General features: G+C 71.8%; 48 protein-coding genes and 2 pseudogenes (1 of these 50 running past the window's edge). 35 read left to right on the forward strand and 15 right to left on the reverse strand.

Features of this window, described 5'->3' with window-relative positions; all coding sequences use genetic code 11:
• Positions 1 to 128 precede the first annotated feature (128 nt).
• The 3 genes from ACZ5XS_RS25935 to ACZ5XS_RS25945 form a co-directional block, all read right to left on the reverse strand.
• A complete protein-coding gene (locus ACZ5XS_RS25935) occupies positions 129 to 317 on the reverse strand; it encodes a YbdD/YjiX family protein (protein WP_468655135.1) in 189 nt (62 codons plus the stop codon).
• Positions 314 to 2,467 carry a carbon starvation CstA family protein gene (locus ACZ5XS_RS25940; RefSeq protein ID WP_468655380.1) on the reverse strand — a complete coding sequence of 718 codons (2,154 nt, stop codon included), beginning with the start codon at positions 2,465 to 2,467 and terminating at the stop codon, positions 314 to 316. The genes ACZ5XS_RS25935 and ACZ5XS_RS25940 overlap by 4 nt, the downstream gene beginning before the upstream one ends.
• Before the next feature lie 98 nt (positions 2,468 to 2,565).
• A complete protein-coding gene (locus ACZ5XS_RS25945) occupies positions 2,566 to 2,787 on the reverse strand; it encodes a DUF3311 domain-containing protein (protein WP_217242618.1) in 222 nt (73 codons plus the stop codon).
• Positions 2,788 to 2,953: 166 nt separating this feature from the next.
• Between ACZ5XS_RS25945 and ACZ5XS_RS25950 the strand changes: the two genes are divergently transcribed.
• From ACZ5XS_RS25950 to ACZ5XS_RS25970, 5 genes are all read left to right on the forward strand, one after another.
• Positions 2,954 to 4,516, forward strand: coding sequence for a sodium:solute symporter family protein (locus ACZ5XS_RS25950; protein ID WP_468655137.1), 1,563 nt, complete (start codon positions 2,954 to 2,956; stop codon positions 4,514 to 4,516).
• Complete coding sequence (locus tag ACZ5XS_RS25955; protein WP_374200277.1) at positions 4,513 to 5,100, forward strand: SigE family RNA polymerase sigma factor; 588 nt, start codon at positions 4,513 to 4,515, stop codon at positions 5,098 to 5,100. Before ACZ5XS_RS25950 ends, ACZ5XS_RS25955 begins: the two co-directional genes overlap by 4 nt.
• 155 nt (positions 5,101 to 5,255) lie before the next feature.
• A complete protein-coding gene (locus tag ACZ5XS_RS25960; RefSeq protein ID WP_468655382.1) occupies positions 5,256 to 5,561 on the forward strand; it encodes a hypothetical protein in 306 nt (101 codons plus the stop codon).
• 93 nt (positions 5,562 to 5,654) lie between these two features.
• Positions 5,655 to 6,215, forward strand: a complete 561-nt coding sequence (locus ACZ5XS_RS25965) for an isochorismatase family protein (RefSeq protein ID WP_468655140.1) — start codon at positions 5,655 to 5,657, stop codon at positions 6,213 to 6,215.
• A gap of 166 nt (positions 6,216 to 6,381) precedes the next feature.
• On the forward strand, positions 6,382 to 7,077 hold the full coding sequence (locus ACZ5XS_RS25970; protein ID WP_468655142.1) for a type 1 glutamine amidotransferase domain-containing protein: 696 nt from the start codon (positions 6,382 to 6,384) through the stop codon (positions 7,075 to 7,077).
• Between the two features lie 89 nt (positions 7,078 to 7,166).
• Here ACZ5XS_RS25970 and ACZ5XS_RS25975 read toward each other — a convergent pair whose 3' ends face one another.
• Together ACZ5XS_RS25975 and ACZ5XS_RS25980 are read right to left on the reverse strand one after the other, a co-directional pair.
• Positions 7,167 to 7,517, reverse strand: coding sequence for a DUF8129 domain-containing protein (locus ACZ5XS_RS25975; protein WP_468655144.1), 351 nt, complete (start codon positions 7,515 to 7,517; stop codon positions 7,167 to 7,169).
• A gap of 97 nt (positions 7,518 to 7,614) precedes the next feature.
• Positions 7,615 to 7,980, reverse strand: a complete 366-nt coding sequence (locus ACZ5XS_RS25980) for a DUF6479 family protein (protein WP_468655146.1) — start codon at positions 7,978 to 7,980, stop codon at positions 7,615 to 7,617.
• A 130-nt stretch (positions 7,981 to 8,110) separates the two neighbouring features.
• Here ACZ5XS_RS25980 and ACZ5XS_RS25985 point away from each other — a divergent pair, with 130 nt between their 5' ends.
• The 7 genes from ACZ5XS_RS25985 to ACZ5XS_RS26015 all read left to right on the forward strand — a co-directional run bounded on the left by ACZ5XS_RS25985 (position 8,111) and on the right by ACZ5XS_RS26015 (position 17,034).
• The gene (locus tag ACZ5XS_RS25985; protein WP_468655148.1) at positions 8,111 to 8,485 is read left to right on the forward strand and encodes a four-helix bundle copper-binding protein; all 375 of its coding nucleotides are present in this window, start codon (positions 8,111 to 8,113) and stop codon (positions 8,483 to 8,485) included.
• Between the two features lie 112 nt (positions 8,486 to 8,597).
• Complete coding sequence (locus ACZ5XS_RS25990; RefSeq protein WP_468655150.1) at positions 8,598 to 9,767, forward strand: acyl-CoA dehydrogenase family protein; 1,170 nt, start codon at positions 8,598 to 8,600, stop codon at positions 9,765 to 9,767.
• 913 nt (positions 9,768 to 10,680) lie between these two features.
• Positions 10,681 to 11,349 carry a (2Fe-2S)-binding protein gene (locus ACZ5XS_RS25995; protein ID WP_468655152.1) on the forward strand — a complete coding sequence of 223 codons (669 nt, stop codon included), beginning with the start codon at positions 10,681 to 10,683 and terminating at the stop codon, positions 11,347 to 11,349.
• 5 nt (positions 11,350 to 11,354) lie between these two features.
• Positions 11,355 to 12,335: an FAD binding domain-containing protein gene (locus ACZ5XS_RS26000; protein WP_468655154.1), complete on the forward strand. Its 981-nt coding sequence runs from the start codon at positions 11,355 to 11,357 to the stop codon at positions 12,333 to 12,335.
• A complete protein-coding gene (locus ACZ5XS_RS26005; protein WP_468655156.1) occupies positions 12,332 to 14,527 on the forward strand; it encodes a xanthine dehydrogenase family protein molybdopterin-binding subunit in 2,196 nt (731 codons plus the stop codon). The genes ACZ5XS_RS26000 and ACZ5XS_RS26005 overlap by 4 nt, the downstream gene beginning before the upstream one ends.
• Before the next feature lie 184 nt (positions 14,528 to 14,711).
• Positions 14,712 to 16,055: an XdhC family protein gene (locus ACZ5XS_RS26010; RefSeq protein WP_468655158.1), complete on the forward strand. Its 1,344-nt coding sequence runs from the start codon at positions 14,712 to 14,714 to the stop codon at positions 16,053 to 16,055.
• A 115-nt stretch (positions 16,056 to 16,170) separates the two neighbouring features.
• On the forward strand, positions 16,171 to 17,034 hold the full coding sequence (locus ACZ5XS_RS26015) for a helix-turn-helix domain-containing protein (RefSeq protein ID WP_468655160.1): 864 nt from the start codon (positions 16,171 to 16,173) through the stop codon (positions 17,032 to 17,034).
• Between the two features lie 176 nt (positions 17,035 to 17,210).
• Here ACZ5XS_RS26015 and ACZ5XS_RS26020 read toward each other — a convergent pair whose 3' ends face one another.
• Entirely contained in the window at positions 17,211 to 18,083 is an 873-nt protein-coding gene (locus ACZ5XS_RS26020) for a helix-turn-helix domain-containing protein (RefSeq protein WP_468655162.1), read from the reverse strand.
• Positions 18,084 to 18,263: 180 nt separating this feature from the next.
• Here ACZ5XS_RS26020 and ACZ5XS_RS26025 point away from each other — a divergent pair, with 180 nt between their 5' ends.
• The 8 genes and pseudogenes from ACZ5XS_RS26025 (at position 18,264) to ACZ5XS_RS26060 (ending at position 25,780) form a co-directional block, all read left to right on the forward strand.
• On the forward strand, positions 18,264 to 19,280 hold the full coding sequence (locus ACZ5XS_RS26025; RefSeq protein WP_468655164.1) for a zinc-dependent alcohol dehydrogenase family protein: 1,017 nt from the start codon (positions 18,264 to 18,266) through the stop codon (positions 19,278 to 19,280).
• A gap of 86 nt (positions 19,281 to 19,366) precedes the next feature.
• On the forward strand, positions 19,367 to 20,050 hold the full coding sequence (locus ACZ5XS_RS26030; protein WP_468655166.1) for an SDR family NAD(P)-dependent oxidoreductase: 684 nt from the start codon (positions 19,367 to 19,369) through the stop codon (positions 20,048 to 20,050).
• Positions 20,047 to 20,580 (forward strand): cyclophilin-like fold protein, encoded by a 534-nt coding sequence (locus ACZ5XS_RS26035; protein WP_468655168.1) that lies wholly within the window; start codon positions 20,047 to 20,049, stop codon positions 20,578 to 20,580. The genes ACZ5XS_RS26030 and ACZ5XS_RS26035 overlap by 4 nt, the downstream gene beginning before the upstream one ends.
• Before the next feature lie 40 nt (positions 20,581 to 20,620).
• A complete protein-coding gene (locus ACZ5XS_RS26040; protein WP_468655170.1) occupies positions 20,621 to 20,842 on the forward strand; it encodes an SDR family oxidoreductase in 222 nt (73 codons plus the stop codon).
• Positions 20,843 to 20,940: 98 nt separating this feature from the next.
• Positions 20,941 to 21,231: pseudogene (locus tag ACZ5XS_RS26045) on the forward strand (SDR family NAD(P)-dependent oxidoreductase); the annotation flags it as partial.
• Positions 21,200 to 21,886, forward strand: a pseudogene (locus tag ACZ5XS_RS26050) (oxygenase MpaB family protein); the annotation flags it as partial. The pseudogenes ACZ5XS_RS26045 and ACZ5XS_RS26050, both read left to right, overlap by 32 nt.
• Before the next feature lie 21 nt (positions 21,887 to 21,907).
• Positions 21,908 to 24,148 carry a serine/threonine-protein kinase gene (locus ACZ5XS_RS26055; protein WP_468655172.1) on the forward strand — a complete coding sequence of 747 codons (2,241 nt, stop codon included), beginning with the start codon at positions 21,908 to 21,910 and terminating at the stop codon, positions 24,146 to 24,148.
• Between the two features lie 54 nt (positions 24,149 to 24,202).
• On the forward strand, positions 24,203 to 25,780 hold the full coding sequence (locus ACZ5XS_RS26060) for a phytoene desaturase family protein (protein WP_468655174.1): 1,578 nt from the start codon (positions 24,203 to 24,205) through the stop codon (positions 25,778 to 25,780).
• Positions 25,781 to 25,849: 69 nt separating this feature from the next.
• Here ACZ5XS_RS26060 and ACZ5XS_RS26065 read toward each other — a convergent pair whose 3' ends face one another.
• Positions 25,850 to 27,646: a serine hydrolase domain-containing protein gene (locus ACZ5XS_RS26065; protein WP_468655176.1), complete on the reverse strand. Its 1,797-nt coding sequence runs from the start codon at positions 27,644 to 27,646 to the stop codon at positions 25,850 to 25,852.
• Positions 27,647 to 27,848: 202 nt separating this feature from the next.
• Between ACZ5XS_RS26065 and ACZ5XS_RS26070 the strand changes: the two genes are divergently transcribed.
• From ACZ5XS_RS26070 to sigJ, 3 genes are all read left to right on the forward strand, one after another.
• Entirely contained in the window at positions 27,849 to 28,958 is a 1,110-nt protein-coding gene (locus ACZ5XS_RS26070; protein ID WP_468655178.1) for an NAD(P)H-dependent flavin oxidoreductase, read from the forward strand.
• Complete coding sequence (locus tag ACZ5XS_RS26075) at positions 28,955 to 30,508, forward strand: acyl-CoA synthetase (RefSeq protein ID WP_468655180.1); 1,554 nt, start codon at positions 28,955 to 28,957, stop codon at positions 30,506 to 30,508. Before ACZ5XS_RS26070 ends, ACZ5XS_RS26075 begins: the two co-directional genes overlap by 4 nt.
• 165 nt (positions 30,509 to 30,673) lie before the next feature.
• Complete coding sequence (gene sigJ / locus ACZ5XS_RS26080) at positions 30,674 to 31,540, forward strand: RNA polymerase sigma factor SigJ (protein ID WP_468655182.1); 867 nt, start codon at positions 30,674 to 30,676, stop codon at positions 31,538 to 31,540.
• 45 nt (positions 31,541 to 31,585) lie between these two features.
• On the opposite strand, the gene ACZ5XS_RS26085 is transcribed toward sigJ, so the two are convergent.
• Positions 31,586 to 33,997, reverse strand: coding sequence for a penicillin acylase family protein (locus ACZ5XS_RS26085; RefSeq protein ID WP_468655184.1), 2,412 nt, complete (start codon positions 33,995 to 33,997; stop codon positions 31,586 to 31,588).
• Between the two features lie 132 nt (positions 33,998 to 34,129).
• Between ACZ5XS_RS26085 and ACZ5XS_RS26090 the strand changes: the two genes are divergently transcribed.
• Complete coding sequence (locus tag ACZ5XS_RS26090; protein WP_468655186.1) at positions 34,130 to 35,629, forward strand: acyl-CoA synthetase; 1,500 nt, start codon at positions 34,130 to 34,132, stop codon at positions 35,627 to 35,629.
• Between the two features lie 163 nt (positions 35,630 to 35,792).
• Positions 35,793 to 36,656 (forward strand): alpha/beta fold hydrolase, encoded by an 864-nt coding sequence (locus tag ACZ5XS_RS26095; protein ID WP_468655188.1) that lies wholly within the window; start codon positions 35,793 to 35,795, stop codon positions 36,654 to 36,656.
• Positions 36,657 to 36,689: 33 nt separating this feature from the next.
• On the opposite strand, the gene ACZ5XS_RS26100 is transcribed toward ACZ5XS_RS26095, so the two are convergent.
• Positions 36,690 to 38,519, reverse strand: coding sequence for an alkaline phosphatase family protein (locus ACZ5XS_RS26100; RefSeq protein WP_468655190.1), 1,830 nt, complete (start codon positions 38,517 to 38,519; stop codon positions 36,690 to 36,692).
• Between the two features lie 96 nt (positions 38,520 to 38,615).
• Entirely contained in the window at positions 38,616 to 40,256 is a 1,641-nt protein-coding gene (locus tag ACZ5XS_RS26105) for an acyl-CoA synthetase (RefSeq protein ID WP_468655192.1), read from the reverse strand.
• A 179-nt stretch (positions 40,257 to 40,435) separates the two neighbouring features.
• On the opposite strand from ACZ5XS_RS26105, the gene ACZ5XS_RS26110 reads away from it, so the two are divergent.
• The 8 genes from ACZ5XS_RS26110 (at position 40,436) to ACZ5XS_RS26145 (ending at position 46,992) form a co-directional block, all read left to right on the forward strand.
• Positions 40,436 to 41,236 carry a crotonase/enoyl-CoA hydratase family protein gene (locus ACZ5XS_RS26110; protein WP_468655194.1) on the forward strand — a complete coding sequence of 267 codons (801 nt, stop codon included), beginning with the start codon at positions 40,436 to 40,438 and terminating at the stop codon, positions 41,234 to 41,236.
• A gap of 47 nt (positions 41,237 to 41,283) precedes the next feature.
• The gene (locus tag ACZ5XS_RS26115; protein WP_468655196.1) at positions 41,284 to 42,225 is read left to right on the forward strand and encodes a Zn-ribbon domain-containing OB-fold protein; all 942 of its coding nucleotides are present in this window, start codon (positions 41,284 to 41,286) and stop codon (positions 42,223 to 42,225) included.
• Positions 42,226 to 43,257 carry a thiolase domain-containing protein gene (locus ACZ5XS_RS26120; RefSeq protein ID WP_468655198.1) on the forward strand — a complete coding sequence of 344 codons (1,032 nt, stop codon included), beginning with the start codon at positions 42,226 to 42,228 and terminating at the stop codon, positions 43,255 to 43,257.
• Positions 43,254 to 44,420 (forward strand): thiolase domain-containing protein, encoded by a 1,167-nt coding sequence (locus tag ACZ5XS_RS26125; protein ID WP_468655200.1) that lies wholly within the window; start codon positions 43,254 to 43,256, stop codon positions 44,418 to 44,420. The genes ACZ5XS_RS26120 and ACZ5XS_RS26125 overlap by 4 nt, the downstream gene beginning before the upstream one ends.
• 83 nt (positions 44,421 to 44,503) lie before the next feature.
• Positions 44,504 to 44,746 (forward strand): DUF397 domain-containing protein, encoded by a 243-nt coding sequence (locus tag ACZ5XS_RS26130; RefSeq protein ID WP_067444878.1) that lies wholly within the window; start codon positions 44,504 to 44,506, stop codon positions 44,744 to 44,746.
• Between the two features lie 132 nt (positions 44,747 to 44,878).
• Positions 44,879 to 45,781 carry a universal stress protein gene (locus ACZ5XS_RS26135; protein ID WP_468655202.1) on the forward strand — a complete coding sequence of 301 codons (903 nt, stop codon included), beginning with the start codon at positions 44,879 to 44,881 and terminating at the stop codon, positions 45,779 to 45,781.
• Positions 45,782 to 45,809: 28 nt separating this feature from the next.
• Positions 45,810 to 46,517, forward strand: a complete 708-nt coding sequence (locus ACZ5XS_RS26140; RefSeq protein ID WP_468655204.1) for a CGNR zinc finger domain-containing protein — start codon at positions 45,810 to 45,812, stop codon at positions 46,515 to 46,517.
• Positions 46,495 to 46,992, forward strand: a complete 498-nt coding sequence (locus ACZ5XS_RS26145) for a hypothetical protein (protein WP_217242644.1) — start codon at positions 46,495 to 46,497, stop codon at positions 46,990 to 46,992. Before ACZ5XS_RS26140 ends, ACZ5XS_RS26145 begins: the two co-directional genes overlap by 23 nt.
• A gap of 5 nt (positions 46,993 to 46,997) precedes the next feature.
• Here the strand turns inward: ACZ5XS_RS26145 and ACZ5XS_RS26150 are convergent, their stop codons facing one another.
• The gene (locus tag ACZ5XS_RS26150; RefSeq protein ID WP_468655206.1) at positions 46,998 to 48,965 is read right to left on the reverse strand and encodes an N-acetylmuramoyl-L-alanine amidase; all 1,968 of its coding nucleotides are present in this window, start codon (positions 48,963 to 48,965) and stop codon (positions 46,998 to 47,000) included.
• A gap of 270 nt (positions 48,966 to 49,235) precedes the next feature.
• Complete coding sequence (locus tag ACZ5XS_RS26155; protein ID WP_468655208.1) at positions 49,236 to 50,378, reverse strand: aminoglycoside phosphotransferase family protein; 1,143 nt, start codon at positions 50,376 to 50,378, stop codon at positions 49,236 to 49,238.
• A gap of 244 nt (positions 50,379 to 50,622) precedes the next feature.
• Between ACZ5XS_RS26155 and ACZ5XS_RS26160 the strand changes: the two genes are divergently transcribed.
• The gene (locus tag ACZ5XS_RS26160; RefSeq protein WP_468655210.1) at positions 50,623 to 52,116 is read left to right on the forward strand and encodes a DNA-binding protein NsdB; all 1,494 of its coding nucleotides are present in this window, start codon (positions 50,623 to 50,625) and stop codon (positions 52,114 to 52,116) included.
• A 61-nt stretch (positions 52,117 to 52,177) separates the two neighbouring features.
• Here the strand turns inward: ACZ5XS_RS26160 and ACZ5XS_RS26165 are convergent, their stop codons facing one another.
• On the reverse strand, positions 52,178 to 53,608 hold the full coding sequence (locus ACZ5XS_RS26165) for a PP2C family protein-serine/threonine phosphatase (RefSeq protein ID WP_468655212.1): 1,431 nt from the start codon (positions 53,606 to 53,608) through the stop codon (positions 52,178 to 52,180).
• Between the two features lie 408 nt (positions 53,609 to 54,016).
• Between ACZ5XS_RS26165 and ACZ5XS_RS26170 the strand changes: the two genes are divergently transcribed.
• Entirely contained in the window at positions 54,017 to 54,430 is a 414-nt protein-coding gene (locus ACZ5XS_RS26170; RefSeq protein WP_468655214.1) for an SsgA family sporulation/cell division regulator, read from the forward strand.
• A gap of 29 nt (positions 54,431 to 54,459) precedes the next feature.
• Here the strand turns inward: ACZ5XS_RS26170 and ACZ5XS_RS26175 are convergent, their stop codons facing one another.
• Positions 54,460 to 55,566, reverse strand: coding sequence for a baeRF3 domain-containing protein (locus tag ACZ5XS_RS26175; RefSeq protein ID WP_468655216.1), 1,107 nt, complete (start codon positions 55,564 to 55,566; stop codon positions 54,460 to 54,462).
• A 162-nt stretch (positions 55,567 to 55,728) separates the two neighbouring features.
• On the reverse strand, positions 55,729 to 57,244 hold the 3' portion of the coding sequence (locus tag ACZ5XS_RS26180) for an alpha/beta hydrolase (protein WP_468655218.1). It continues 83 nt past the right edge of the window; 1,516 of the gene's 1,599 nt are visible here — the last part of the coding sequence; its start codon lies beyond the right edge, outside the window — the gene reads right to left on this strand; it ends in the stop codon at positions 55,729 to 55,731.

The raw sequence follows: 57,244 nt of genomic DNA on the forward strand, positions 1-57,244 counted from the left end.
TACGTCCCCCCCCCCCCCCCCCCCCCCCCCCCCCCCCCCCCCCCCCCCCCCCCCCCCCCCCCCCCCCCCCCCCCCCCCCCCCCCCCCCCCCCCCCCCCCCCCCCCCCCCACGGTCGGTGACCGGGCCGTCAGCAGCAGCGGCTCTGCGGGTGGCTCTCCCGGTGGAGCGTGCGTTGCACCTGGTACTCGCGGCGGGTCGGTAGCGGCGCGAGCGGGTGGTGGCGTCGATGCCGGTCGCAGTAGCGGTCGTACTCGGCCTCACCCGTCAACTCGCGCAGGTACCAGCGCACCGCCCGCGCCCACCGCCGGACCCTCATGAGCGGGCTCCCGCCAGCGGTGCGGAGGCCTGCTCGGCTACGTCGATGCGCGACTCGACGTACGGCGCCTCCGTGGTCGGCAGGGGAGAGGCGGACCGTACGGCGCGTACGCACACCACCGCGGCGTTCACGATCACCACGGCGACCAGCAGCAGGAAGAGGGAGATGAGTACGCCGTCGACGGTGGAGTTGGTGACCACGGTGTGCATGTCGTCGACGGTCTTGGCGGGCGGGAGGATCTGACCGGCGTCGATGGCGTCGGCGTACCGCGCGCGCTGGGTGAAGAAGCCCACCCTGGGGTCGTCGGAGAAGATCTTCTGCCAGCCGGCGGTGAAGGTGATGGCGACCACCCAGGCCAGCGGGACGCCCGTGACCCAGGCCCAGCGCAGCCGTCCGGACTTGATCAGGACCGTGGTGCAGACGGTGAGGGCGATGGCGGCGAGCAACTGGTTGGCGATGCCGAAGAGCGGGAAGAGCTGGTTGATCCCGCCCAGCGGGTCGGTGGCGCCGGTGTAGAGGAAGTAGCCCCAGGCGGCGACGACGAGGGCGCTGCCCAGCCAGATACCGGGCTTCCAGTTGACCCGGCCGATCGGCTTCCAGACGTTGCCGAGCATGTCCTGGAGCATGAACCGGCCGACCCGGGTGCCCGCGTCGACCGTCGTCAGGATGAACAGCGCCTCGAACATGATCGCGAAGTGGTACCAGAAGGCCTTCATCGCCGTGCCGCCGAAGACCCCGGAGAAGATCTCCGACATGCCGACGGCCAGGGTGGGCGCGCCGCCCGACCGGGCGATCAGGGTCTGCTCCTCGACCGCCTTGGCCGCCTGGGTCAGCTGGTCGGGGGTGATGGTGAAGCCGAGACCGGCCACCGCGTGGGACGCGGACTCGGCCGTCGTGCCGAGGAGGCCCGCGGGGGCGTTCATCGCGTAGAACAGGCCGGGTTCGAGGGTGGCCGCGGCGATCAGCGCCATGATCGCGACGAACGACTCCATCAGCATGGCGCCGTAGCCGATCATGCGGACCTGGGATTCCTTCTGGATCAGCTTCGGGGTCGTGCCCGAGGCGACCAGGGCGTGGAAGCCGGACAGCGCGCCGCAGGCGATGGTGATGAAGAGGAAGGGGAAGAGGGAGCCCGCGAAGACGGGACCGGCGCCCGAGGTGGCGAACTCGCTGACCGCGTCGGCGCGCAGCACGGGGGCGGCGACCACGACGCCGACCGCGAGGAGTGCGATCGTGCCGATCTTCATGAAGGTGGACAGGTAGTCGCGCGGCGCGAGGAGCATCCACACCGGCAGGACCGAGGCGAGGAAACCGTAGCCGACCAGGCAGAACACGAGGGTCGTCGGGCTGAGGGTGAAGGTGTCCGCGAGCGAGGAGTTCTGGATCCAGCCGCCGCCGACGATGGCCAACAGGAGCAGCGCCACCCCGATGAAGCTGGTCTCGACGACCCGGCCGGGGCGGATGCGGTGCATCCAGAAGCCCATGAACAGGGCGATGGGGATGGTCATGGCGACGGAGAAGGTGCCCCAGGGGGAGTGCGCGAGGGCGTTGACCACGACCAGGGCCAGCACACCCAGCAGGATGATCATGATGGCGAACACGGCGACCAGGGCGGCTGCGCCGCCCGCCCGGCCGATCTCGTCACGGGCCATCTGCCCCAGCGACTTGCCGTCCCGCCGCATCGACAGGAACAGCACCACCATGTCCTGCACGGCCCCCGCGAAGATCACCCCGGCGACGATCCACAGCGTGCCGGGCAGGTACCCCATCTGGGCCGCGAGCACCGGTCCCACCAGCGGTCCGGCGCCGGCGATCGCGGCGAAGTGGTGGCCGAGCAGGACCCGGCGGTCGGTCGGCTGGAAGTCGACACCGTCCTCCAGGCGTTCGGCAGGGGTGGCCCGGCGGTCGTCCGGCTTCAGCACACGGCGGGCGATGAAGCGGGAGTAGAAGCGGTAGGCGATGGCGTACGAGCCCAGTGCGGCCACCACCAGCCAGACCGCGGAGATCTCCTCACCGCGGGCCAGGGCCAGGACGCCCCAGGCGACGGCGCCCAGCAGCGCGACGGTCACCCACAGCACGATCGACCGCGGGGACATGCGGGACCGTACGGGCGGCGGCTCCTGTGGCGCCGGGAGACCGGATTCGGGCATGACGGACGTGGGCATGGCGGCTCCTCACCTCGTGGGTGATGTCGTGAGAGGACGTGCGTGAAGATCAGCGACCGGGACGTGACTCCCGTTCGCCCGGATCAGGGATCGCGGTGTTCGTGCCTGGTCAGCGCATACGCGCCGAGCAGACACAGGCCGCACCCCGGCACCCAGGCGAGCTGGTACCAGTAGAAGAACGGCGTGCCCGCGAGCCATGGGCTCGCGCCGGCGTACCAGGGAACCCACAGCAGCCCCGCCGCGGGCGCGAGGAGCAGCACGGCGACGGCGACGCGCCGTAGCCGGGGATGACCGGTCCGTGCCATGACCTGCGCTCCTCTCCCGCTCGCTGTGGGTCTGTGCAAGAGTTGCCCACCCGCCGGAAGTGGTTGACAGCGGATTTCCAGAAGATTTCCGCCGGTGTTCCGTCAACCGAACCAGCCGTCTGCGCAACCAACGGGTGAGATCCAGGCACACCAAGGACGGTGACCCATGGCCGACGGCGCCATGACCGCGACGTTTCTCGCCGTGATCGGCGGAGCGTCGCTGCTCGCCGTGACGGCACGCCGTCTGCACCCCAGCGACCGGCTGCCCTCCCTGGAGGGCTGGGCCCTGGCCGACCGGAGTCTGGGCCCGGTGTGGACCTGGTTCCTGCTCGGCGGCACGATCTTCACCGCGTACACCTTCACCGCCGTCCCCGGCCTGGCGTACGGCAACGGGGCGCCCGCCTTCTTCGCGGTGCCGTACACGGTGATCGTCTGCCCGCTCGCCTTCGTGCTGCTGAGCCGCCTGTGGACCGTGGCCCGCCGGCACGGCTACATCACCGCCGCCGACTTCGTGCGCGGACGGTACGGATCGCCGCCGCTGGCGCTGGTGGTCGCGCTGACCGGGATCCTCGCGACGATGCCGTATCTGGCGCTGCAACTGCTCGGCATACGCGCGGTGCTGACAGCCGGGGGCGTGTACCCGCGCGGGGCGGGCGGGGACCTGGTGATGGTGGCCCTCTTCGCCGGGCTCGCGGTGGCGACCTACCGGCACGGACTGCGCGCGCCCGCCGTCATCTCCGCGCTCAAGGCGGTGGCCGTGTTCGTCTCGCTCACCGCCGTCTGCTGGCTGGTCCTGAACCGGCTCGGCGGCCCCGGCCCGGTCTTCGACGGCGCCGCCCGGCGGCTCGGCGGGACGGACACGGCGCACTCCGCCCTGCTGCTGTCGCCCGCCCAGCAGCCCGCCTACGCCACGCTCGCCCTCGGTTCCGCGCTGGCCCTGCTGATGTACCCGCACGTCCTCACCGCCGGGTTCGCCGCCGACGGCCCCCGCACCCTGCGCAAGGTCTCCGTGGCGCTGCCCGCCTGGACGGCGCTGCTCGCGCTCTTCGGCTTCCTCGGTGTCGCCGCCCTCGCGGTGGGCGTACGGGCGCCGGAGGGTGGCGCGGAGGCCGCCGTGCCGATGCTGGTCGACCGGCTGATGCCGGGGCCGCTGGCCGGGCTGGTGTTCGCCGCGATCACCGTGGGGGCGCTGGTCCCGGCCGCAGTGATGTCCATAGCAGCGGCCACGAGTTTCGTCCGGAACGTGTACGTCGAGTACGTCCATCCCACCGCCACGCCCAAACGGCAGGTGCGGATCGCCAAGGCGGTGTCGCTGACCGCGAAGGTGGGCGCGGTCGCGTTCGTGTTCGGGCTGCGCGACCAGGACGCGATCAACCTCCAGCTGCTCGGCGGGGTCTGGATCCTGCAGATCTTCCCCGCCGTGGCCGTGGGACTGTTCACCGGCCGGCTGCATCCACGGGCGCTGCTGGCCGGCTGGGCCGTGGGCATGGGGGCGGGAACCGTCCTGGTGGTGCGGGAGGGCTTCTCGTCCGTCGTACCGGTCGGCTTCGGCGGCCCCGCGGTGGAGATCTACGCCGGGCTCGTCGCCCTCCTGCTCAATCTGACCGTGGCCGTGGCCGCGACCCTCGCCCTGGAACGTCTCGGCGTCCCGCGCGGCGCCGACCTCACCGACCTGCCGACCCGCCTGGCCGTCAGGCGGCGCCCCGAGACGGGAGCGAACAACTCGTGAGACGCAGACAGAACATTCCCCTCACGCTGCCGCCCGTGCCGCCGCCCGCCCTTCCGGCCGATCCCCTCGTGCCCACGGTGAGCGACCCGGCCGACGTGGAACGGGAGGCCGCCCTGGCCCGCCTGTTCGAGCTGCACTACGCCTCGATGCTGCGGCTGGCCGTGCTGCTCGGCGCGGACGACCCGGAGAACGTCGTGGCCGAGGCGTACTACCAGATCTACCGCAAGTGGCGGCGGCTGCGGGACACCGCGGCGGCCGAGGCGTACCTGCGCTCCACCGTCTGCAACCTGACCCGGATGCGGATACGCCACCTGCAAGTGGCCCGCAGGCACGTGGAGAACCCGCCGGAGGAGGTCGTCGCCTCCGCCGAGAGCACCGCCCTCCTGCACGACGACCAGCGCGTGCTGATCGACGCCCTCCAGCAGCTGCCGGCCCGACAGCGCGAGGCGCTCGTGCTGCGGCACTGGCTCGGGCTGAAGGAGAGTGAGATCGCCGCCGCGATGGGGATCTCCTGCGGGTCGGTCAAGACACACACGGCGCGCGGCATCGCCGCCCTGAGTCAGGCGATGGAGGCCCGGCGATGAACGACACAGGTCGGGGCCGCACCGAGAACGAACGCACGGCGACCGAACGCACGGCCACCGAGGGTACGGAGATCGAACGCACGGCGACCGAACGCACCGGAAGCGAAGACACCAAGACGGGCCGCACGGACGAGAACCGCACCGAGAAGGACCGCATGGAACACGAGCGCGGGAGGGCGCCGGAAGGCGCCCTGGACATGGGCCGGACGGAACGAGAACTGAGCGAAGCCCTGGAGGCGCTGGCCGGCGGAGTACGGGCCGCGCCCGACGCCTACCGCACGGCCCGCGGCGAGTGGCTGCGCCGCGAACGCCGCCGCCGGCTCGTCCTCACCGTCCTGATCGCGGTCGTCTTCACCCTGGCCACGCTGATCGGCCTGTGGGTCCTCAACCAGGCCCCGGCCGACCCCGGCGTCATCTTCTCCGACGCCCGAGCGACGGTCGGGCCGGGGTGGCCGGGGTAGGGAACGCGCGGTACGCCGCTCGGGCCGGCCCGCGTGTCAGTGGGCGGGGCTACTGTCGTGGGCATCCGAACCAGGCCTGAACCAGGGGAAGTCATGACCACACTCGACAACCGTCCGAATACGGCACTCCTCGTCGTCGACGTACAGGAGGGCGTCGTCGAGGAAGCCCACGAGCGCGACACGGTCGTGGCGAACGTCGGCAGTCTCGTCGAGAGGGCACGGCAGGAACGGGTCCCCGTCGTCTGGGTCCAGCATTCCGACGAGCAGCTCGTGAAGGGGAGCGACGACTGGCGGATCGTCCCCGAGCTGACTCCGGGCATCGGCGAGCCGCTCGTCGAGAAGAACTACGGCGACTCCTTCGAGGACACCATGCTCGAAACGGTGCTGTCGGGCCTTGGAGTCGGGCGGCTCGTCGTCGTCGGAGCGTCGACGGACGCGTGCATCCGCTCGACGCTCCACGGCGCGTTCGTCAGGGGATACGACACGACTCTCGTGGGCGACGCCCACACGACGGACGACCAGACGGCGTGGGGAGCGCCGCCGCCGGACCAGGTCATCGCCCACACGAACCTGTACTGGAGCCACCAGACGGCGCCGGGACGGACCGCGGGGACCGTCACGGCCGAGGACGTCGACTTCGGCGGTACGGGCTGACGGACTGACCAACTGGATCTCAGGCAGGCTTGCGCCTACGGTCGAGAGCGTCGCCCGCCGGCGGCAGCAGGCAAGGGTGGCGATGACGCACCCGAGAGAGCCACGCGATCACCGTCCGTCACGGCAGTGCCCCTGTTCGGGACGGACCGTGCTTGAGGAGATGACGATGGCGAAGATCCTTTTTGTGATGACAGGCGCCGACCGGTGGACGCTGGCCGACGGCAGCACGCACCCCACGGGCTTCTGGGCCGAGGAGGCAGCCGTGCCCTACCAGGCCTTCAAGGCCGCCGGGCACGAGGTCACCGTGGCCACCCCCGGCGGCGTGGTCCCGCCCGTCGACGAGGGCAGCCTCAGCTCCGAGGCCAACGGCGGCCCGGAGCAGGCCGCCAAGATCCGCGCCGTGCTCGAGACGGCCCCCGAGTTCCGGTCCCCGATCGCGCTGACCGACGTACGCCTCGACGACTACGACGCGGTCTACGCCCCCGGCGGCCACGGCCCGATGGAGGACCTGGCCGTGAACGCCGACTCGGGCGGCATCCTCACGCGGGCGGTGGGCAGCGGGATGCCGGTCGGTGTGGTCTGCCACGGTCCGGCGGCGATGCTCGCCTCGGTCAGGGAGGACGGCACCAACGCCTTCGCCGGCTACCGCGTCACCGCCTTCACCAACACCGAGGAGCAGCTCGCCGGCAACGCCGAGCGCGCCAAGTGGCTGCTCCAGGACCGCCTGACCGAGGCGGGCGTCAAGGTCGAGGTCGGCGAGCCCTGGGCCCCGCACGTCGAGATCGACCGCAATCTCGTGACCGGCCAGAACCCCGCGTCCTCCGCGCCTCTCGCCGCCGAGCTGCTGAAGAAGCTCGCCTGAACCCCCTGCCGGGGGCAACGGCAGGGCGGGGGGGGGGGGGGGGGGGGGGGGCTGCCCCCCCCCCCCCCCCCCCGCTCCCAGGCTTGTCGCTACGTACGGTCACCCTTCGGCTTGCCCCGCTGGTCCGGGGTGCCGTGCGGCGGCGGGCTGAAGGGCTGCGGCGACGTCGCGGGCGACACGCGGGAGCCGGCGTGGGAGGCGGTCTGCTCGGGACGCAGGGCGCCCGGGTCGCCGGACGTCGGCTCGGCGCCCGCCTCCAGTTGCTCGAGACGTGCCGTCAGTACTGCGGTCACCGGGACGCGGTCGGCGTGCGTCCGCTCGTATGCCAGCAGCTCCTCGACGTCCTGCGCGGTCAGTGACCGTACGCGGCTCTCCAGGCCGCCTATCGGCAGCTGGTCGTAGTCGGGCAGCGGCAGGCTGTCGCGGCCGGAGTCGGCCATGGATCTCACTTCCCTCTGTGCTGTGGGGGGCTCCACGAGTCTGTGACGGCCCCTGCGAACACGGTGCTACGGCCGGCGGGTGCCGACGGCGCCGGTGTCAGCGCCCGCCCGCCCCGCCGCTGCCGAAGGAACCGCTGCTGCCCTCGTCCCAGCGGGGCCGGTCCTTCGGTGCGCTGGTCCGGGTTCCGGCGTTGCCGTGGCCGGGCAGCTGGTGCGGGGTGAGACGGTGGTCGCTCTCCGGGACCTCGTCGGGCTCCCGGTGCTCCCGCACCTCCCGCACCGGACCGCCCTCCGGCGGCCGCGGCTGCTCCTCGGGCGTCGGCCGCGGCGGCTCCCGGCGCTTGACGCGGACACCCAGAGCGAAGGCGCCGATCAGCACCGCCACGATCACCACACCCACCACGACCAGGCCGACGCCGATAGCGCCCCGGCCTGCGGCGATGTCCATCCATGAGGTATCCATGGCATCGCGAGTACCCCTGGCGTCGTCGGTGAACCGACGCCTCGCACGATCGAGCGGCAGGCCCGGAAAACACGCCGGAACCCTGGAAAACACCGGGTTTGGCCCGCTCGGCGGCGGCTACCCGGCCGAGGTGACATCGACGACATCCCAGCAGGAGCTCTTCCGGTTCCTGGAGGACAGGTTCGCCTGCGCCCAGGCCTGCACCGAGTGCGCACGGGCCTGCGCCCTGCGTGCCAGCCTCGTGGATCCGGACGCCACCCAGGAACAGGAACTCGTACGCCGCAAGGGCATCATGTGCGCGGAGGTCTGCGACGCGACGTGCCGGGTGCTCTCGGAGCAGAACCACCTGGACGAGGAGGGCATCCGCGTCCAGCTGGAGTGGTGCCGGTCCGTGTGCCTGGAGGCCGCACACGTCTTCGACCAGTACCCGGGCGCCGAGGACGGCGCGAAGGCGTGCCGGGAATGCGCGCAGGCGTGCTCGGACTTCATGGCCACGCTGGTCTGAGGGTCCGCACGACCAAGGCGTCCGAGGCGCGCGTCCGCACGCCCATTCCCAATTTCTGCAACACGTTCTACCGTGTGCGCCGTCAGGACCGGCCTGGGAGCCTGGAGGCGCCGTGCATCTCGATCACACGCCCGAGCAGCAGCGGCTGCGCACCGAACTGCGCGTCTACTTCGCCCAGCTGGTGGCCGACGCCACCATCACCGACCGGGCCGCCCAGAAGCGCTTCTACCGCGACACCATCCGCCGCCTCGGCAGGGACGGCTGGCTCGGCGTCGGCTGGCCGAAGGAGTACGGCGGCCGGGGCCTGACCGCGATGGAACAGTTCATCTTCTTCGACGAGGCCGCCCAGGCCGGCGTACCGCTGCCGTTGATGGCCCTGAACACCGTGGGCCCGACGATCATGCGGTACGGCACCCAGGAGCAGAAGACGTACTTCCTCCCGAAGATCCTCTCCGGCGAGATCGACTTCGCGATCGGCTACAGCGAGCCCGACGCCGGTACCGACCTGGCGTCCCTGAAGACCCGTGCCGTCCGCGAGGGCGACGAGTACATCGTCAACGGCCACAAGATCTGGACCACCAACGGCGACACGGCCGACTGGGTCTGGCTCGCGGTCCGCACCGACCCCGACGCGCCGCCGCACAAGGGCATCACCATGCTCCTGATGCCGACCACCGACCCCGGCTACTCCTGCACCGTCATCAACACCCTCGCCTCGCACGACACCACGGCCAGCTACTACGAGGACGTCCGCGTCCCCGTCGCCCACCGGGTCGGCGAGGAGAACCAGGGCTGGCGGCTGATCACCAACCAGCTCAACCACGAGCGCGTCACCCTCGCCGCGCACGGCACCATGGCGATCCGCGCCCTGCACGACGTCCAGCGCTGGGCCATGGAGACCAAGCTGGCCGACGGCCGCCGCGTCGTCGACCTGCCCTGGGTCCGCCGCCTCCTCGCCCGCACCCACACCCGGCTCGACGCGCTCAAGCTCCTCAACTGGCGGATGGTGAACGCCGTCCAGGACGGCACCCTCACCCCGCAGGACGCCTCAGCGGTCAAGGTCTACGGATCCGAGGCCCGCCGGGACGCGTACGCCTGGCTCATGGAGATCGTCGGGGCCGCGGGCGCGCTGAAGGAGGGCTCGGCGGGCGCGGTGCTCCGGGGCGAACTGGAACGCGGCTATCGCTCGGCGGTCATCTTCACCTTCGGCGGCGGCAACAACGAGATCCAGCGGGAGATCATCTCGTGGATCGGCCTGGGGATGCCGAGGGTGCGGCGCTAGCCGATGGCTTCGGCCACCTCGATCTGCGAGTGAGTCGCGCCGATCTCCCGCAGTGGTCGGTGGTGGTGCTCCACCAAGTGAAGGTGCCTCGCCGCGGTAGCCGACGTCGGCCCAGGCGTTCCCGCCGTCTCGGCGACGCCATCCGCAGTATGCCGCTGCTCTCGTCAGTGAGCTGTCGGCAGCGGGGCGGCGTGAATTACCCGGAAGGAAGGGCAGTTACTTGCACGGAAAGCAGCATTTATTTTATGGAGTCGGGTGAATTCCTCACAGCCCGGCGAGCGGCATTGAGTCCGCGCACGGTCGGGCTGCCGGAGACCGGAGAGCCACGAAGATTGCCCGGTCTGCGGCGGCGCGCAGGGGCCGTCGGCGGCCGTGCTCGCGACGCTCGTTCGCGTCCTGGACCTGAATGACGAACAGCGGGATCACCTCTCTGGAACGCGCTGTGGGCCGCCCTGTTCACCGATTTGGCCCGGCTGCCGGGGAAGAAGCTCACCTGCGCCGCCGATGCCGGGCAGCCACTGGCGGTCCGGACCGCCGAACCGGTACGCCCTCGCACGACAACCTGCGCTTGCTCTCGTCCTGGACGGCACAGCCGCCCGCACGTGCATCCGACGCTCCCTGATACGCCCTGCATCTTTACCGACTGTCCGATCCGTACTTCCGTGCTTGCATTCGACAGTCTCCCTCCGGCGGGAAAGGCGGTGGAGTTCCCCCTTGGTGAAGAACATCCAGGGAGAAAACTCTCCCTCCCAGACCTGATGCCGATGGTGCGAGACTGCCCGGCGTGACCAACCGCGGGCCTCGCAGCACGTGTGAATTTCCGAGCGCCCGGTGGTGATGACGTCACGGGATTCGCCCCGTCCCTGCCTTTGCGCAGGCCAGGTCCCCGCCCGCCGCGTCCGAAAGCGTATGTATGTCCTCCACTGAGTTCACCGATCCAGACGTTTTGCCCCCCACCGACTTCTCCGACTCCTCCGAGTCCTCCGAGTTCCCGGCACCGCCCACCCGGCGCACTTTCATCGCCACGACCACTGCTGTCGGTGGTGCCGTCGTCGCCGGCGGTCTCATCGTCGGTTCGACTTTCATCGATGCGGAGGAAGCGGCAGCCGACGAGGCCGTACCCACGAGCCGCGTCTCCCTGACGGTGAACGGCTCCCGCCGAACCGTCACGGTCGACAACCGCACCTCGCTCCTCGACCTGCTGCGGGAGCACTTCGGTCTGACCGGCTCCAAGAAGGGCTGCAACGCCGGCGCCTGCGGCGCGTGCACCGTCCTGGTCGGCGGCCGGCGCGTCAACTCCTGCCTGACCCTGACGGCACGTCTGGAAGGTGCTGAGGTCACCACGATCGAGGGCTTGGCCGACGGTGGCGAACTGCACCCGCTGCAGCAGGCGTTCATCGAGCAGGACGCCTTCCAGTGCGGCTACTGCACACCGGGCCAGATCGTTTCAGGGGTCGGCTGCATCCAGGAGGGTCACACCGGTTCACCGGAGGAGATCCGGGAGTGGATGAGCGGCAACATCTGCCGCTGCGGCTGTTACGTGAAGATCGTGCGCGCGGTCGAGCAGACCGCCGGGAAGTAGGGGCCATGCATCCTTTCTCCTTCACCAAGGCCTCCGACACCCGTGAGGCACTCAACGCCGGTCGGCGCGGCGGCCGTTACATCGCCGGCGGCACCACCCTCGTCGACCTGATGCGGGAGACCGTCGAGCGCCCCGAGACCCTGGTGGACATCACCGGCCTGCCGTTGCGCGAGGTCACCGTCACCGAGCGCGGCGGCCTGCGCATCGGTGCGCTGGTGAGCATGGCCGAGACGGCCGCGAACCCGAAGGTACGCACCACGTACCCGGTCGTCTCCGAGGCCCTGGAGCTGAGTGCGTCGGCGCAGCTGCGGAACATGGCGACCATCGGCGGCAACATCATGCAGCGCACCCGGTGCACGTACTTCCGTGATGTGACAGCCGATTGCAACAAGCGCGAGCCGGGATCGGGCTGTGCCGCGCTGGAGGGCTTCAACCGCACGCACGCCATTCTCGGTACGTCCGGCGCCTGCGTGGCCACCCACCCCTCCGACGCTGCCGTGGCGTTCGTGGCGCTGGAGGCGCGGGTGCACCTGCTCGCCCCGGAGGGCGAGCGCACCGTGCCCTTCGCCGACTTCCTGCTGCGACCGGGGAGTACCCCCCAGCGTGAACAGGCCTTGGGGCAAGGCGAGTTGATCACCGCGGTGGAGATCCCGGCGCTTGCGCGTCCGCTGAAGTCCGGCTATCTGAAGGTGCGTGACCGGCAGTCGTACGAGTTCGCCCTCACGTCGGCGGCTGTCGCACTGCACGTGCGCGGCGGGGTGATCCGGGAGGCGAAGGTGGCCGCCGGGGGCGTGGGCACGGTGCCGTGGAAGCTGCCCGCCGTCGAGCAGCACCTGGTCGGTGAGCGTCCCTCGGAGTCGTTGTGGGCGGCAGCCGCTGAGCGAGCCGCCGAGGGAGCCCGCCCGCTGCAGCACAACCGGTTCAAGGTCGAGCTGTTGAAACGGACCGTCGAGCGCCAGTTGCGCATCATAGGAGGAAGCCAGTGAGCCCCCAGCCGCAGGCCGCCGTGGGTGCGCCGCTGTCCCGGGTGGACGGGCGGCTGAAGGTCACCGGCAAGGCGGTGTACGCCGCCGAGAGCGACGTGGACGGGGCGGTGCACGCCGTGATCGTCGACGCGAGCATCGGACGCGGCCGTATCACCTCCGTCGACACAGGCGCCGCCGAGAAGCACCCGGGTGTGCTGCGGGTGATCAGTCACCGCAACGCGCCGAAATTGCCGTACCGCGACAACGCCGGGTCGAACAACCCACCCGGCCGCAGGCTGCGGGTGTTCCAGGACGACCGGGTGCTCTTCCACGGTCAGCCGGTCGCCGTCGTCGTGGCCACGACCCTGGAGGCCGCGCAGCACGGCGCAAGTCTGGTCGAGGTCCGCTACGACGCAGAGGAACCCTCGACCGACCTGCACGAGGCCGAGCCGGGCAAGCCGACGGACTACGCGCGCGGTGACGCGGAAGCCGGCCTGCGTTCCTCGGCCGTACGGCTGGACCTGACCTACCAGCTGGCGCGCAACCACCACAACGCGATGGAGCCGCACGCCACCATCGCCCGCTGGGACGGCAACCGGCTGACCGTGTGGGACAAGACGCAGTGGGTGATGGGCACACACGACGAGCTCGCCGCTGTGTTCGACCTGCCCGCGGAGTCGGTGCGCGTCATCAACCCGTTCGTCGGAGGCGGTTTCGGCAGCGGGCTGCGGTGCTGGCCGCACACGGTCGTCGCCGCGGTGGCGGCGCGGGTGACGGGCCGTCCGGTGAAGCTGGTGCTGAGCCGTCGGCAGATGTACTTCGGTACCGGCTTCAGGCCGTCGTACGCGTACCGGCTGCGGTTGGGCAGCGACCGGCGCGGCCGGCTGTCCGCGGCGATCCATGACATCGACGCCGAGACCTCCTCGTACGAGACGTTCACCGAGGCCGTCATGGGCGCGGGGCAGATGACGTACAGCATGCCCAACGTCAGCCAGGCGTACCGGCAGGTGCCGCTGGATGTGAACACCCCGATCTGGATGCGCGGCCCCGGCTTCGCCTCGGCGTCCTTCGCGATCGAGTCGGCCATGGACGAGCTCGCGGACCGGCTCGGCATCGACCCGATCGAGCTGCGCCGGCGCAACGAGCCGGACGAGGACGAGGCGGCGAACCTGCCGTTCTCCACTCGTCGGCTGCGCGAGTGCTACACCGTGGGTGCCCGCGAGTTCGGCTGGCAGCGGCGCTCGTCGCGGCCGCGGTCGCGACGCGAGGGCGACTGGCTGATCGGCATGGGCATGGCCACCGGCGTCTATGACTGCGGGCGTTTTCCCGCGCAGGCCCGGGCCCGGCTGGACGCCGACGGCACCGCGGTGGTCGAGGCGGCCACCAGCGACATGGGGCCGGGCACCTACACCTCGCAGACCCAGGTGGCCGCGGACGCGCTCGGGCTGACCATGCGTACGGTGACCTTCCGGCTCGGCGACTCGCTGTATCCGCCGACGTCGCCGCACGGTGGCTCGGCGACCATGGCCAGCGTCGGCTCGGCCGTCGTCGACGCCTGCAACCAGGTGCGGCAGCAGGCGATCAAGCTGGCCGTCGAGGACCGCGCGTCGCCGCTGTACGGGGTGGACGCCGGCGAGGTGGTGGTGCGCGGCGGTCGGCTGCACGTGCAGGGCAACCCGGCGCGCGGTGAGAGCTACCGCAGCCTGCTGGCCCGCCACGGCCGTACCCATGTGGCAGCGCGTGGTGAGTATGCCGGGGCCCCCAGTCCCGCGCGGCGCTCCTACTTCGCCTACAACGCGACCTTCGCGGAGGTCGCCGTGGACGCGGCCCTGGGTCTGGTGCGGGTGCGGCGGATGCTCGGGGTGTACGACGCGGGCCGGATCATCAGCCCGAAGCTGGCCGAGAGCCAGGCCTTCGGCGGCATCGTGGGCGGCATCGGCACCGCCCTGCTGGAACACACCGTCACCGACCACCGCGACGGCCGGATCGTCAACGCCAACCTGGCCGACTACCTCGTACCCGTCAACGCCGACGTCCCCGAGGTCAGGGCGGTCTACCTGGACGGCGAGGACAACGACGGCAACCTTCTGGGCGTGAAGGGGCTCGGTGAGGTCGTGCAGGTGGGTGTGGCGGCCGCGATCGGCAACGCGGTCTTCAACGCCACCGGCCGCCGGGTCCGCGAACTGCCCATCACCGCCGAGGCGTTGCTCTGACCCCAGCACGTCGGCACGTCCATTGACCGGTCCGGCTGGTGGCCCCCCCACGCCTTTGAGGCAGTGGGGGAAGGTCCCCCGGCCGGTTGCCGGACCTCCCCGGGGCCGCCGCCGCCCATGCACTCCCCCGTCGGCGCGGCGGCGGCCCGCCCCACGCGCCCACGGCGAACCACGGAGAAGCCCCATGCTCAACATCGCGGACACACTGCAGCACTGGTGCCGCGAGGCACGTCCCTTCGCCCTGGCCACCGTCGTCGACGTCCGCGGCAGCGCACCGCTGCCGGTCGGTACGTCGGTCGCGGTGGACGCCGACGGCAACGCCGTCGGCAGCATCTCCGGCGGCTGTGTCGAGGGTGCGGTCTACGAGCTGTGCAGGCAGGTGCTGGGGGACGAGGGTGCTCCTCGGCGTGCCTGGTTCGGCTACTCCGACGACGACGCCTTCGCCGTCGGCCTGACCTGCGGCGGCGAACTCGAAGTCCTCGTCCAACGCGTCGACCCCGTGACCGACGCCCATCTCGGCGTCGCCCTGGACGACATCGTCCAGGGCAGGCCCACCGCCATGGCGCAGGTGGTCGACGGCCCGCACCACCTGCTGGGCCGCACGGTGTGTGTCCGTGCCGACGGTACCGCCTCCTACGGAACCCTGGACGGAGGGCTGGGAGACCGTGCGGTGACCGCCCGGGCGGTCGCCCTGCTCCGCTCGGGACGTACCGCCCGCGTCGAGCTGGGCGGGGACGGCGACACCTGCCCGGACCGGCTGTCCGTCCTCGTCCATGTGGCGACGTCCCGCCCCCGCATGCTGATCTTCGGCGCGGTCGATTTCGCCGCCGCGCTCAGCCGGGCCGGGGCCTTCCTGGGCTATCGGGTCACCGTCTGCGACGCACGTCCCGTCTTCGCGACCGCTGCGCGCTTCCCGGACGCGGACGAGGTGGTGGTCGACTGGCCCCACCGGTACCTGGAGCACACCGCAGTGGACGGCCGTACCGCAGTGTGCGTCCTCACCCACGACGCCAAGTTCGACATCCCCCTGCTCCGGCTGGCCCTCGACCTGCCGGTCGGTTACGTCGGTGCCATGGGATCGCGGCGCACGCACGAACAGCGTCTGCGCCTCCTGCGCGAACAGGGCCTGTCCGACGAACACATCGCCCGCCTGCGCTCCCCGATCGGCCTGGACCTCGGAGCTCACACACCGGAAGAGACGGCCGTCTCCATCGTGGCCGAGATCATTGCCTCCGCCAACCTCGGCAGCGGCCTCCCCCTCTCCCGGGGAACAGGCCCGATCCACCGTCCGATGTCCGCCCCGACCGGCGGCCGGCCCGGACACGAGAAGGCAGTCGCACGCGCCGGTGTGGGACACGGCACGGGATCCTTGATGCACAACGGTTCCCCCCGAGCCGGCGACGCGAGCCGTGCGGTCGCCGAGCTGGGCCACGTACCGGCCACGCCGGCCGGAGCGCCAGTGAACCGGACGGATGGTGCCGCGGCCAACGTCCCCGCAACCCAGCCCCGCGCCCTCGCGGAGCCGTGACCGCCGTACCCCGCCTGACCTGTGGGCCTTCCCTCCCGCAAGGGCGCGACCAGAAGGCCCGGGCTGTCAGGACTCCGCCCCGTCATGGGGCCCCATCCTTGGGAGAATGGCTGACATGACCGACAGCGCAGCCCGTGAGCTGGGCGAATTCCTGAAAACCCGGCGTGCCGAGCTGACCCCGCGCTCGGTCGGACTGCCCGACTCGGGAGCCCCGCGCCGAGTACCGGGTCTGCGCCGGGAGGAAGTGGCCTTGCTGGTCGCGATCAGTACGGACTACTACACACGGCTGGAACAGGGACGCAGCGACGTGTCCGAGCCCGTGCTGGCCGGTATCGCCCGGGTTCTGCAGCTCGACGACGACCAGCGGGAGTACGTCTTCGAGCTGGCGGGAAAGGCGACCGGCCGCCCGCGCCGACCCGAGGTACAGGTCGTCAACCCGCAGTTGCAGCGACTGCTCGACGACCTCGCCTCCATCCCGGCCGTGGTTCTCGGGCGCCAGACGGACGTCCTGGCGTGGAACGAGATGGGGGCTGCCCTGGTCGGGGACTTCGGAAAGATCCCGGAGAAGGATCGCAACTACGCGAAGATGATCTTCTCCGACCGTATGAGAGGGCTCTACGCCGACTGGGAGGCCGCGGCCCGTATGTCCGTCGCGCAACTGCGCATGGAGGCGGCCCACGACCCCGACTCCCCGACGCTCGTCGCGCTGGTCGAAGAGTTGTCGGAGCGAGACGCGGACTTCCGGCGATGGTGGGCCGAGCGTCACGTGGCCGCCCGAAAGGTCGGCGCCAAGACGCTGAACCATCCGGCCGTCGGCGAGCTCGTCCTCGAATGGGACACCCTCACCTGCAGCACCGACCCCGATCAGCAACTGACCATCTGGACCGCCGCGGCCGGCACGCCCACGCACGATCGGCTGCGCCTTCTTGCGGCCTGGGTGGCGGACGGGAACTCGCTCGCCCCTGGCGCGGCGAGCTGACGACGCTGTGGCGCACGGGCGGCGACCGGACCCCGGCCGCCGCCTCCGGCACGGGTGGCGGCGCCGGAACGCCTGTGAGCTCGCCCCCCGCCGTCCCGCGTCGGGACAGCCGGCCTTCTGCCGTCGGGACGGCCTTTCGCCCCCCCACGGGGCGCGGGGCGCGATCCACGTCGCGGTCAGCCGACGGGGGAGGAGGAGGCCGGCAGGTCCTGGTCGGCGGCCCAGGAGGCCAGGATGCGCAGCCGTTCGTGGGTGGGGGAGCCGGGCCCGGCGGTCCAGACGGTGAGGTGCTGGTCGGGGTCGGTGTTGGCGGTGAGGGTGTCCCAGTCCAGGACGAGTTCGCCGACGACGGGATGGTTCAGTGTCTTCGTGCCCACGGTGCGGGCGGCGACGTGGTGATCGCCCCACCAGCGGGCGAACTGCTTGTCCCGCAGGGACAGTTCACCGACCAGCTCGATCAGGCGGGGATCCTCGGGATACTTGGCGGCCTCCATGCGCAGCTGGGCGACGGCGATGTGCGCGGAGCTCTCCCAGTCGGCGTACAGGGTGCGCATGGCGGGATCCGTGAAGATGATTCGCGGGTAGTTGCGGTGCTTCTCCGGGAGGCGGGAGAAGTCGGTGACCAGGGCGGCGGCCAGCGCGTTCCAGGCCAGGACGTCCCCGCGCCGGCCCTGCACGACGGCGGGAGTGGCGGTGAGGTCGTCCAGGACCCGCTGCAACTGTGGCTGGACCTTCTGCCGGCCGCGGCGCCGGGTGCGGGTGGTGGTCTTGCCGGCGAGCTGGAAGAGGTAGCCCCGCTCGTCGTCGTCCAGGTGGAGCACCCGGGCGAGGACGTCCAGTACGGGCGCCGATGCCTGCATACGGCCCTGTTCGAGACGCGTGTAGTAGTCGGTGCTGATGCTGGCGAGCTGGGCGACCTCCTCGCGGCGCAGCCCGTCCACCCGGCGGGGCCGGTCGGTTTCGGGGAGGCCCACCGTGCGCGGGCTCAGCTCGGAGCGGCGCTTCTTGAGGAATTCTCCCAGCTCATTGAGGGGGACGTTCGCAGTCATGCTGCCAGCATGACACCGGTCTCACCTCGGGAAGGGGGGAGAATTTCCTCCCAGGATGTTCCCTTCCCGGGATGATTTTCTCCGCTTTTCGCGCCTGCCCTCGCGTGTGAGGCTCGATGTCGAGCAGCCGAACCTGACCCCGGCTGCGGGACACCGACCTCGCACCGAAGGAAAGACCCCATGCGCGGAGCAGTCATCTACGCCCCCGGAGACGTGCGCTTCGAGAACCTCGACGACCCGAAGATCATCAATCCGACAGACGCGTTGATCCGCACGGTCGCCACCTGCGTGTGCGGCTCGGACCTGTGGCCCTACCGGGGCGCGGAACCCATCGGCGAACCGCACCCGATGGGGCACGAGTACGTCGGCATCGTCGAGGAGGTGGGCAGCGAGGTCGCCAACGTCAGGCCGGGCCAGTTCGTGGTCGGTTCCTTCGCCACGTCGGACAACACCTGCGCGAACTGCCTGAGCGGCTGGCAGTCCTCCTGTCTGAACCGCGAGTTCATGAGCACCTGCCAGGCCGAGTACGTGCGCATCCCCAACGCCCACGGCACCCTGGTCGCCACGGACGAGCACCCGCCTGCCGAGATGGTGCCCAGCCTGCTCGCCGTGTCCGACGTGATGGGCACCGGCTGGTACGCCGCCCTCGCCGCCGAGGTGAAGCCCGGCTCGACGGCCGTCGTGGTCGGTGACGGAGCGGTCGGCCTGTGCGGTGTCATCGCCGCGAAGGAGCTGGGTGCGGGGCGGATCATCGCCATGTCCCGTCACGCATCCCGCCAGAAGCTCGCCCTGGAATTCGGCGCCACCGACATCGTGGCCGAGCGCGGCGACGAAGGCATCGCCCGGGTCAAGGACCTCACGGGCGGCATCGGCGCCGACAGCGTGCTGGAGTGCGTCGGCACCGCGGATTCGATGCGGCAGGCCCTGCACTCCACCCGGCCCGGCGGCAACGTCGGCTTCGTCGGCGTCCCGCACGAGGTGGCCATCGACGGCCAGGAGCTGTTCTTCTCCCACGTCGGCCTGCGCGGCGGCCCCGCCCCCGTACGCCGCTACCTGCCTGACTTGATCGACCGTGTGCTGACCGGCCGGATCAACCCGGGCAAGGTCTTCGACCTCAGCCTGGCCCTGGACCAGGTTGCCGAGGGTTACCGGGCGATGGACGAGCGCCGCGCCGTCAAGGCCCTGCTCAAGCCCTGAGTGCAGACGCGTCCACACCCGGGTCCGCACCGAAGCGGTGCGGCCACAGGACCCGGCAACCACCCCCGCTCACCCAAGGACCGACCATGACGACCTTCGCCCTCGTCGGCGCCGGCCCCGGTCTCGGACTCGCCACCGCCCGCCGCTTCGGAGCCGCCGGCCACACCGTCGCCCTCATCGCCCGCGACGCGGAGAAGCTGGACGGTCTGACGGCCGCACTCGCTCGTGACGACATCCAGGCGCGCGGCTACACGGCCGATGTCCTCGACGTCGAGTCCCTGACGGCGGCCCTGTACGCAGCGGCGGCCGACCTGGGCGCCGTCGAGATTCTCCAGTACAGCCCCGTGCCCCGCGCCGACTTCATGAAGCCGGTCCTCGACACGAGCGCCGACGACCTCGACGCCCCGCTCGCCTTCTCCGTCAAGGGCCCCGTCGCCGGCGTGCACGCCGTCCTGCCCGGCATGCGGCAACTGGGCCGCGGCACCCTGCTGTTCGTCAACGGCTCCAGCGCCGTGCGACCCAACCCGAAGGTCGCCGGCACCTCGATCGCCTTCGCCGCCGAAAGCGCCTACGTCCGCATGCTGCACGACGTGCTCGCCCCGGAGAACATCCACGCCGCCCAGCTGATCATCCCCGGAGCCATCCGGCCCGACGCCGAGCACAGCAGCCCCGACGTGCTGGCCGAGCGCCTGTACGACATCCACACCAAGCACGACGGCTTCCGCCACTACGCCGAGCCCCTGCCCGACCAGCCACTGGACGCCCCGTGAACCCGGCATCCCTTCGCGCTCTCGCCCGCGTGGGCCCGGCCGCCGCCCTGCTGCTGGTCATGACCGCCTGCGCCGACGGGTCCCCGCCCGCCGCCTCCTCCGCCTCCTCTGCTTCCGAGCCCGCGTCGCCGCAGGCTTCGACGGCCCCGGCAACCACCACACCGACCGGCAGGACCACCGCGATGAACATCCGGCTCACCCTCGACGGCCACCCCGTCGCCGCCACCCTGAACGACAGCCCCACCGCCCGCGACCTCGCCGCCCAACTCCCACTGACTCTGTCCCTGCGCGACCTCAACCAGGCCGAGAAGATCGCCGATCTGCCCCGGAAGCTGTCCACCTCCGGCGCCCCGGAAGGTGCCGACCCCGAGGTCGGTGACCTGGCGTACTACGCGCCGTGGAACCAGCTCGCCACCTACTACCGCGACGCCCCCTACGCCACCGGCCTGGTCATCCTCGGGCACATGGCCGACGGCGGCGCCGAGCAGCTCGCCACCGCCGACGAGATCACCGTCGAAGCCGCGCCCTGACCCGCCCCACCTCTTTTCCACGCAAGGAGAGACCACACGTATGCCTTCCGCGTCCGGGACCACCCCCGGCAAGCTCCCCTTCGTCGTCTGGGTGCTCGCCGCCGGCACGTTCCTGATGGGGACCACCGAGTTCGTCGCCGAGCCGATCGGACGCCTCGGAACACCACAAGAGATCGCAGTCGCCGTGCTCCGGCTCTGCTCGGACGCCGCCTCCTTCGCCACCGGCCACGCCCTGGTCGTCGACGGCGACCGAACCGCCTGACCGCGGCTCATGACAAGGCGTCACGCCGACGCAGCCCACCCGGGCAGCGTCGACACCCTCGGATCGCCACACCTCCGCACCCGAAGGGACAACACGACGTGAACCCCACGTACGACTTCACCGGCCAGGTCGCCCTCGTCACCGGGGCCGGCGCCGGTATGGGTCTGGCGACCGCCCGCGCGTTCGCCCGGTCCGGAGCCGCCGTCGCCCTCACCGACATCGACGAAGCGGCCCTGAACGCGGCCGCGAAGGAACTCACCGACGCCGGCCACCAAGCCCTCGCCCTCACCTGCGACGTCAGCGACGAGAACCAGGTCGCCTCCGCCGTCGACCGTACGGTGGAGACCTTCGGCCGCCTCGACATGGCCTACAACAACGCCGGCATCCAAAGCGGGCGCCCGGGTCCGGAAGATCCACGGCAAACTGGGGGCGACCGACCCCGGCACCGGCGAACGCTACGGCGTCGACGAGCCCGAGCTGCTGCTGTGGGTGCACTGCGCCGAGATCGACTCGTATCTGCAGGTGGCGCGCCGCTCCGGCTTCCCGCTCACCGACGCGCAGGCCGACCGCTACCTGCGCGAGCACCGGGTCAGCGCCCGGCTGGTGGGCCTCGACCCGAACGCCGTACCGGCCGACCGGGCCGAGATGAACGCCTACTTCGCGAAGGTCCGGCCCCAGCTCGCCGCCGGAGAAGAGGCACGCGCGGTGGACGACTTCCTCCTACGCCCTCCGACGCACCCTCTTCTCGTCCCGGCGCGCGAGGTGCTGTGGCGGCGCCTGGCGCATCTGGCGTACGCCGCTCTGCCGCCGTTCGCCCACGAGCTGTACGGCAGGCCGGCCCCGGAACCCGCCGCCGTCACCCGACAGTTGCGCGCCACGGGGACCCTGCTGCGCTGCATCCCCGCACGTGTGCGCTGGCAGCTCCCGCCCAAACACATCCTGCGCGCCATGTCCCGTCTGGGCCCGGGCTCCCGCCCGGCGCCGTACAAACTCGGACGACAGCTCGCCATACTGGACGAGTCAGGGGAGGGCGGGGCGCGGTGACGACGGGGGCGGTCGCAGCAGATGGGGGACGACAGGCTTATCCAGGGCCGGTACCGGTTGCTCGAGGTGATCGGGCGCGGTGGCATGGGCGAGGTCTGGCGGGCGCGGGACGAGTCGCTGGGCCGGCATGTCGCCGTGAAGTGCCTCAAGCCGCTGGGCGCACAGCACGACCAGGCCTTCACCCGGGTCCTGAGAGAGCGGTTCCGGCGCGAGGCCCGGGTGGCGGCCGCCCTCCAGCACCGGGGCGTGACCGTCGTCCACGACTTCGGCGAGTACGACGGCGTCCTCTACCTCGTCATGGAGCTCCTGGAGGGCCGTAACCTCAGCCAGCTCCTGGAGGACAACAAGCGGCACCCGCTGCCCGTGGCGGACGTCGTCGAGATCGCCGACCAGGTCGCCGCCGCCCTCGCGTACACGCACCGGCAGGGCATCGTGCACCGTGACCTGAAACCCGCGAACATCGTGCGGCTCACCGACGGCACGGTGAAGATCTGCGACTTCGGGATCGCCCGGCTCGGCGCGGACATCGGCTTCACCTCACGGCTGACCGGCACCGGCATCGCGATGGGCACGCCGCACTACATGTCGCCGGAGCAGATCGGCGGCTCAGAGGTCGACCAGCGCAGCGACCTGTACTCGCTGGGCTGCGTGCTGTACGAGATCGCCACCGGGGCGCCGCCGTTCGACCTCGACGACGCCTGGTCGATCCTCATCGGCCACCGTGACACGCCGCCCCGCCCGCCGCGCAGCCACCGCTCCGAGCTGCCCGCCTACCTGGACCAGGTCATCCTCGACCTGCTGGCCAAGGAGCCGGGGCAACGCCCGAACGACGCCAGGGAGCTGGGCCGCCGGATCGATGCGGGCCGGTCCACCCCGGCCTATGTGCCGACCGTCGTCACCCCGCAACCGGACCTGCGCCCGCCCGAGCCCGCACGGCCCCGCGAGGTGCGCCTGCCGTCCTGGACGCGGGGCATGACCACCGGCCACAAGGCCACCGGCGCCGGCCTGCGCACCACACCCCCGGACGCCGACGCGGGCCTCACCGGCGAGTGGATCCCGCGCTCCCTCACGGGCCGGACCGAGGAACCCGTACCGGACGCGCCGCCCACCCCCTCCGCGGAAGCGGTCACCGCCCTCGCCGGACGGCACAACGCCGGGCTCAGTCTGGGGCGGCTGGGCCGCTGGGCCGAGGCCGGCGAGGTGCACCGCGCGGTCGCCGCCGAACGCGAACACCTGCTCGGCCCCGACCACCCCGACACCCTGGCCAGCCGCTACGAGGTCGCCTTCACCCTCAGCCGCACCGGCCGCGCCGCCGACGCCCTGCGGGAGTACAAGCACGTCACCCGGGCGAGAAGCATCGCGCTCGGCCCTGACCACCCCGACACCCTCGCCGCCCGCCAGGAGATGGCGTACGTCCTCGGCCAGTTGGGCCGCCACTTCGACGCACACCAGGTCTACAACTCCGTCCTCGCCGCCCGCGAGCGCGCCATGGGCGCCGACCACCCCGACACCCTGCGCTGCCGCCACAACCTGGCCTTCAACCTCAGCAGACTCGGGCGCCTGGAGGACTCGTACCGCATGGCCTGCGAGGTGGCGGCCGCCCGCGCCCGCGTCCTCGGCGCGCACCACCCCGACACCCTGGTCACCCGCTACGAGGTCGCCTACGCACTCGGCCAGCTGGGTCGCTGGCCGGAGGCTCTGCAGACCTACCGCGAGGTCGCCGAGGCCCGCGCCCAGGCCCTCGGCCCCGACCACGCCGACACCCTCGCCGCCCGCTACGAGATCGGCATCAGCCTCGGCCGCCTCGGCCGCAGCGCGGAAGCCCTTCAGCTCTACCGCGACCTCATCGACGACCGCACCCGCGTGCACGGCGCCGCCCACCCCGAAACCCTCCGCGCCCGGCACGGCCTCGGCGTCAACCTCGGCCGCCTCGGCCGCTGGGAGGAAGCCCTCGCCGAGTCCCGCGACGTGTGCGCCGTCCGCGGGCGCGTCCTCGGACCCGACCACCCGGACACCCTGGTCAGCCGCCGGGAGGTCGCCGTCGGCCTCGGCTGGCTCGGCCGCTGGCCGGACGCGCTCACCGAGTACCGGCGCGTCGCCGACGCCCGCGAGCGTGTCCTCGGCGCCGACCACCCCGACACCCTCGCCAGCCGCAACGACGAGGCCCACTGCCTGGAACAGCTCGGCCGGGGCGCGGAGGCGGTCGAGCTGTACCGGAGGGTGGCGGCGCTGCGGCAGCAGCGGGCGTCGGGCGGCCGCTGACTCCGACGCGGTCCATCTCTGGCCGATGTGGATCACCCCGTGTTACCAAGAACCATGCCTGCACACGAGGGACACCCCGGACACCGCACGTACGACGCCGTCATCGTCGGCGGTGGCCACAACGGCCTCGTCGCCGCCGCCTACCTGGCCCGGGCCGGACGGTCCGTGCTGGTGCTGGAACGGCTGGACCACACGGGGGGCGCAGCCGTCTCCACGCGGCCCTTCGCCGGCGTGGACGCACGGCTGTCGCGCTACTCCTACCTGGTCAGCCTGCTGCCGAAGAAGGTCGTGCGGGACCTCGGCCTGGACTTCCGCGTCCGGACCCGCACCGTCTCGTCGTACACCCCCGTGGAGCGGGACGGCCGGCCGACCGGGCTCCTGGTCGGCGGGGGTGAGCGGCGCACCCGGGAGGCGTTCGCGCGGCTCACCGGCGGGGAGCGCGAGTACCAGGCGTGGCAGCGCTTCTACGGCATGACCGCCCACGTGGCCCAGCGGGTCTTCCCGACTCTCACCGAGCCGCTGCCCGGCCGTGACGAACTGCGCGAGCGCATCGACGACGAGGAAGCCTGGCGGACCCTTTTCGAGGAGCCCATCGGGGCCGCGATCGAGGACCGCTTCAGCGACGACCTGGTGCGGGGCGTGGTCCTCACCGACGCCCTCATCGGGACCTTCGCCGACGCCCACGACCCCGCTCTCCCGCAGAACCGCTGCTTCCTCTATCACGTGATCGGCGGCGGCACGGGCGCCTGGGACGTACCCGTCGGCGGCATGGGCGCCCTCACCGACGCCCTCGCCACGGCAGCTCGTGACGCGGGCGCGGTCCTCGCCACCGGGCACGAGGCCGTACGCATCGACACGGACGGACGTACCGCCGAGATCACCTATCGCACCGCCGACGGGGAGGCCGTCGCGACCGCTCGGCACGTCCTCGTCAACGCCTCCCCGCAGGAGCTGGCCGTGCTCACCGGCGACGAGCCGCCCGCCCCCGCCGAGGGAGCCCAGCTCAAGGTGAACATGCTCCTCACCCGGCTGCCGAGGCTGCGCGACGGCTCCGTCGACCCCCACGAGGCGTTCTCCGGCACCTTCCACATCGCCGAGGGGTACGAGCAACTGGCCACCGCCCACACCCAGGCCGCCGCCGGTGAACTGCCCACCGCCCCGCCCTCCGAGATCTACTGCCACTCACTCACCGACCCGACGATCCTCGGCCCGGACCTCGTCGAACAGGGCTACCAGACACTGACGCTGTTCGGTCTGCACACACCCGCCCGGCTCTTCGACCGGGACAACGACACCGTGCGCGAGGAGCTTCTGAAGTCGACTCTCGCGCAGTTGGACGCCCATCTCGCCGAGCCGCTGGCCGACTGCCTGGCGACCGACGCCGACGGACGGCCCTGCATCGAGGCGAGGACACCCCTGGACCTGGAGCGCGACCTCAGGCTGCCCGGCGGCAACATCTTCCACCGCGAACTGACCTGGCCCTACGCCCAGGAGGGCACCGGCCGCTGGGGGGTGGAGACCCGGCACGCGAACGTGCTGCTGTGCGGGGCGGGCGCGGTACGCGGGGGAGGGGTGAGCGGGGTACCGGGGCACAACGCCGCCATGGCCGTGCTGGAGCAACTCGACGGCTGACGCCCGGACCCGGGTGCCTCCGTCGCCCGCGGCATCGTGCCGGTGACGGAAAAGACGCGGTCAGAGCCGTCAGTCCGCGGACGCAATCCAGCCCTTCGCGTCGATCCGTGCCGCGTCCGCCGGACGTGCCGCGTCGAAGAGGACACCGTCGGCCGTCTCGACCCGCAGCCCGTCGACGTAGGCGCCGCGGCCGACGTACAGCCGGCCGGTCGTGTACCGCCAGCGCAGGCCCAGTTGCCCGGCCGCCGGGAGGGCCGCCCCGAGCCGGTACCAGACGCGCCCGGACCAGCCGGCGACCGTTCCGGACGGGTGCTCCCGCTGCCCGTCGCCGTGGCGGGTGGTGGTGAACGGGACGGGCTGCCAGGTCGTGCCGCCGTCCGTGGTGGCCTCCAGGACGAGCACATCGGCCGGCTCGGTGTCCCACCACAGCGCGCAGCGCAGCCGTGCGGCGCCCGAGGCCGTGTCGAGCGCGGGCAGCGCCAGGGTGGCGGTGGTGTTGCTCGCCATCCCGGAGAACCAGGCGGTACGTCCGTACGCGGGGCGGACCCGTACGGCGCGGGCCAGGTGGTTTCCCGCGGCGACCCGGGGAGCGGAGCCGGACCGCCAACTGCGCACCGGGTGGACGGAGTTGCCGAGGACGACGAGGAAGGAGTCGGTCGTCGGGTCGAGCACCAGCGAGGTGCCGGTGAAGCCGGTGTGTCCCGCCGTGCGCGGTGTGGCCAGCGCGCCCATGTACCAGTGCTGGTAGAGCTCGAAGCCGAGGCCGTGCTCGTCACCGGGGAAGGCGGTGTTGAAGTCGGTGAACATCAGCTCCACGGACTCCGGCCGCAGGATGCGGGTCCGGCCGTAGGCGCCGCCGTTGAGCAGCGTCCGGCCCAGAACGGCCAGGTCCCACGCGGTGGAGAACACGCCCGCGTGGCCGGCGACGCCGCCGAGACCGAAGGCGTTCTCGTCATGCACCTCACCCCACACGAGTCCCCGTTCCAGTCCCGACCAGGGCTTGCGGGCGTCCTCCGTGGCCGCGATCCTCGGCTTCCAGACGGCGGGCGGGTTGTAGCGGGTGTGGTGCAGGCCGAGCGGGGCGGTGACCTCGTCGCGGAGGAGTGTGTCCAGCGGGCGGCCTGTGATCCTCTCCAGTACCAGCTGGAGCGAGATCAGGTTCAGGTCCGAGTAGAGGTAGGCGGAGCCGGGCGCGTTGAGCGGCGCTTCCTTCCAGATGAGCTGGAGCTTCTCCTCGTACGTCGGCGCGTTGTACAGCGGGATCCAGGCGCGGAATCCCGACGTGTGGGTGAGGAGCTGGCGGACGGTGACGTCCTGCTTGCCCGCGCCGCCGAACTCCGGGAGGTACCCGGCGACCTTCCCCTCCAGCTCCAGCGCGCCCCGCTCGATCTGCTGCACGGCGAGGATCGACGTGAACAGCTTCGACACCGAGGCGAGGTCGAAGACGGTGTCCCGCGCCATGGGGATCTGCCGGTCGGCCGGGAACTCGACGCCGCTGTCGGTCTTCTCGTCGTACGCCTGGTAGCGCACCGCCATCCCGACGGGCTGATGCAGGGCCACGGTGGAGCCGCGGCCGGCGAGCAGCACGGCGCCCGCGTACCAGGGGTGTTCGGGGGAGGGGGCGAGGAACGTCTCGGCGTCGGTGACGAGTTGGCGCAGGTGGGTGGAGAGCAGACCGGCGCGCTCGGGGGAGCCGTGGCGCAGGGTGGGGTGCGCGGTTCGCGGGGCGGCGGACGCCGGGCCCGCGGGGAAGGGGGCGAGGGCGAGAGCGCCGCCCAGCGCGAGGGTGCGTCGGCCCAGTTGACGACGGGTCATCCCCGGCCGCCCGTGTCCGGCCGTCGCTCTGCCCGTGGCGTCTTCCGTCATGGGTGGACCTCCCGCTGCCTGAAAGTACCTGTCCGGGATCGCCGTGCGCTGTGAAGCCTTTGTGTCAGGTGTGCGGTGTGTCAACCGGGCGCGCAGGCGTTCGCGCGGCCGTCCGTCCGGACGGCCGCGGGGGTGCGCAAAAATCTGACGGAGCATCAGAAATACTCTTCCGTCGTCCGGAGGACTGCGGCATCCTGCGCCCATGCAGACGGAGCTGAGCAAGACACTGGGAGTCGAGCACGCCGTCTTCGGCTTCACGCCGTTCCCCGCCGTCGCCGCGGCCATCAGCCGGGCCGGCGGCTTCGGAGTGCTCGGCGCGGTCCGCTACACGGCCCCCGACGACCTCAAACGCGACCTCGACTGGATCGAGGCCAACGTCGACGGCAGGCCGTACGGGCTGGACGTCGTCATGCCCGCCAAGAAGGTCGAGGGCGTCACGGAGGCGGACGTGGAGGCGATGATCCCCGAGGGGCATCGCCAGTACGTCAAGGACACCCTCACCAAGTACGGCGTACCCGGTCTGGCCGAAGGGGAGGCCTCGGGCTGGCGCATCACCGGCTGGATGGAACAGGTCGCCCGCAACCAGCTGGACGTCGCCTTCGACTATCCGATCAGGCTGCTGGCCAACGCGCTCGGATCGCCGCCCGCCGACGTCATCGAGCGCGCCCACGCCCAGGGCGTTCCCGTCGCAGCCCTCGCGGGCAGCGCCCGGCACGCCCGCAAGCACGCGGAGGCGGGCATCGACATCGTCGTCGCGCAGGGCTACGAGGCGGGCGGCCACACCGGGGAGATCGCCTCGATGGTGCTCACGCCCGAAGTCGTCGACGCCGTCGGCCCGTTGCCCGTGCTCGCGGCCGGCGGCATCGGCAGCGGCCGGCAGGTGGCCGCCGCGCTCGCCCTCGGCGCCCAGGGTGTGTGGCTCGGCTCCCTGTGGCTGACCACCACCGAGGCCGACATGCACTCGCCCGCCCTGACCCGCAAGCTCCTCGCGGCCGGGTCCGGCGACACGGTCCGCTCGCGGGCGCTGACCGGGAAACCCGCACGGCAGCTGCGTACCGAGTGGACCGACGCCTGGGACGACCCGGACGGACCCGGCACGCTCCCCATGCCGTTGCAGGGACTGCTGGTCGCCGACGCGGTCTCGCGGATCCAGAAGTACGAGGTGGAGCCGCTGCTCGGGACGCCCGTCGGGCAGATCGTCGGCCGGATGAACAGCGAACGCAGCGTCCAGGAGGTCTTCGACGACCTCACCCGCGGCTTCGAGGAGGCCGTCGACCGCGTCAACCGGATCGCCGGAAGGAGCCAGGAGTGACGACTCAGCCCCTCAACGGATTCTGGGCCCAGGCCGCCGCCGACCCCCGGCGCCCCGCCCTCGTCGCGCCCGACGGCGAGGAGTGGACCGCTGGACGGCTGCACGCCGAGACCAACCGGATGGTGCACGGACTGCGCGCGGCCGGGCTCGAACGGGGTGACGCCTTCGCCGTCGTCCTGCCCAACGGCGTCGAGTTCCTCACCGCGTACCTCGCCGCCAGCCAGGCCGGGTTCTATCTCGTTCCCGTCAACCACCACCTCGTCGGCCCCGAGATCGCCTGGATCGTCGCCGACTCCGGCGCCAAGGTGCTCCTCGCCCACGAGCGGTTCGCCGGGCCGGCCCGCCACGCCGCCGACGAGGCCGGCCTCCCGGCCACCCACCGGTACGCCGTCGGCACGGTCGAGGGCTTCCGGCCCTACACCGAACTCCTCGACGGACAGCCGGAGTCGGCGCCCGCCGACCGCACCCTCGGCTGGGTCATGAACTACACCTCGGGCACCACCGGCCGCCCGCGCGGCATCCGGCGCCCCCTGCCGGGCAAGCTCCCCGAGGAGGCGTACCTCGGCGGCTTCCTCGGCATCTTCGGCATCCGGCCGTTCGACGACAACGTGCACCTCGTCTGCTCGCCGCTCTACCACACGGCCGTGCTCCAGTTCGCCGGCGCGTCCCTGCACATCGGCCACCGCCTGGTCCTGATGGACAAGTGGACACCCGAGGAGATGCTCCGCCTCATCGACACCCACCGGTGCACCCATACCCACATGGTCCCCACCCAGTTCCACCGGCTGCTGGCCCTCCCGGACGACGTCAGGGCACGCTACGACGTCTCGTCCATGCGGCATGCCATCCACGGCGCCGCCCCCTGCCCCGACCACGTCAAACGGGCCATGATCGACTGGTGGGGACACTGCGTGGAGGAGTACTACGCGGCCAGCGAGGGCGGTGGAGCCTTCGCGACCGCCGAGGACTGGCTGAAGAAACCCGGGACCGTCGGCAAGGCCTGGCCCATCAGCGAGCTCGCGGTCTTCGACGACGACGGCAACCGGCTGCCGCCCGGCGAGCTCGGCACGGTCTACCTGAAGATGAACACCGGCGGCTTCTCGTACCACAAGGACGAGGCCAAGACCCGCAAGAACCGCATCGGCGACTTCTTCACCGTCGGCGACCTCGGCGTCCTCGACGAGGACGGCTACCTCTTCCTCCGCGACCGCAAGATCGACATGATCATCTCGGGCGGGGTCAACATCTACCCGGCCGAGATCGAGTCCGCCCTGCTCTCCCACCCCGCCGTCGCCGACGCCGCCGCCTTCGGCATCCCGCACGACGACTGGGGCGAGGAGGTCAAGGCCGTCGTCGAACCGGCCCCCGGCCACGCGCCGGGCCCCGCCCTCGCCGCCGCGCTCCTCGACCACTGCGCCGAACAGCTCGCCGGGTACAAGCGGCCCAAGAGCGTCGACTTCATCGCTCACCTGCCGCGCGACCCCAACGGCAAGCTGTACAAGCGGCGTCTGCGGGATCCGTACTGGGAGGGCCGTACACGACCGGTCTGACCTGCCTTCACCTTCACGTGCCGGCTCCACGGACCCGGCACGATCTGCGGCGGCGACCGGCCGTTCGGTCACTCCGGGTGGCGCGACAGGGACGCGGCGGAGTTGACTGGGGGCACCCGCACTGGCGGCGACCAACGCAGCGAACGTCTGGGAAGGACATGGGAATTGGAAACCCCCGAGCCGGCGACCGAGCAGTTCGAGACCTACCGCCCCCTGCTGCTCGGCCTCGCCTACCGGCTGCTCGGCAGCATGGGGGACGCCGAAGACGTCGTCCACCTCGCCCACCTGCGGTGGACCGGCACCGACCAGGCCCAGGTCCGCGGTCCCCGGACCTACCTCGTCACCGTCCTCACGAGGCTCGCCGTCGACCGGCTCAAGTCCGCCAAGGTGACCCGCGAGGCGTACACCGGGCCCTGGCTGCCCGAGCCGGTGGCCACCGGCTCGCTCGGCCCGCTGGGTACGGCCGCGCTGCGGAACACCGTCGCCTACGCCACCGTCCACCTGATGGAGCGTCTGTCACCCCCGGACCGAGCGGCTTTCGTGCTGCACGAGGCCTTCGAACTCCCGTACGGCGAAATCGCCCGCATCCTCGACGCCACCGAGACGAACTGCCGCCAGATGTACCTGCGCGCAAGCCGCCGGCTCGCCGCCGGACGCGACCGGTTCACGCTGTCCGACGACGACCACGCCAAGCTCCTGGCGCGGTTCCTGGAGGCCGCGCAGAGCAGGGACCAGGCCCGGCTGACGGCGCTGCTGACCGAGGACGCGGTCGCCTGGAGTGACGGGGGCGGCAAGGTCAGGGCGGCCCTGTGGCCCGTCGAGGGCCGCGAGCAGGTCATCGCCTTCGCCGCCGACCTGGTGGCCCGCTACCCCCTCGGCACCCCGCGCCGCGTGGACGTCAACGGCCGGCCCACCCTCGCGATCACGGTCGACGGCATCGACCAGGTCGTCACGATCGACGTGCGGGACGACCGCATCGACGCCCTCTACGTGGTGCTCAACCCGGACAAGCTCGGCCGCGTCACCACCTGAACCGGGAGTGCGGTCCCGCCCCCTGGGAGGGGCGGGACCACACGATCAGCGCTCGCGGACGAAGACGATCCTCAGCGCCGCCGAGGACAGGATGTCCCTCTCGCAGAACCGGGACGTCACCCACTTCTCGCCGGAGAACAACCGGGTCTGGTCGCTGTGGTGCGGCGAGTTCGGGTTCGAGGACTGGGAGTACGTCAGCAGCGTACGGGCGACCGGGCACCGGTTGCCGTCCCAGCCCACGGCCTGGAGGTAGCTGGAGCCGGTCGTCACCTCGGTGTAGCCGCCGCCCGCCGGGTTCCACACCGGCTCGATCTTGTTCCACACGCCCAGCGACTCGGTCCCGCCCGGAACGGGGATGCGCCGGTCGTTCCGGACGACGAACTGGTGCCGCGAGAGCGGGGAGCCGAGCGCGATGCCCGCTGCCCGCAGCTCGGTGACCGCGTCCGCGAGGGCGGTGGTGAAGCCCGGCGCGGCCGTGTTGAGCGTGTGCGGTGTGCGGACCGGGTCCGCCGCCGAGAACGGCACCTTCCACAGCTGCCCGGCCGGCACGGAGGCCGTCAGCTTCCGCCAGAACCGGTCGAAGAGCAGCGCACCCCGACTGCCGGTGTCCGTGGACCGGTCCCACGCGGCGAGCACTCCGCACGCCTCGGAGACGTCGACTGCCCTGCCGTCACCGCCCGTCGTGGTGCCGCCCGGCAGCGCGGCGCACGCCTTCGCCGCGTCGCTCGCGGCGAGGTCGCCCGCGGGCGCCCGGTTGGCGAACTGCAGTGCCTGCAGGTCCCGTACCGTCAGGCGGCCCTTTCCGGCCAGCGCCGCCACGTCCTCGACCGCGCCCCGGGTCCGCATCGAACGCGGGGTGCCGATCGTGCCGAAGACCCGCTCGTAGCCCGTCAGCGGCCGGTCGACGTTGGCCAGCCAGGCGCTGTCGTTGGAGTTCACCGCGTACGGGGCGCCCTCGAGGACCGGCATCTTCGCCGGACCGAAGATCCCCGGCTGTACGGCGTCCTTGTCGCTGCCGAGTGCGCACTCCCCGCGCGAGCCGTCGAGGACCGCGAGCCCCGACGAGGGATAGGTGACCCTGCCGAGCGGGGTGGAGCAGCGCTGGGCCAGTTCGTCGGTGATCCGCGGGAGCACCTGCGACTGCGTGAACAGCGTGTGCCCGCCGGAGTCGGCGGCGACCGTGTTCACCCAGGGCAGCCCCTGCGTGCGCGCCAGGGACCCGAGGATGTCCCCGGTGCCGCGGGCCCGGCTGAAGCCGAGGGCGGTGTCAAAGCCGCGCAGGTTGGTGGCGTTGGGGTCGTTGAGCGCGTACGCCGTCGTGGTCGTCCACGGCAGCGGCAGCGAGGCACCGAGCGAGGCGACGAGAGGGCCGTACCGCGTCCACCACTGGGTCCGCGTCACCGCCGTGCCGTCCTTGACCGCCACGGTGACGGTGCGCTTCGTCATCCGCTCCGGTGTGCCGTCCACGAGGTACGTGGTGGGGTCGGCCGGATCAAGGGTCAGCTGGTGGAGGTTCAGGGGGACGCCCGTCGCGACGGTGTGGCTCCACGCCACATGCGCGTTGTGCCCCATGGACACCGTCGCCGAGCCGAGCAGCGAGCCGCCGGAGACGTTGAGCTCGCCGGGGATGGTCTGCTGTGCCTGCCAGAAGCGCCGGCCGCCGTGCCACGGGTAGTGCGGGTTGCCGAGCAGCAGCCCGCGGCCGTTCGCTGTCGTGGTGCCGCTGAAGGCGACCGCGTTGGAGCCCATGTCAGCGGTGTCGGCGAGGAGTTCGCGGGCGGCCCGGGCGGTGTCGTGGGCGTCCGGGATGCCGGGTGCGGTCGTCGTGGTGGCCGTCGGCGGCTGCGCCGCCGCGATGCCGTCCACGCCACGGCCCTGACCGCCGAGCACGGCCAGCGCGAACCCGCGCGCGGCCACGTCGAGGGCCGTCACCGGGCGCACCCAGGCGGCCCCCTTGCACGCCGGGTCGGTGATCCGGTTCTGCTTCAGCCAGGCGTTGTAGCCCGCCGCGAAGCCCCGCATCAGGTCCTTCGCCGGCCGGCTCGGTCCGCGCGGCGCCGGTTCGGCGAGCAGCTTCTCCACCGTGCCCGCCTCCCGCACCCCGCGGAAGTACAGGTCGCTGGAGAGGTTCTTCGTGGCCGAGGAGAGCGAGACATCGGGTGTCGCGTCGGACCCGAAGAAGCGGGAGCGTTCGCCGCGTACGGTCACGAAACCGTCGGCGAGCGTGCACACGTGGTCGGCGGCCTGCGCCCACCCGGTGCCGAAGCCGAGGTTCGCGTAGTCCTTCGCAAGGATGTGCGGAATGCCGTACTCGGTGTAGCGGACGACGGCGGACAGCCCGCCGTGGGAGAGGTGTTCCTGTCGTTCCCGGCTCTGTGCGACGGCCTGGGGCAGTGCGGTGGCGGCGGTGAGCAGGGCGACGGCCGCTACTGCGGTTCGTCTGAGGCGGGTGCGCATCGTGCCTCCCAACGTCGTTGAGGGAAGGGATGGTTGAGCGTACTGGCTGGTAGGTCTCCTGAGCCCCGTACGGACGTGGCCTTCGGCTCCGGTCCTTGACCTCCTTCTTCCGCGGACCGAGGATCATGTGTCATGACGCCCGGACACGGCAGCACGGTTGACGGAGTGCTGCGACGCAGCGCCCGACGCACCCCGGCACGGATCGCGGTGGAGTACGGCGACCGCTCCTGGACCTACGAGGAACTCGACGAGGCGGTGTCCCGCGCGGCGAGCCTCCTGCTCGGCCAGGGCCTGGACCCCGGTGACCGGGTCGGCGCCTACGGCCACAACTCCGACGCCTATCTGATCGGCTTCCTCGCCTGCGCCCGCGCCGGCCTCGTGCACGTGCCCGTCAACCAGAACCTCACCGGCGACGACCTCGCGTACCTCGTCGGTCAGTCCGGCAGCTCCCTGGTCCTCACCGACCCGGATCTGGCCGCACGGCTCCCCGCCGGAGTCCGCACGCTGCCCCTGCGCGACGCCGAGGACTCCCTGCTGGCGCGGCTGGCCACCACACCCGCGTACGACGGTCCCGAAGCGCGCAGCGAGGACCTGGTGCAGCTGCTGTACACCTCCGGGACGACGGCCCTGCCGAAGGGCGCGATGATGACGCACCGCGCCCTGGTGCACGAGTACCTGAGCGCGATCACCGCGCTCGACCTCAGCGCGGGGGACCGGCCGGTGCACTCGCTGCCGCTGTACCACTCGGCGCAGATGCACGTGTTCCTGATGCCGTATCTCGCGGTCGGCGCGACCAACGTCATCCTCGACGCGCCGGACGGCGACCGCCTCTTCGAACTGATCGAGACCGGCCGCGCGGACAGCCTCTTCGCCCCGCCCACGGTGTGGATCGGCCTGACGAACCGTGCGGACTTCCCGGCTCGTGACCTGAGCGGTCTGCGCAAGGCGTACTACGGCGCGTCGATCATGCCGGTGCCCGTGCTGGAGCGGCTGCGTGAACGCCTGCCGAAACTCGCCTTCTACAACTGCTTCGGGCAGAGCGAGATCGGCCCCCTGGCCACCGTCCTCGCGCCCGGCGAGCACAAGGGCCGCATGGACTCCTGCGGCCGGCCCGTCCTCTTCGTGGACGCCCGCGTGGTCGACGAGGACGGCAAGGACGTGCCCGACGGCACGCCCGGCGAGATCGTCTACCGCTCCCCGCAGCTGTGCGAGGGCTACTGGGACAAGCCCGAGGAGACGGCCGCCGCCTTCCGCGACGGCTGGTTCCGCTCCGGCGACCTCGCGGTGCGTGACGCCCACGGCTACTTCACGATCGTCGACCGCGTGAAGGACGTCATCAACTCCGGTGGCGTACTGGTCGCTTCCCGCCAGGTCGAGGACGCCCTGTACACGCACGACGCCGTCGCCGAGGTCGCCGTGGTCGGCCTGCCCGACGAACGGTGGATCGAGGCCGTCACGGCGGTCGTCGTCCGGCGCGGCGAGGTCACGGAGGAGGACCTCATCGCCCACGCCCGCGAGAAGCTTCCCCACTTCAAGGCACCGAAGCGGGTGGTGTTCGTGGACGAGCTTCCGCGCAACGCGAGCGGGAAGATCCTCAAGCGTGAGCTGCGGGACCGGTTCGCGGGTGCCTGACCTCGACGACAGGGCCCAGCGGGGGCGCGGCTCCACTTTCCGGTGGATCCCGACCCCGCGGAACCCTCCCGTGGTGTTCGGGATCGGTGATCCAGGCGGCCGGATGCGGGCAAGGGGACGGCGGCGATCTTCTCGGTGTGCCGGGTCCGCATAATGGGGCGCCATGCCCACCTTCACCGCACCTGACGGGACCCGGCTCGCCCACCACCTCCGAGGCGACGGCGATCCGCTCGTCGTGCTGCCCGGTGGTCCGATGCGGGCCTCCTCCTACCTCGACGACCTGGGCGGGCTCGGCGCCCACCGCCGGCTGGTGCTGCTCGACCTGCGCGGCACCGGCGACTCGGCCGTGCCGGCGGATCCGGCCACCTACCGCTGCGACCGGCTCGTGGACGACGTGGAGGCGTTGCGGCGCCACCTGGGGCTGGAGCGCATGGACGTGCTCGGGCACTCGGCGGGCGGCAGCCTGGCCACGCTGTACGCCGCCCGGTACCCGGAGCGGGTGGGCCGGCTGCTGCTCGTCACCGCCACGCCCTGGGCGCTGGGCATGCCGGCGACGGCCGAGGACCGGTTGGCGGCGGCCCGGCTGCGGCAGGGCGAGCCGTGGTTCGAGGAGGCGTTCGAGGCGTTCGCGGCCTGGGTGGCGGGAACGGGTGACTTCGACCCGGTGTTCGCGCCCTTCTTCCACGGGCGCTGGGACGACGCCGCGCAGGAGCACGAGGCGCGCGGCGTCGAGGAGTGCAACGACCAGGCCGCCGACGTGTACGGCTCCGCGGGCGCCTACGACCCGCCCGCGACCCGGGCCGCCCTGGCCCGGCTGACCGCACCCGTCCTCGTCCTGGCGGGCGAACTCGACGGCGGCCCGTGCCCCGGCCTCGCCCGCCGTGCCGTCGACGCCTACCCGAACGCCGAGTTCACGGTCCAGCCGGGCGCCGGCCACTACCCCTGGCTGGACGACCCCGAGTGGTTCGTACGGCGGGTCCTCGCGTTCCTGGACGGAGACGGCCCCGCTCCGTCCGCGCCGCGGTGAGACGGGTGACCCGGGACGGACGCCGGACCGGCCCTACTTCGCGTACGCCGTCATGAAGCGGTCGCGGAACTTGTCCATGCCCCACTGCGGCGCGTTCTCGGCGGGCTTGAGGCCGTCCGTCCAGCCCCAGTCGGAGATCCGGTCGAGTACCTTCGGGTCCTTGGCGACGATCGTGATCGGCACGTCCCTGTTCGCGCTGCCCCCGGTGACGGTCGGAACCGGCTGGTGGTCGCCGAGGAAGACGAGGACCGTGTTCTCGTCGCCGTAGCGCTCGAGCCACTGGGTGAGGCTGTCCACGGAGTACTGCACGGACTTGCGGTACTCGGTACGCACGCGCTCCCGGCTCTTCCAGACCTCCGTCGGATTGGTGCCCTCCTTCTTGATCTGGTTGAAGACCGTGCCGTCACCGAGGTCGTCCCAGTCGATGGTGCGGGGGATCGGCGACCAGGGGTTGTGGCTGGAGGCCAGGATGATCTCCGCCATGATCGGGTCGCGGTTCTTCTTGCCGTGCTCCAGGCGCTGGAAGGCCTCCATGCTGAACTGGTCCGGCACCGGCGACCAGCTGAAGTAGGGACCCTGGTAGCCGAGGTGCGTGGAGTCGTAGATGTGGTCGAGGCCGAAGTACTCGCCCTCGGGCCAGTTCTTCCGTACGCCGGGGACGATGCCAACCGTGCGCCAGGCGCCGGTCTTCTGGAAGTAGCTGGTGAGCGTCGCGCGGTCGCCGGTGGTCAGGCTCAGGTACCGCTGCTGGTTCTTGATCCACAGACCGGACAGGAAGGTCGAGTGGGCGAGCCAGCTGCCGGCCCCCGCCACGGGCGACCTCAGCCAGCCGCTGCGCGAGTCGAAACCGGACGCCTCGAGCCGGCTCGTGCCCTCCGCGAGGGTCGCGTCCATCTCGGGCGCCATCGCCGGGTCGTCGAGCGCGACCCGGCCGTAGCTCTCGACGAAGGTGAACAGGACGTCCTTGCCGCGCAGTCCGGTCAGCAACTGGTCGGGCGGGGTGTCGGCGAAGGCGTCGGCAGCGGCCTGCTTCTGGAAGACCTTGGCATCCCCGAGGCCGTTGCGGACGTACTCCACACGGTTGGCGAGGACCTCGGAGTTGCCCTTGCTGGCGAAGGGGGATCCGCCGGACTGCACGCCGAGGGTGAAGCAGGCGACCCACGCGGTGCCGAGGACGAGGGTGGTGGGGACCGCCACGGTGCGGTGTCGGTCGACGACGGTCGCCAGCCGGATCACCGCCCACGTGCTCAGCGTGAGCACGGCGACGAGGAGGACGATCACCCCGGTCACCACGAGCACCTGGCCCGATCGCCCGAACGACTCCCTGAGGAAGTCCGTCGCGTCGTTCAACAGGATCCAGTCGAAGACGAGGTCGAACGGCCGGGCCAGGAACTGGTAGAAGCCCATGTCGGTGAGTTTGAGGACGGTGAACAGGCCGAGGAACAGGCCTGAGCCGATCGCCACGAACCGACGGGGTTTGGGCGGCAGTGCGAGCAGGACGACCGCCAGAAGGATCGCCTCGACGGGGAGGCGGAGGAACGAGAAGTAAGTGGTCCGGTCGAGGCGATTGGGCAGGAGCAGCGCGAGCCCCACCAGCACTCCGGCCAGCACGCTCGTCCCCACGGACACGCCACGCGACGCGCGGGGGTAGCGGCGTCGCCAGCCGAACCAGCCGGGGGAGGGGACGACGGGCCGGGGATCGCCGGCGGACTCCTCGTGCTCCGGTGCCTCGCCGTTCTCGGACGACCGGGTCTCCTTCACGACGTCCTCGGCCGCCTCTTCCCCCGCGGCCCCTCCGTCACCCGTATCCGCCTCGCCCCCAGCGGTACCCGGCAGTTGACGAGAGCGAGTGAAGAGTGACACCCGGAGGTCCTTCCGTGCGGTCGTGCGAGGGCATGGCAATCAGGGCTCGAAGGCCCAGCCTGCCATCTCCCAGTACGTCCGCACGGCGCCTGCGGTTCAAGCCGACGGCCCCGGAATTGATCCTTCCGCCGACGTCGCCACCTCCCGGGCCCACCGGTAGTCCGCCTTGCCGCTGGGTGACCGGCGGAGTGTCTGCGCGACCACCAGCCGGCGCGGGATCTTGTAACCGGCGAGCCGGGAACGGCAGTGCGCCTGGATCTCCTCCAGGGACGGCCGTACCGCCCCTTCCCGCACCTGCACCACGGCTGCCACATGGTGGCCCCACTTCGCGTCCGGAACCCCGGCCACCAGCGCGTCGTAGACGTCCGGATGGGACTTGAGCGCCTGCTCGACCTCCTCCGGGTACACCTTCTCGCCGCCCGTGTTGATGCACTGCGAGCCGCGTCCGAGGACGGTGACCACGCCCTCCTCGTCGACGGTGGCCATGTCGCCGAGCAGCACCCACCGCTCGCCGTCCTTCTCGAAGAAGGTCTCGGCACTCTTGCGAGGGTCGTTGTAGTAGCCGAGCGGCACGTGCCCGCACTGCGCGACCCGGCCCACCTCGCCGACGGCGACCGGTTCGCGGGTGGCCGGATCCACCACCTGAGTACGGGAGTTGACGCGGACACGGAAGCCGCGTTCGGGGCCGGAGTCCTCCGTCGCCGTGCCGTTGAAACCGGACTCGGAGGAGCCGAAGTTGTTCAGCAGCATCACGTTCGGGACGAGCGCCTGGAACTGCCTGCGCACCGTGTCCGACATGATCGCCCCCGACGACGACACGCTGAACATCGACGACATGTCGATGCCCTTCATGGGGCCTTCGAGCGCGTCGATCAACGGTCGCAGCATCGCGTCACCCACCAGCGACATGCTGGTGACCTTCTCCCTCTCGATCGTCCGCAGTACCTCCTCGGGCGCGAACTTGCGGTGCAGCACCACCCGTTGGCCGAAGTTGAAGCCGATGAACGCCGTCAGGGTGGACGTGCCGTGCATCAGCGGGGGAGCGGGGAAGAAGGTGATCCCCGATCCGCCGGCCGCGACCCGCCCGGCCAGCTCCTGCGGCTTCGTCACCGGCTCGCCGGTCGGTGCGCCGCCCCCGAGCCCCGAGAAGAACAGGTCCTCCTGGCGCCACATCACGCCCTTGGGCATGCCGGTGGTGCCACCGGTGTAGATGATGAACTGGTCGTCGCCCGAGCGGGTGGGGAACCCGCGCTCCGGGGAGCCGGAGGCTTCCGCCGTCGCGAAATCCACGGCGGCCACCTCGGCCGCCCCCGGTGCCGGCGTCCCGACCCGCACCAGATGCCGCAGCGCGTCCGTGTGCGGCAGCGTCGCCGCGACCCGGTCGGTGAACTCCGCGTCGAAGACCAGCCCCACCAGGTCGGCGTCCCGGTACAGGTAGACCAGCTCGTCCTCCACATAACGGTAGTTGACGTTGACCGGAACGATCCGTGCCTTCAGGCAGCCGAGCACGGCCTGGAGGTACTCGACGCCGTTGTAGAGGTGCAGGCCCACGTGCTCACCGGGCCGTACCCCGCTGTCGGCCAGGTGGTGGCCCATCCGGTTGGCGGCGGCGTCCAGTTCCGCGTACGTCAGCCGGCGCTCCGCGCCCGTACCGGGGTGGTCGATGTACACGAGCGCCTCGCGGTCCGGGACCACGTCGACGACCGACTCGAACAGGTCGGCAAGGTTGTACTCCACCGCTCCTCCTGACCTCGGACGGGCCCTGGCTCTACGACGGTTCGCCGGTCATCTGAGCAAAGGGGGCCGCAACTGTGAAGAGTCCGCGCCGAATAAATCTGACTGTGTGTCAGAAAACCCTTGAAGTGCCCAGGCGCCTCCTGCAACCTGTTCTCGTTCTTTCAGAGGGGAGATGGGCAATGGGTGGGACCGAACACCTCACCGTGCGGCGCCACGGCGCCACACTGGTGCTCACGCTCAACAGGCCCGACGCCAAAAACGCGCTCTCGCTGTCCATGCTCGTCGGCCTGTACGACGGCTGGACCGAGGCCGACGAGGACGACGCGGTGCGCTCGATCGTGCTGACCGGGGCGGGCGGCGCGTTCTGCGCCGGCATGGACCTCAAGGCCCTCGCCGGGCAGGGCATGGAGGGCGAGCAGCACCGGGACCGCCTCAAGGCCGACCCGGACCTGCACTGGAAGGCGATGCTGCGACACCACCGCCCCCGCAAGCCGGTGATCGCCGCCGTCGAGGGGTACTGCGTCGCCGGTGGCACCGAGATCCTCCAGGGCACCGACATCCGGGTCGCGGGCGAGTCGGCGACCTTCGGGCTGTTCGAGGTCAAGCGCGGGCTCTTCCCGATCGGCGGTTCCACCGTCCGGCTGCAACGCCAGATCCCGCGCACCCACGCCCTGGAGATGCTGCTCACCGGCCGCCCCTACACCGCCCGCGAGGCCGCCGGCATCGGTCTGATCGGCCATGTGGTCCCCGACGGCACGGCACTCGACAAGGCCCTGGAGATCGCCGAACAGATCAACGCCTGCGGTCCGCTCGCCGTCGAGGCCGTCAAGGCATCCGTGTACGAGACCGCCGAGATGACCGAGGCCGACGGACTCGCCGCCGAACTCGAACGTGGCTGGCCCGTCTTCGACACGGCCGACGCCAAGGAGGGCGCCCGCGCCTTCGCGGAGAAACGACCGCCCGAGTACAAGCGCGCCTGACCTCGCGTACCGGCGCGTCCGCCCTCCCGCAGAAGGAGACACCCCAGATGCCCGAAGTCCTCAAAGCGCCGCTCGTCGTCGAGTTCCCCTTCACCCGCTCCCTGGGCCCCGTCCAGAGCGCCTTCCTCACCGGCCTGCGCGAACGCGTCGTCCTCGGGGTGAGGACCGCCGACGGCCGCGTTCTCGTTCCGCCCGTCGAGTACGACCCGGTCACCGCCGCGGAGATACGTGACCTCGTCGAGGTGGCCCCCACCGGCACGGTCACCACCTGGGCCTGGAACCACGCCCCCCGCCGCGGCCAGCCCCTGACCACTCCCTTCGCCTGGGCCCTGATCCGCCTCGACGGCGCCGACACCGCCCTCCTGCACGCCCTCGACGTCCCGGGCCCCGACGCCGTCCACACCGGCATGCGCGTCCGTGTCCGCTGGGCCGGCGAACGCGTGGGCGCCATCACGGACATCGCCTGCTTCGAGCCCTACGACGGCGACCGCGCCGGGCCGGCGGGCCACACCGGGGAGTTCGAGGACCCGGTCACCGGCATCGTCGCCCCGGCCCGCCTCGACTACACCTACTCGCCCGGCCGCGCCCAGTCCGCGTACCTCCACGCCCTCGCCGAACAGCGGGTCGTCGGCGAGCGCTGCCCGTCCTGCCGCAAGGTGTACGTCCCGCCGAGGGGCGCGTGCCCCACCTGTGGCGTGGCCACGTCGGAACAGGTCGAGGTGGGTCCGCGCGGCACGGTCACCACCTTCTGCATCGTCAACATCAAGGCGAAGAACCTCGACATCGAGGTCCCGTACGTCTACGCGCACATCGCCCTCGACGGCGCCGACCTCGCCCTGCACGGCCGCATCGCGGGCATCCCCTACGACCGGGTGCGCATGGGCCTGCGCGTCGAACCCGTGTGGAGTGCAGGCGGCGGACACCCCGACCACTACCGGCCGACCGGCGAGCCCGACGCGGACTACGAGACGTACAAGGAGCTGGTGTAGATGCCGCCCCTCAGGGAGGTCGCCGTCGTCGCCTTCGCGCACACCGGCCACCTGCGCAGCGCCGACGAGCTCTCCGAAGTGGAGATGCTCATGCCCGTCCTGCACGACGTGCTCGACCAGACCGGCCTGAAGACCGCGGACATCGACTTCACCTGCTCCGGCTCCTGCGACTACCTCGCCGGCCGGGCCTTCTCCTTCACGCTCGCCCTCGACGGGGTGGGCGCCTGGCCGCCGATCTCCGAGTCCCACGTCGAGATGGACGGCGCGTGGGCGCTGTACGAGGCGTGGACCAAGCTGCTGACCGGCGACGCCGACACCGCACTCGTGTACTCCTACGGCAAGTCCTCACCCGGGTCGGTCCGCGACGTCCTGACCCGCCAGCTCGACCCGTACTACGTGGCACCCCTGTGGCCCGACTCCGTCGCCCTCGCCGCCCTCCAGGCACAGGCACTCATCGACGCGGGCGAGACCGACGAGCCCGCGCTCGCCGCCGTGGCGGACCGCAGCCGCAACGCCCCGCCCGGCACGGCCTCGCGGCGGGACTACGTCGTCCGGCCCCTGCGCACCGGCGACTGCCCGCCCGTCGGCGACGGGGCCGCGGCCGTCGTCCTCGCGGCGGGGGACCGGGCCAGGGAACTGTGCCCCCGGCCCGCCTGGATCCGCGGCATCGACCACCGCATCGAGGCACACGGCCTCGGCGTCCGCGACCTGACCGACTCGCCCTCCGCCCGGCTGGCCGCCGAGAAGGCCGGCGCCTTCGAACGGCCCGTCGACACCGCCGAGTTGCACGCACCCTTCAGCTCGCAGGAGGTCGTCCTGCGCAAGGCGCTCGGGCTGGACGACGACGTGAGGATCAACCCCTCCGGCGGCGCGCTCGCCGCCAACCCGGTCATGGCCGCCGGGCTCATCCGCATCGGCGAGGCCGCCGCCCGCATCCACCGCGGCGCGTCCGACCGGGCCCTCGCCCACGCCACCTCCGGCCCCTGCCTCCAACAGAATCTGGTCGCCGTACTCGAAGGGGATCCGCGATGAGCAAGGAGCCCGTGGCCGTCGTAGGCGTCGGCCAGACCAAGCACGTGGCGGCACGCCGGGACGTGTCCATCGCCGGACTCGTGCGGGAGGCGGCCCGCAGGGCCCTGGACGACGCCGAGCTGGACTGGGCGGACATCGACGCCGTCGTCATCGGCAAGGCGCCCGACTTCTTCGAGGGCGTGATGATGCCGGAGCTGTACCTGGCCGACGCGCTGGGTGCTGTGGGCAAGCCCATGCTGCGGGTGCACACCGCGGGCTCGGTCGGCGGGTCGACGGCGCTCGTCGCCGCGAACCTGGTCGCCGCCCGGGTCCACGCCACCGTGCTCACCCTCGCCTTCGAGAAGCAGTCCGAGTCCAACGCCATGTGGGGGCTGTCCCTGCCCGTCCCCTTCCAGCAGCCACTGCTGGCCGGGGCCGGCGGGTTCTTCGCCCCGCACGTACGCGCGTACATGCGACGCAGCGGCGCGCCCGACACGGTCGGCTCCCTCGTCGCGTACAAGAACCGGCGCAACGCGCTCAAGAACCCGTACGCCCACCTGCACGAGCACGACATCACCCTGGAGAAGGTCCAGGCCGCGCCCATGCTCTGGGACCCGATCCGCTACTCGGAGACCTGCCCCTCCTCCGACGGCGCCTGCGCCATGGTCCTCACCGACCGCGCGGGAGCCGCCCGCTCGCCCCGGCCGCCCGCCTGGATGCACGGCGGCGCGATGCGCAGCGAACCCACCCTCTTCGCCGGCAAGGACTTCGTCTCGCCGCAGGCCGGCAAGGACTGCGCGGCCGACGTGTACCGGCAGGCCGCGATCACCGACCCGCGCCGGGAGATCGACGCCGTCGAGATGTACGTGCCGTTCTCCTGGTACGAGCCCATGTGGCTGGAGAACCTCGGCTTCGCCGACGAGGGCGAGGGCTGGAAGCTCACCGAGTCCGGGGTCACCGAACTGGACGGGGACCTGCCCGTCGACATGTCCGGCGGCGTCCTGTCGACCAATCCCATCGGCGCCTCCGGCATGATCCGCTTCGCGGAGGCCGCGCTCCAGGTCCGCGGGCTGGCCGGGGAACACCAGGTGGAGGGCGCGCGGCGGGTGCTCGGGCACGCCTACGGCGGCGGATCGCAGTTCTTCTCCATGTGGCTCGTGGGGTCCGAGCCACCCGCCTCCTGAAAGGTCCCCCTCACGTGGCCTGTCGGCGTCCGGGACCGATCGCTAGGCTGGCCGCGGACGACGCAATCGGGAGGAGCACGGACGTGGCCGAGACCACCATCCAGCAGCAGCCGCTCATGGGCTGGGACAAGCCCGAGCTGGACCTCAGCACCGCCGACTGGCACTCCAGCAGCCGCGGCCTGGGGGATGTCCAGATCGCCTTTGTCGAGGGATTCATCGCGATGCGCAACAGCGGCCGGCCCGAAAGCCCTTCCCTGATCTTCACGCCCGCGGAGTGGGGCGCGTTCGTGTCGGGCGCGAGGGAAGGGGAGTTCGACCTGACCTGAGCCGACGGGCCGATCCGGCGGTGTTCCGACCGTTTTTCCGGACACGCGACCTCCAGCGCTCTCCTGACGCCGACGCCTGGGCAAGGCTGACCGGCAGGAAACGGAAGGTCGTACTCCGGAAGTGAGGAACACATGGGCACTCTGCCGGTGGTCGCGGCGGTCGACGGTTCGGACGACGGTCTGCGTGCCCTGGACTTCGCCCTCGACGCCGCCCGCCGGCGCGAGGCACCGCTGCGGGTGGCCCATGTGCGGCAGTACGCCGCCTGGGCCCGGCCCGAGGTCCTGGCCGCCGGACCGGCCGACCCGGACGACGACCCGGTGCTCGACCAGGTGCGCGGCCGTCTGGAGGGCCGGGACCTTCCGCCGGCGGTCGAGTACCTCGTCCTGGAGGGCGCCCCCCGCGCGCTGCTGCCCGAACTCGGCTCCACCGCGCAGCTGTTGGTGCTCGGCTCGCGGGGCCGCGGCGGCTTCACCGGCCTGCTCCTCGGCTCCAACGGCATGGCCGCCGCCCGCGACGCCGAGTGCCCCGTCGTCGTGGTGCCCCGGCCCGGGCGAGAGGTGCACGGCAACACACCGGCCGCGCCGGGTCCCCGTGTGGTCGTCGGCCTCCAGGTGGACAGCCCCGACGAGGCCACGCTCGCCTTCGCCTTCACCGAGGCCGCCCTGCGCCACGCTCGCCTCCAGGTCGTCGCCGCCTTCCCGTGGCCGGTCCAGGACTGGGCGGTCCCCGGCGAACTCGCCCCGGTGATGATCGACCAGGACGCCGTCGAGAACGAGACCCGCGTCCTCGCCGAGGGCTTCCTCGCCCCGCACAGCGCCCGCCATCCCGGCGTCCTGGCCGAGCCGTACGTGGCACCGGGCGACGCGGCCGGTCACCTCGTCGCCGCCTCGAAGGACGCCGACCTGGTCGTCGTCGGCCGCCACCGCCGCCGCCTGCTGGCACCCGCCCGGATGATGGGCTCGGTCACCCAGGCCGTCCTGCTGCACGCGGCAAGCCCGGTCGCGGTGGTGCCGCCGGCACCGCCGGAGGACTGAGCCACCCCTCAGCCACCGCCCTCGGCTAATGGATGCGCGTGCACCTGTCATCAGCTCCCTGCGGGCCACGCTCAGCAGGGACGCCCGCCTCGCCCTCGACCTCGCCCTGACCGTCCGGCACGACGGAATCGGCCAGGTCGCCGACGACCTCACCGACCCCGTAGGGCTCACCGCCTGGGTCCGCGCCCGCCCCGACGCCCTGCCGGAGGCCGCCGCCTTCGTCGCCGACGAGGCCGCGTACGCCGCCGTCGGTGACCTGCGTGCCGTCATCCGTGCCCTGTTCGCCCGGGCCGTGCGCCCCGCCGACCCGAGCCACACCGACCCGGCCCGCCTCCTCCCCCTGCCCGAGGCCGTGCGGCGGCTCGACGAGGCCGCCGCCCGCACGCCCACCGTCCCCGTACTGCACTCGGCCGAGGACGCCGAACCCGTCGTACGGCGCGAGGCCGCACAGGGCGGCGGCGAACTCACCGCGGTGCTCGCGCACGCCGCGATCGCCTTTCTCGCCGGTCCCGAGCGAGTGCGGCTGCGGGTCTGCCACGCGCCGCGCTGTGCGCGGTACTTCCTCAAGGAGCACCCGCGTCAGAAGTGGTGCAGCCCGTCCTGCGGCGACCGCGCCCGCGTCACGCGGCATCTCGGACGGCACCGCGACCGCGCCCAGCGGAGAAGAGCCGCCCGCACACCACGCGAGGGGTCCGGGCACGTACCATTGCGGCATGTCGTTCCTCCGCCGCCGTAGCGCCACGCCCGCCGGGCCCGACTTCGACGTACTGGCCATGGACCCGGGCGACTGGCCCGGCAATCTGGGCGCCGGTCTGCTGCCCGCGCCCGACGGCAGCTGCCAGGGCGTCTACCTTCGCTACGACCTCTTCGGCGGCCGCGGCCCCGCGATGATCATCGGCAATCTGCCGGAGGGCTCCCCGGCCCGCGACGTCACCGAGGACGAGATCCCCTTCGAGGTCGGCCAGCTACTCCTGGCGCTGGAGAACGACGAGGAGGTGACCGTCGTCGGCTCCGAGGACATGCCGGTGATGCAGGGCGACAACCTCCTGATCGTGCGCCGCCTCAAGCTGTCGGAGAGCCGGATCTCCTGCGTGCAGTTCGACCGCAGCGACAACGTCCTGGTGACCATCGCCGCCTGGGACCGTCCCATCACCGACGACCTGTACGCCCTGCTGAAGCCGCTCCCCGCGGAGCTTTTCCAGCAGGACTGAGGCGACTACCCGGCCGACCGCTCCACGCGGACGTCCGCCGCCCGCACGAACGCCACCCGGTGGCCGAACTGGATCTCGTAGTACAGGTCCTCGTCGGCCACCACCTGGTGGGAGGCCTCGCCGAACGTCACCGCGTAGTAGTACTCGCCGGGCACCTTGTCCCCGACCACGTACCGCTGGTCCGCCGGCAGCTTGTACGGCAGCGGCGACAGGGCCTGGGCGGGCACTCCCGCCGGGTACGCGGACGCCTCCGGGTAGGCACGCCCGTAGACCGGGATGCTCGCCGACCCGTCCTTGGGCGTCACCACCAGGCCCGTCGCGTTCACCGCGGTCGGGTTCTTCCTCGTGTTCTTGAACCAGGCCTTCTGGCCCAGATACCAGATCGCCGTCCACTCCCCGTCGCGGCCCGCGACCGCGTACTGCTGGCCGGTGGAGACCCGTGAGGACAGGTCGTTCACCCCGGTGCCCGGCGTCGTCCCCAGACCGATGTCCTTGATCAGGGGATAGGACTCGCCGGGCCCGGAGTGGAGCCGCACCGCGCTGGACCCGTGAGCCGCGCACGGCTCGCCCTTGGCGACGCAGCCCGTGTACCCCGGCTGGTTCGTGGCGTAGTCGGGGCGGATCGTCACCAGGCCGCCGTTCTCGCCGGCCGTGGGCTCGAAGGGACGGCCCAGCAGGGCGAAATAGTGCCGCCAGTCCCAGTACGGGCCCGGGTCGGTGTGCATGCCGCCGACGGTCCCCGCGGTCGGACCCGGCACGTTGTCGTGGCCGAGGATGTGCTGCCGGTCCAGCGGGATGCCGTACTTCTTGGCCAGATACGCCACCAGCCGCGCCGACGACCGGTACATCGCCTCCGTGTACCAGGCGTCCGGGCTGGCCAGGAAGCCCTCGTGCTCCAGGCCGACCGACTTGGCGTTGACGTACCAGTTGCCCGCGTGCCACGCCACGTCCCTGGCCTTCACGTGCTGGGCGATGTGGCCGTCCGTGGAGCGCAGCGAGTAGTTCCACGACACATAGGTGGGGTCCTGCACGAGGTTGAGGACGCCTTCCCAGGCGCCCTCCGTGTCATGGATGACGATGTACCTGATGCTCTGGGACACCGGACGGTTCCCGGTGTCGTGGTTGCCGTAGTCGCCCTCGCCGAACTCCTCGTGGGGAGCCGGGATCCACTCGCAGGACACCGTCTTCGGGCACTCTGTGCCGTCCGCGGCCCGTGGCCGCAGGCCGGTCCGCGCCAACTGCGCGGTGTCGGGGGCGAGGGCGGGCTGGGCGACCAGGGCGACCTGCTGACCGGCGTCGGTGGTGCGCTCCCCGCCGGTGCGCAGCACGTCGAACACGTCGTTGGCGTACGCCACCCCCGTCGCGCTGTCGTCCGCGCCGGAGAAGCGGGCCACCGCCCCGTACCAGTCCCCGGGATCCTCGCTGAGTGGTTCGCCGAGGTCCTGCTGCGCGGCGGCGAGGAGCGCGGCGCCGCCGGCCACGTTCGCCGCGGGATCGGTCCGCAACCGCTCGGCGGGCAGGCCGGTGAGCTCGGCCGCCTTCGGCAGGGTCTTGAGACGGGCCGGGAGGGCGGCGTTCTCCGGCACCTTCGCCTCGGGACGCACTGGTGGGCGGGCGCTGTCGCCGCGCGCGTCCTCCGTCCCCTCGCTGTGGTGCGGCGCCGCCTCGGCGAGCGCGGTGCGGGCGTCGGTGAGGTGCATCGGACCATAGCCGCCGGTCACGCTGGGCGCCCCGGCGTGCGCGTCCCAGCGGGACTGCAGGTAGGAGACGGCGAGAAGCACACTCTGCGGTACGTGGTACTCGGCGGCCGCGGCGGCGAACGCCGACTGCAGGCCGGCCGCGGAGGCCCGGGCGTCGGGCGGGGCCGCGCCGAGCAGCGGCAGCAGCAGGGCGGCGCAGCCCACAGCGCCCGCGGTCCTTCGGAAACGTCTGTGCCCGGCTGCTCGGTCGGTGGCGGTGGCGGATTCTCGCAATGCAGCCTCCTGGGACGGTCGAGCGCGATGCGCCGTGCGGGGCCGGGCCCGTCAGTGGTACCGGCTTGCCGACGATCCGTCAATGATGCCCAGGAGCAGGCAATTTCCCTCGTCAGGCCAGGTGGGCGGGGAGTTTCGCGGCGGCGTCCCGCGGGCCTGCGGGGCGTCAGTGGCGTACACCAATGGGCGGTACCGGACGAGCCGTGGATCCGGACATACGACGGTCCGCGGTGCGCCGTCGACGTGGCGCACCGCGGACCGTCGTCCCCTTCAGCGAGTGCCGACCGCCGCGCGCACGGCCCGGCGGGCCAGCTGGCAGTCGTCGTGCAGCCGCCTGAGCAGCAGCCGCTGTTCCTCGCCGGACGGCGCAGCACCCGGGTGGGCCACTCCCGGTGCCGCCGGGGTCGTGTCGTGCATCGAACGCTGCACGGCCATCTCGTAGGTACGGATCTCCCGGGTGAGGACGAGCATCAGGTTCACCAGGAACGAGTCCCGCGACGCCGGGCCCGCCGTCTGGGCGATCTGGCTGATCTGCCGCCGGGCCACCGGCGCGTCGCCGAGGACCGACCACAGCGTCGCCAGGTCGTAGCCCGGCAGGTACCAGCCCGCGTGCTCCCAGTCCACCAGCACTGGACCGGCCGGTGACAGGAGGATGTTCGACAACAGTGCGTCGCCGTGGCAGAACTGGCCCATGCCGTGCCGGCCCGCGGTCGCCGCGATGCCGTGCAGCAGCTTCTGCAGGTCGCCCAGATCCCGGTCGGTGAGCAGCCCCAGCTCGTGGTACCGGTTGATGCGTGTCGCGTAGTCGAGCGGGGCGTCGAAGGTGCCCGCCGGGGGCCGCCAGGCGTTCAGCCGGCAGATCGCGCCGAGTGCCGCCCGGATGTCCGCCCGGGGCGGGGCCTCCGCCGGGTGCCGGAGCAGTGCCGCCACCCGGCCCGGCATCCGCTCGATCACCAGCGTGCAGTTGTCCGGGTCCGCCGCGATCAGTCTCGGTACCCGCACCGGAGGGCGGTGCCGGACGAACGAGCGGTACGCGGCTATCTCGTGACGGATCCGCTCGGCCCACGCGGGGGAGTGGTCCAGTAAACACTTGGCGACCGCGGTGCTGCGTCCCGTCGTACCGACCAGGAGCACGGAGCGTCCGCTGCGGCGCAGCACCTGCACCGGGGCGAACTCCGGGCAGATCCGGTGCACCGACGCGATCGCCGTGCGCAGCTGGGCGCCCTGAGGGCCGGACAAGTCGAGTCTCCCGCTGACGGGTTGGGTGCCGACCCCTGGAACGCGCCGCGTCCTGCCCGCACCGAGCACGGGAGCCGCCGGACGCGCGGGGTCGAGGTAGGGGCCGCCACCACCCGCCGGACGGGGGTGCAGCGACCGGGGCGGGGCGGACACGGAGGACGATGCTGTGTACATGGGCGAAACAGATCCCTTCGTGTGCCTGCGACGACAGTGCGCTGCCCGGCCCGGTCGCCCGGGTGCACCCTGGGGAATGCATCCCTTGTTCCAGAAGGCGACCGGGTCGGGGTGGCGCTTTCCTACCTGACACCCGATGCCCCGTGGCACACCATCTGGCGTGCCCTGGCGAAGCCTGGCGAATAGTCGCCCGGCAACTCTCACCGGGCTACATTCAACTCAGCCGAGTACCTGGGGGCTTGACGTGAGCGGACAACCCAACACCCGTCTGTCGGACCTGTTCGGCCTCGCCGGCTGGTCCAAGGGCGAACTCGCGAGACTGGTCAACCGGCAGGCGGCGGCCATGGGCCACCCCCAGCTCTCGACCGACACCTCACGGGTGCGGCGCTGGATCGACATGGGAGAGATCCCGCGTGATCCCGTACCGCGGGTGCTGGCGGCCCTGTTCACCGAGCGTCTCGGCCGTGTCGTGACCATCGAGGACCTCGGTCTGGTCCGGCACGGGCGTGCGGGGAAACGGCAGGGCGGCGGGAGTGCGGAACATCCCGACGGAGTGCCGTGGGCGCCCGAGCGGACTGCTGCGGTCCTCACCGAATTCACGGGAATGGACCTCATGCTCAACCGACGCGGCTTGGTGGGCGCGGGTGCCGCGCTCGCCGCGGGATCAGCACTCAGCAGCGCCATGCACGACTGGCTGCACACCGATCCGGCCCTGACCGCCGATGCTCCCCAGTTCGACGACCCCCTGCACGCCGATCCGGCCGGGTTCGACCGCTACGAGGCCGCCCCCATCGGATCGCAGGAGATCGAGGAACTGGAGCGCTCCGTCGAGGTGTTCCGGGCCTGGGACGCGGCCCGCGGCGGCGGACTGCAACGCAAGGCGGTCGTGGGCCAGCTCAACGAGGTGGGCGGCATGCTCGCCTACCGACACCCCGACCATCTCCAGCGGCGCCTGTGGGGCGTCGCCGCCAACCTCGCCGTCCTCGCGGGCTGGATGTCGCACGACGTCGGCCTGGAGCCCACGGCCCAGAAGTACTTCGTCATCGCGGCCCATGCGGCAAGAGAGGGCGGCGACCGGCCCCGCGCGGGGGAGGCGCTCTCGCGGGCGGCTCGCCAGATGGTGCACCTGGGCCGGCCCGACGACGCACTCGACCTCATGAAGCTGGCCCAGTCCGGCTCCGGCGACGAGGTGCTGCCCCGTACCAAGGCGATGCTCTACACCATCGAGGCCTGGGCGCAGGCCTCCATGGGCAAGGGCCAGGCCATGCGCCGCACCCTCGGGCAGGCGGAGGACCTCTTCGTCTCCGACCGGGGCGACGTGCCGCCGCCGAGCTGGATGCAGACCTTCAAGGAGGAGGATCTGTACGGCATGCAGGCCCTGGCCTACCGCACACTGGCCGAGCACGAGCCGGGCGCGGCCGTGCACGCCCAGTACTACGCGGAGAAGGCGCTGGCCCTGCGCATCGACGGCCGGGAGCGGTCGAAGATTTTCGATCATCTGTCCATGGCCTCCGCCTGCTTCATCGCGGACGACCCCGAACAGGCGGACCGGTACGCACGGCTGGCCCTGATGGCGATGGGGTCGAACTCCTCGCGCCGCACCTGGGACCGGCTGGGCCAGATGTACCGGCTCACCGCCGAGTACTCCAGCTATCCGAAGATCCACGAGCTGCGGGAGGAGATCAGGCTGGCGCTGCCGAAGACGAGGGGGAAGAGCGGCAGCAGCGCCAAGGCTTAGGAACCGTCACGGCACCGGAACGGGGCGCCGTGCCCCTCCGGTCCTCGGTCCTCGGTCCTCGTCACGCGGTCACCCTGGCGACGAGCACACAGGCGTCGTTCTCGCGCTCGACCTCGCCGAACTCCTCCACGACCATCCGTACGCAGTCCTGTGCGGTGCGCGCCTCGCCGAACCGCGGGGCCAGGTCGAGGAGGCGGTTCACGGCCGCCGTGCCGCTGTGCCCGGGCACCAGCCCGTCGGTGTGCAGCACGAGCAGATCGCCCGGCCGGAGGGTCTCTTCGGTCTGTTCGTACACGGCTCCCGACGTCGCGCCGAGCAGAACGCCGTCCGGCGCGCACAGCCTGCGTCCCGTCCCGTCGCGGAACAGCAGCGGGGCGGGGTGTCCCGCCTGCGCCCACACCAGAGTGCGGGTGTCGGGCCGGTAGCGGCAGCAGACCGCGCTGCCGAGGGCCGGCTGCACGGTGGCGTCGAGCAACTGGTTGAGCAGGGCCATCAGTTGACCCGGCTGGGTGCCGGCCATCGCCATGCCGCGTACGGCGCCCAGCAGGGTCGCCATGCCCGAGGCCACGGCGACTCCGTGGCCGGTGAGGTCGCCGACGCTGAGCAGGGTCTCGCCGTCGGCGAGTTCCAGCGCGTCGTACCAGTCGCCGCCGATCGTCGCGCTCGTCGCCGACGGCAGGTAGCGGGCCGCGAGTTCCAGCGTCTCGGGGCCCTGGTGCGGGAGCCGCAGGGAGCCGCGCCACGGCGGCAGCACGGCTTCCTGCAGCTCGACCGCGAGCCGGTGCTCGGCCTGCGCACGGTGCCGGTGACGCTGTAACGAGTCACGGGTCTCGCTCACCGCCCGCTGGCTGCGGCGCAGTTCACTGACGTCCCGCAGCACCGCCCACATGGACGCGGTGCTTCCGTCGGCGTCGAGCACGGGCTCGCCCATCATGTGCACGGTCCGTACGCCGCCGTCCGGGCGCCGCACGCGGAACTCACCGTCGATGGGCTTGGCGTCGACGAGGCAGTCGGTGACCATCGCCGTCAGCTTCGGCCGGTCCTCGTCCAGTACCAGCGACGGCAGCTCGTCCAGGGTCAGCGGGGGAGCGGCGGGATCCCGGCCCAGAATCTGGTAGAGCTCTCCGGACCAACTGGCCTCGTCCGTCAGCAGGTTCCACTCCGCACTGCCGACCCGGCTGAGCAGCGAGCCGCGCCGGGGAGCGGGCGGCACGGCCCGGACGGCGGGAGCCGCCTCCGGTGACTCGGGAGCGGGCGGCGGGCCGTCCCGCAGTTGTGCCAAGTGCTCGTCCAGGTCGTCGAGTTGGTGCAGCGCGAGGTCGCACAGCGCGCGCTGCCAACGCTCCTGCGGGTCCAGACCGTCACTCTGCGTGTCCCGGCGTACGGCGTCCACGTCGCCCTTGAGCCGGCGCGCCTGCGAGATGAGCGCGTCGACCGACCCGCGTCCTGGCGGTTGGGCGGCTGGGCGGTCCGCAGAGAGATGGGACGGCATGACGCACTCCGATGCGGGGACGGTACGACCAAGGCGGACGGAAGGACCGTTACGACTGTTGCACAGCCCGCGACACCCTGTAAGGGATTCGGCGACACCCGATACGGTGGTGCTTCTGGCATATGCCACAGTCTTCACGGGGCGAGTTCGGCGTACGTCTGACGTACGACACCGGGTGGCTCAAGTCGTAGGCGACGTACGCGACTTGAGGGTCTTCGGGGGGTGGACGTCGTGTTCAGTTGTATGTTCGACGACCCTGTGTTCTAGGGAGTTTGGCATATGGGGAACGCACCCTGCCAGGGGGCGTGCGCGGGGTGAACGGGGCGCGAATGCGGTCTGTGATGCAGGTCACATGAATTGATGTCGGGTTCCGCGTAATGCGAACGGCACCTGCGAGCTCGTAAGAGCATGGACATCACGATCGAGCAGCCCGCCCGCGCCCGCCTGGTCACCGCGACGAGCCATGAACTGCCCGTTCCCGCCACGCTCCGCTACACCTCCGCGGACCCGCTGGCGGTGCACGCCGACTTCCCGCCCGAGGTCGCCCTGGACGGCGAGCGGGTCACGTGGACCTTCGCCCGCGCCCTGCTGGCGGACGGGCTGACCGGCCCGGCCGGGGGCGGCGACGTGCACCTGTGGCCGTGTGGCCGCGGCCGCACCGTCGTCGAGCTGCACTCGCCGTGCGGGCTGGCCCTGCTTCAGTTCGAAAGCGCGGTCCTGCGCCGGTTCCTGCTGCGGACGTACGCCGTGGTGGCCGCCGGCCAGGAGGATCTCGGCGCCGCCGTCGAGCAGGGGCTGGCCTCGCTCTTCGGCGGCGTCTGACGTGCCACGGTGCCGTGACGCGACGGGGTTCAGTACCGCAGGACCCCCGCGATCCCGTCTGCGTCCGCCAATGTGCCGTCCGGCACGAAGCGCACCTCGGCGCCGGTCTCCAGGCACTGCTCGACGATCTCGTCCACGATGTCCTCGCGGGCGTCCAGATCGCCGCTGACGGCCGGGATCAGATGGTCCCCGCCGTCGTCACGGACCGTCACCCGGAAGTTCTCCTCGACGGCCAGCAGCCGTACGCGGCCCTCGCGGGCGCTCTGCCACAGTTCGTCGATCCCGGCCGCGAACGCCCGGTGACCGCGGGCCGATTCGAGCTCCCGCGTCACCGCGTCGGTGTTCTTGCGCGCCTCGGCGGCGACCAGGGGCCGGACCGCCTGCCACACGGCGTCGGGCGTGCCGTGCGCGAGTCCGCCGTGGGGGACGTGGACAGCGCTCTTGGTGACGCTGCCGACCTCGTCCATCAGGGACAGCGCGGCCGTCTCGCCGGTGACGTACAGCGGCCTGGGCGTCTCGCGCAGAACCGCGCTCATCGCGGTGTCCGCCTCACGCAGGAACTGGCGGGTGCCCTCGTCCCGGAAGGTGCTCGGCTGGTCGCCGACCCGTTCCTGGCGTTCGGCGTCGAAGTTCTCGCGGCTCCTGGTCAGCCTGGTCAGCGGGAAACCGCCGGTGTGGTCCTCGCTGACGCGGTCCGTGCCGCCGCTCCACAGCGTGACGTGGTCGGCGGAGACCGAGAGCACCCAGAACGGCTGCTCGGCGGCCTGCGCCGAGACCAGGTTGCGGGTCAGGAAGGTGTCCGAGAGCACCACGCGTTCGGGCACCGGGCGGGCGAGCGACCACACCTGGTGCTCGCCCGGGGCGGCGAAGATCACCAGGCCGTCCTCGGCGTGCGTCAGGTCGATCTCGGTGAGGGCCTGGTCGAGCTGCCGGGCGACGTCCAGGCGCCGGTCCCGGGGGATCGCGGGATCGGCCTCCAGCTGCTTCTTGGCCTCGGCCACGACATTGCGCAGCCGGACCGGATCCTGGGCGTTCTCGGGCTCCCGGCGGTGTGTCGGCGTCAGCACCGACACGGCCGGATAGGGGCGCGGGCGCCGCAGCTCGGTGAGGGTCGTGGGACTGAGTGCGTGCTCCATACCAGCACGATAGGGCTGAATCGCCGATCGGGCATCAGGGGTGATCGAGTCGGGCATTACCGGCAACTCGCCTGCGGCGTCGCTCGAGTCGCCGGACGACGTGGCCGTCAGCCGGACGACGTGGCCGTCAGTCCGAGACCGGCCGGATGACCGTGGCGTACGTCAGTGGCCGTCGCGCTCCGGCCCGCAGGAGCTGCCGTCGGGCGGCAGGGAGCCGTACAGCAGGAACGCGTCGACCTTGCGGTGCACGCACTTGGAGGACGCGTAACCCGTGTGCCCCTCGCCCTTGTTGTCGAGCACCACGGCCGAGTCGCCCAGACGCTCGGCCGTCTCCACGGTCCAGCGGTACGGCGTCGCCGGGTCACCCCGGGTGCCCACGAGGAGCATCTTCGGGGTACGGACGTCGCGGACGCCGTCGCGGATGAAATCGGTGCCCTTGGGGCGGCCGTGGCACATCAGCACCTCGGTGAGCCGGTATCGGCCGAACACCGGCGAGGCCTGCTCGTACTCGGCGCGCAGCCGGCCGAGCTGCTGGGAGATCCGGCGGGCGCTGGGGCGGTCGGGATCGTCCGCGCAGTTGATCGCCATCAGAGCGGCCGGAAGATTGTCGAGCGGAACGTCCTCCTGGTCGACCAGGCCGCCGTCCGTCCCGTCGCCGGCGCGAGGGGCGACGCCGTCGGCGGCACGGACGCCCGAACCGCCGCCGGAGAACCACAGGAGCGGCCGGGTGTCGCCGTCCTCGACCAGTGAGGCGAGCGCCCGCTGCAGGGACGGCCACAACTGCCTGCTGTAGAGGGCCTGGCCCATGGCGCCCACCAGGTCCTGCCCGGTGAACTCCTCGCCGAAGTCGGTCGGCACCGGGTCCTGGTCGAGCGACTCGACGAGACGTTCGACCTCCTCCCGGGCCGTGCGCGCGTCCGTACCGAAGGGACAGGCGATGTCCTCGACGCACCAGTCGACGAAGTCCTCCAGCGCGGTCTGCTGCCCCGCAGCGCCCGCCATGCCCTGCTCGGTGAGTGGTTCGGTGAGGGTGTCCACGCCGTCGAGCACCATCCGGCCCACCTTTTCGGGGAACTGGGCCGCGTACACCGCGCCGAGCCGCGTTCCGTAGGAGAAGCCGAGGTAGTTGAGCTTCTTGTCGCCGACGGCCTGGCGCATCACGTCGAGGTCGCGCGCGGCGTTCACCGTGCCGATGTGGGGCAGGACGGGTCCGGAGTGCTCGGCGCAGGTGCGGGCGGCCTTCCGCAACTGTTCGAGGACGCTCTGCGGATCACCGTCCATGTCCGCGTCCTCGTCCACCGTGACCTCGGCGGAGCCGTTGCCGCACGTCACAGGCGAGGACCGGCCGACGCCGCGGGGATCGAAGGACACCACGTCGTAGCCGTTCGTCAGGCTCATGAACTCCTTGCCGCCGGCGGCGAGTTCGCTGACGCCCGCGCCGCCCGGGCCTCCGAAGTTGAGCAGTACCGAGCCTCGCGACTTGCCCGTCGCGCGATAGCGGGCGAGGGCCAGGTCGAGGGTGCCGGCCCGGGGCCGGGCGTAGTCGAGGGGGACGGTGACCTTCCCGCACTGGAGGTCCTCGGGCATCTCCACGCCGTCGCACTTCGACCAGGCGACCTTCTGGCGGTAGAACCGCGCCAGGCCGGCCTCGGAGTCGTCCGCGGACGTCGCCGGCAGG

The sequence above is a fragment of the Streptomyces sp. NPDC033131 genome, assembly GCF_055578365.1.

Coding starts and splice junctions, on each gene's coding strand:
- ACZ5XS_RS25935 (WP_468655135.1), bottom strand. CDS start 317: ATGAGGGTCCGGCGGTGGGCGCGGGCGGTGCGCTGGTACCTGCGCGAG.
- ACZ5XS_RS25940 (WP_468655380.1), bottom strand. CDS start 2,467: ATGCCCGAATCCGGTCTCCCGGCGCCACAGGAGCCGCCGCCCGTACGG.
- ACZ5XS_RS25945 (WP_217242618.1), bottom strand. CDS start 2,787: ATGGCACGGACCGGTCATCCCCGGCTACGGCGCGTCGCCGTCGCCGTG.
- ACZ5XS_RS25950 (WP_468655137.1), top strand. CDS start 2,954: ATGGCCGACGGCGCCATGACCGCGACGTTTCTCGCCGTGATCGGCGGA.
- ACZ5XS_RS25960 (WP_468655382.1), top strand. CDS start 5,256: ATGGAACACGAGCGCGGGAGGGCGCCGGAAGGCGCCCTGGACATGGGC.
- ACZ5XS_RS25965 (WP_468655140.1), top strand. CDS start 5,655: ATGACCACACTCGACAACCGTCCGAATACGGCACTCCTCGTCGTCGAC.
- ACZ5XS_RS25970 (WP_468655142.1), top strand. CDS start 6,382: ATGGCGAAGATCCTTTTTGTGATGACAGGCGCCGACCGGTGGACGCTG.
- ACZ5XS_RS25975 (WP_468655144.1), bottom strand. CDS start 7,517: ATGGCCGACTCCGGCCGCGACAGCCTGCCGCTGCCCGACTACGACCAG.
- ACZ5XS_RS25980 (WP_468655146.1), bottom strand. CDS start 7,980: ATGGATACCTCATGGATGGACATCGCCGCAGGCCGGGGCGCTATCGGC.
- ACZ5XS_RS25995 (WP_468655152.1), top strand. CDS start 10,681: ATGTCCTCCACTGAGTTCACCGATCCAGACGTTTTGCCCCCCACCGAC.
- ACZ5XS_RS26000 (WP_468655154.1), top strand. CDS start 11,355: ATGCATCCTTTCTCCTTCACCAAGGCCTCCGACACCCGTGAGGCACTC.
- ACZ5XS_RS26010 (WP_468655158.1), top strand. CDS start 14,712: ATGCTCAACATCGCGGACACACTGCAGCACTGGTGCCGCGAGGCACGT.
- ACZ5XS_RS26015 (WP_468655160.1), top strand. CDS start 16,171: ATGACCGACAGCGCAGCCCGTGAGCTGGGCGAATTCCTGAAAACCCGG.
- ACZ5XS_RS26020 (WP_468655162.1), bottom strand. CDS start 18,083: ATGACTGCGAACGTCCCCCTCAATGAGCTGGGAGAATTCCTCAAGAAG.
- ACZ5XS_RS26025 (WP_468655164.1), top strand. CDS start 18,264: ATGCGCGGAGCAGTCATCTACGCCCCCGGAGACGTGCGCTTCGAGAAC.
- ACZ5XS_RS26030 (WP_468655166.1), top strand. CDS start 19,367: ATGACGACCTTCGCCCTCGTCGGCGCCGGCCCCGGTCTCGGACTCGCC.
- ACZ5XS_RS26040 (WP_468655170.1), top strand. CDS start 20,621: ATGCCTTCCGCGTCCGGGACCACCCCCGGCAAGCTCCCCTTCGTCGTC.
- ACZ5XS_RS26055 (WP_468655172.1), top strand. CDS start 21,908: ATGGGGGACGACAGGCTTATCCAGGGCCGGTACCGGTTGCTCGAGGTG.
- ACZ5XS_RS26060 (WP_468655174.1), top strand. CDS start 24,203: ATGCCTGCACACGAGGGACACCCCGGACACCGCACGTACGACGCCGTC.
- ACZ5XS_RS26065 (WP_468655176.1), bottom strand. CDS start 27,646: ATGACGGAAGACGCCACGGGCAGAGCGACGGCCGGACACGGGCGGCCG.
- ACZ5XS_RS26070 (WP_468655178.1), top strand. CDS start 27,849: ATGCAGACGGAGCTGAGCAAGACACTGGGAGTCGAGCACGCCGTCTTC.
- ACZ5XS_RS26085 (WP_468655184.1), bottom strand. CDS start 33,997: ATGCGCACCCGCCTCAGACGAACCGCAGTAGCGGCCGTCGCCCTGCTC.
- ACZ5XS_RS26090 (WP_468655186.1), top strand. CDS start 34,130: ATGACGCCCGGACACGGCAGCACGGTTGACGGAGTGCTGCGACGCAGC.
- ACZ5XS_RS26095 (WP_468655188.1), top strand. CDS start 35,793: ATGCCCACCTTCACCGCACCTGACGGGACCCGGCTCGCCCACCACCTC.
- ACZ5XS_RS26110 (WP_468655194.1), top strand. CDS start 40,436: ATGGGTGGGACCGAACACCTCACCGTGCGGCGCCACGGCGCCACACTG.
- ACZ5XS_RS26115 (WP_468655196.1), top strand. CDS start 41,284: ATGCCCGAAGTCCTCAAAGCGCCGCTCGTCGTCGAGTTCCCCTTCACC.
- ACZ5XS_RS26120 (WP_468655198.1), top strand. CDS start 42,226: ATGCCGCCCCTCAGGGAGGTCGCCGTCGTCGCCTTCGCGCACACCGGC.
- ACZ5XS_RS26125 (WP_468655200.1), top strand. CDS start 43,254: ATGAGCAAGGAGCCCGTGGCCGTCGTAGGCGTCGGCCAGACCAAGCAC.
- ACZ5XS_RS26135 (WP_468655202.1), top strand. CDS start 44,879: ATGGGCACTCTGCCGGTGGTCGCGGCGGTCGACGGTTCGGACGACGGT.
- ACZ5XS_RS26140 (WP_468655204.1), top strand. CDS start 45,810: ATGGATGCGCGTGCACCTGTCATCAGCTCCCTGCGGGCCACGCTCAGC.
- ACZ5XS_RS26145 (WP_217242644.1), top strand. CDS start 46,495: ATGTCGTTCCTCCGCCGCCGTAGCGCCACGCCCGCCGGGCCCGACTTC.
- ACZ5XS_RS26155 (WP_468655208.1), bottom strand. CDS start 50,378: ATGTACACAGCATCGTCCTCCGTGTCCGCCCCGCCCCGGTCGCTGCAC.
- ACZ5XS_RS26165 (WP_468655212.1), bottom strand. CDS start 53,608: ATGCCGTCCCATCTCTCTGCGGACCGCCCAGCCGCCCAACCGCCAGGA.
- ACZ5XS_RS26170 (WP_468655214.1), top strand. CDS start 54,017: ATGGACATCACGATCGAGCAGCCCGCCCGCGCCCGCCTGGTCACCGCG.
- ACZ5XS_RS26175 (WP_468655216.1), bottom strand. CDS start 55,566: ATGGAGCACGCACTCAGTCCCACGACCCTCACCGAGCTGCGGCGCCCG.